Genomic DNA, 56248 nt, shown 5'->3' on the forward strand with positions numbered 1-56248 from the left:
GCGCACATTCCAGTCTGAACTCGGGGGTGAAAGTACGTTTGGTTTTCTTGTTCATTAAGTCACCTGTTTTGTGTTGAGGTGAGAATATCACCTTTAATCAGGTGGCCAAACTTACTGTGCCACTACAAGAACCAGCAACAGCTTTTTCATACCCATCCTTAATGTTGACGATCTGTTGCTGAGTATAGAGTGCGTACATCAGGACAGGCATGCTAACGATGCTTTTGGTTATAATCCAACACGCCAAGGTTGCGCAAGGTGCGGGCGCTATCCCTAAGTGATGTTCAGGAAAGTGAGAATGGAAAGAATTGATACACGGCCACCATAGCGGAGGTACTTAATATCACACTGATGACGAAGTAAGTTTTGAAGGGCTGCTTTTGTGTTTTATGGCGAAAGAGTTGTTGCCCGACAATAGCGCCAGCCCATCCGCCCACAACGCCAAATACCAGCAATGTGGATTCCGGCACTCTGCGCCAGGCCTTACGCGCTGCCATTTTATCCACGCCGTAAATCGCCAGCGTCAATATATTGGCGAGCAGGCCCCATATTAGCAACGGATGTGGGGCAAAAAGGCTACCGATCGCAGCGCAGATCAGTAGCAAATAACAACAGCGATTGAGATTCATATCATTAACCACAGCCAGAACGGAGAGGCGGTTATCTTAACCCAGAACCGACACCGATAAATGGACATGAGATTCTCAGAAGCCAGGGTTATCAAGATCTCGATGCAGAAAATGTCGGGATCGCATGGTCAGCCTGGAAAATAGAACATTATGAAAAGTAATGATATTGTTCTACCAGCCACACTCATAACGAGGTTATATGAAAATCAGAAGGTTCAGAAATGGAGATGAAATTTCGTTATTCAGCGTATTTTTATCTTCTGTACATACCCTCGCATCCCACTACTACACACATGAACAAATAGCTGCCTGGGCCCCATCAGATATCGACCCGGACCACTGGACCAATCGCATGAGGGCACTACGTCCCTTTGTTGTTGAAGTGGAGGGTGAAATAGCTGGATATGCGGATGTTCAGCCCAATGGGTACATTGACCATTTCTATGTCTCGGGAGCCTACCCGAGACAGGGCGTAGGGACGCTACTGATGGACCGTATTCATGAAGAAGCCAGAGAACGTGGAATGGGTGAACTTACTTCAAATGTCAGTAAGGCTGCGGAAGCATTCTTCCTACGGCACGGCTTTCATGTCGTGGAACGAGGTTTCCCTGTGTGTCGTGGCGTGACACTACAAAATGCACTGATGCGGAAATATTTGGCGAAACAATAGAACACCGGCTGATTCCTACCCGGCACGGTCCGTAGTGAGCGAATAGTGGAAGTGAGTCACGCACGGGGGAATTACTTATATTGCCATGTATTATAAACGGTGAGCAGGTAATAGCCCCTTAATGAGTCGATTATTAAATGCAAACGGAGCATAGTAAGTCATTCGGTACAAGATTATGCAGCCCAATCCATCTACACAAAAGAACTGTGAGGCCACAAATATGACGCCTACTTTACAAGGGGCTCTTGTAACGCTCCGTCCTCTGCTTAAGACGGATGCTCCGCTATTGATTGATGCGGCTGAAGATGGGGAACTTTGGTCTCTGTCATTTACGGTAGTTCCATCTGCTGACACTGCTGATTCGTACATTCAGAAAGCCCTGAAGGGGCAGGCCGAAGGCACCGTCATGCCGTTTGCTGTAACGCTCTCATCCGACCAACGTGTCATTGGGTCAACGCGTTTCTGGAAGATTGATCGCGAAAACCGAAAGCTCGAAATTGGTCACACCTGGTATTCACAAAGCTGGCAAAAAACAGCTGCAAATACCGAGAGTAAACTGTTACTGCTGCGATATGCCTTTGAGCAACTTAAGTGTGTTCGCGTTCAGTTTACGACTGATGTATTGAATGAGCGCTCTCAGGCTGCCATTCTCCGTATTGGTGCGGTCCAGGAAGGTATCATCAGAAATGAACGAATTATGCCTGATGGTCGAAAGCGTACCTCCATACGGTACAGCATAATCGATGATGAGTGGCCGCAGGTTCAGACCAACCTTGAGCGCCGTCTTTCCGGTCACCGGTAAGAAAAATTATCGAAGAATTGCCGACAGGAGGTATGGGATACTACGTGTTTTACCTCGCAATCGACGCCTTTGAACGCCTGACCTCAAAAGCAGTATCGCGGTCACTCTCTTGCTGGCAGGAAGAGATCGATCTGCGTTCTTTCAATTGATGTAGGGCGGACATCACTCACCAGGCAGAAGTGCAAGAAATATCGCAGGATCTCAAACTCAGTTCATTAAGGGCTTGACCTGAATTGCCTGCGCCAGACTTGCGGGCTGATAGTAAATCGATTCTGAAAGTGATGCCGTAGCGTGCCTGCGCTACCAAATCCGTTTTGTTCTGCAATGTGTTCAATGCTTAGACTGCTACTTCTTAATGCTAGTTGCACACGTTTAAGCCGCTCTTCAAGCAACCACTGAGTAGGAGTTAGCCCTGTAGCTTCCAGAAAACGGCGCTGTAAGGTGCGTGGACTCATACTTGCACGATTCGCTATGGTTTCTAAGGTATGAGGCTCGGCGATATGTGTATGCAGCCAGTCAAATAATAAACCCAGACGGCGGCTTTCCTGAGCACGAGCGACAGGATGTGCTATCTGCTGAGACTGATCACCATCACGATGAAGTTGGATCACCAGCCGGCGTGCCACATTATTGGCAATTTCAAGGCCGTAGTCGCTGCGCACTACGTGAAGACAAAGGTCGATACCAGCAGCACTGCCAGCTGATGTCATCAAATTGTCATCACCGATGTACAGCACATCATTGACCACTTCTATTTCCGGGTAACGCTGCTGTAACTCGTCAGTATATCGCCAGTGTGTTGTCGCCTTTCGTCCGTTTAACAGACCTGCGGCGGCAAGGACAAACACGCCTGAACAAATAGACATGATACGACAACCGCGCTGGTGAGCCTGGCAAAGAGCAATACAAAGCGCTTCAGGTACCGGAGTTTGAACTCCGCGCCAACCAGGAACTACCAGCATATCCGCTTGTTCAAGCAACTCATACCCACCATCCACCATCACCCTTATTCCACCCGTTGCCCGCAATTCGCCATCATCAATGGAAGCGACAGCAAAGCGATACCAGTTTTCTTTCAGTTCAGGGCGTGGCAGACCAAAGATTTCTACGGCAATGCCAAATTCAAAAGTACATAGCCCGTCGTAAGCCAGAACGACGACCTGCGGGCGGGGATCTGTTGTCATAATCCTGGCGATTTCTGTCATGGTTGGTAGCGGTGGCGGTAGCTGATATCTGGTGAGATAAGAGGTAACACAGTACACCACACTACAACAAGAGAGAAATACCATGAGTTCAGTAACAGCGCTCCCCGCCGCCAGTGCCCCTGAAGTTATCAGTCATTTTTCCCGCCGCCTTAGCGTGGAAACAGACTGTTCGGATGTCAACGCAGCCATGAATGCAGGAGAAGTGGACTTCGTGCTGTTGCATGTCGTTGGCAGCCAGGAATCTTTTGCTCGTCGCCATCTTCCCAACGCCATTCATCTACCACACAAAATGATCACCGCAGACATGATGAATAAATGGCCTAATGATACGCTGTTTGTCGTCTATTGCGCCGGGCCACACTGCAACGGAGCCGATAGAGCTGCACTGAAACTGGCTCAGCTTGGCCTGGCAGTCAAGATAATGATTGGTGGACTCACTGGCTGGGAAGATGAAGGACTGGCCTTCGCAGAAAACGCGGTTGGCAGTTTACGGCGGTGTTGAATTTTTCGGCTGGTTCGCACAATTTATTAATGCAACCGGATATGACCGACGCCAGTTTATGGCACGAAGCCGCCTGTTATGCAGTAACTGTGTACCAGACATCGACAGGCGGCTTTGAGCAGCAATATTGCGCTGCAGAGGCGGTGGTCGCTCCCTCCGGCAGTCCCAAATTAACTCAACCACAAAAACCAAACCATTTGATTTTTCGCCGCGTTAACGAGAGAGTCCTTATAAAACACATGGGATAAGGAAGAAACGGAATGTTCACTCTTTACATGAGGTGGGATGCCGAGCGAGAACTGGCTCCTGGTGATATTCAGTTCATTCTGTCGCCACGAGATGCGCTGGATATGGCGGGCATCTTTTATGAACTGGATTACCTGGAATACGACCAGTGCAACCGCATTCTGCCTCACAGCGTCCCGAAGCGACAGAGAGGGGTTTACCACCGATACGCGACACAACCCTACAAACGCAAGCGTCTTACTGAATACGACGGACTCTATGATGAGGTGAAATGGAATCTGGAACACGGCGGGATGGTTGGCGTTGACACCAGCGAAAAATGGGAGCACTTCCGCAATCCGTTCTATTTCGATGATGACAGTAATCTGATTTATGACTGCTTCATGGATACCTACAGTGAGGGTTTTCAGCAGGCAGTGCGTCAAATCTACGAATATAGCCTTAACGAGCATCAGGGAAGAAAGCCGCCTCCGACCATTAAACATCACTATGCCGATGCCCCTATACAACGTGCCCAGGCGGGTAAAACGATTAACAGTAAAGCAGCCGGACGTCTTCTGGCTGCGGGTGGTATCTACAACGGCAATGTTGAGGGATTCCGGCGGACAGCCGAACAGTTGGGCGGCGATGCAATGAAGGGGTATGACGGCGTTCTTAACGAAACTACATCCGGGATGATGGTAGCTGCGGCTTCGCTGCTGGTTATACGTAACCCAATGGCGGCAGAGGAATTGACAAGCTATCTGGGCAAATACAAAAAGGCACACGTTCTGCTTGACGATGTGAACGTGTCGAATCTGAACTATGTCCGTCGCGACCGCGCTGAATATGCCGTGCTCCGGCGGGATTTTAACAGCGCCGTACGCCCAAGTTTCCTCAAATCGCTTTCCGATCACCCTGACGCACTATCAACGTTTGATTCCAACAATCTGCTGCGTCTCGCTGATGGTAAAGTACCGTCCGGGTGGCAAGTTCACCACAAGATCCCCCTGGATGATAGCGGCACAAATTCCCTGGATAATCTGATACTAATCCAAAACTCGCCATATCACTCAACGCTATCAAAGACACAGGCGATAATCACCAAAGACCTCCCATACAACGCTAGTACTAACGTTGTATGGCCTTCGCCGAATGGCGTAATTTACCCAGTAGGGAAATAAGCACGCTATGAACGATACAAATAAGATGATTGGTATTCTCAATACGTTGATGGTTTCCAATAATTACCCGGTAGCCAACTCCATCGCGCCTGACACCATGACGGACTTAATGTGCAATTCTGCGCCAGCGGAGTGGGATGAGGTGAAACGCGGTGTTTACGCAGATATTCAGCGTTTAGTAATAAATCGCCCGGATTACGCTGATATGTTCAACATCATGGACGGATTGGAGTACAACGGACTCACTCTGTACGGTATGACGCAGGCGGAGAATGGCGAACTACTATGGTCAAATATCTATATCCGTAACATTGATACCCGCACCGACGAAATCTATATTGACCCAAACCTGACCGATAAGGTGCTGATTGGTCAAGATGGTATGTCCGTGTTCGTATTCAACCCCAAAGACGACTGTTTCCAGATCCGCGATAGAGCATCAACAGATTACGTTATTGAGTCACACTCTACCTTTGGTAATCTGCTGTCAGCACTTATCGATACCGTAAAATAATAGTCACATTCTACAAACAGTTAGCCAGTCAATAAAAGGATGAATGATGTTTTTATAAAAATAATTGAAGTGTACAGAAAAGCGTTTTGCTACAAAGGAGTTGCAGACTGTGAAAGGTATTTCTTTTTTATGGTTGTTCCAACAGCCGGCCTGTATTGTTGTGCCATACCTATTTTGGCCACATACGCAAAAGTACGGAATGTCCACTCCTGGCACCAGGCTGACGGTTCAAATGACAAGAATACCTAGATTTCAAGTGCGGCAATGATGACGGTTTCCATTTTTTCTGGGGTAGTGAACGGTGCAAAACGCTTTAGCGGCTTGCCATCGCGACCGATAAGGAATTTTGTGAAGTTCCATTTTATCCGTCCCCCCAGTATGCCGGGCAATTCATCTTTTAGATAACGAAATACCGGATGTGTAGCGGCACCGTTAACCTCCACTTTTTCAAACATCGGGAAGCTTACACCGTAGTTGACGTGGCAGGTCTGCGCGATTTCGTCGGCGTTGCCGGGTTCCTGCTTACCGAACTGGTTGCAGGGGAAGCCAAGGACCACCAGTCCCCGGGCCGCGTACTTTTTGTAAAGCGCTTCCAGACCTGCGTATTGTGGCGTGAAGCCACAATGGCTGGCGGTATTTACCACCAGAACCAGCTTGCCAGCATAGTCAGCCATAGAGATAAGCTGGCCGTGCAGGCTGGTGGCTGTCAGTTGATAAAAGGTGGTCATAGCGAACTCCTCAGAGCAGGACCGGTTAGACATCGGCATAGCCATACAGCACGGTGCTGCTGGGGCAAGTGAGAAGCGGAGGTGAGTCCGCTCGGTTTAGTGCTGTCAGATTCTGTCCCTAATGCTCCAAATCTTCGCGAGTGGGTCCTTGAAAGTAAAGGGTACTAATATGGCAACTACGCGGTTGAGTCAGCACGAAACGAAGCGTTTCCCAGACAGTACGCCCATTCATTAGACGCTAGCCCATTTTGGATTGATCGTCGACAAATACATCTAACCCGCTAAGTAAGCTCACATCCGCTGGATATGTCGCTAACTCACCGAACGGCGCATTAGTCGCGATCATCTTGTGAGTTAATAGGTTAACGTAATCACTACCGTGTCAGTATACACGCCTGCCGATGGCCATTTCTGCGGTGGGACTGAACCGTAAACCACCAGGCTCTGCGCTTGCCCATCACCGGAATACTGTTTTTCCGGGTTGTCCGGCGTCCACGCTATAGAATGGGCAGCATCCTGATACAGGGCATAGCTTACGCACTCACCGTTATGGCACAGTGCGCGTTGGTTCCCCTCGGGGTGCAGACCATGACCGATGCTGACGGAATAGTCCGTCCCGGTTGGGCACTGGACGGTAATATTCGCTGTGGATGTCGCGTGAAGCAGATCGCCCTGAGCGGGGCTTTTGCTGCCGAATGCCATATCGTCCACGCTGACCACCTCACAGCCATTTTTCACCGTAGCAGAGGCGCTAATCTGGTCTGTAATGGTTGTCCCATTCAGGGCGCCACAGGCCGGGAGCGCTTGTAATGAACTGGCTGAGGTGTAGGCAATTTGTATTGCCGTGGCGTAGTCATAGTACATCCCGGCGCTGACATTCGTCTGACCGGGATTTATCTTGCCGATAAGCGGTATATCATGTTCAGCCGTCCCGCCTGCCGACAAGGCAAAATCGATTTGCGCATACACGTTGTTATTCTGACTCAGCGGCGAATGTTGATCGTAAATCGAATAGACCGAAAAATAGAGCGGGGTGCTTGCAGGTTCGTTCTGGCTCATCGCCAGCGGATTGTTTGCCATTACTTTCAGACAGGCGCGGACATACTCGGCCTGACCATCGTAATTATTGCAGGTAAGAGACAGTCGGGTTGCGGCGGCACCAGATTGTCCGGCGGTGACGGTACCAAAATCCAGCCCTGCGGGGCTGCCGTTCCAGCAGTTAGCTGCCACGGCGACTGGACTGAATGTAAATATCAGTACCACGAAAAGGATGAGAAACCAGAGTGAACGAATTACTGACATAGTGCGTTTATTTTCTCCACTGCCCGAGAAGCGCTAAATTGCGTCGGCAGTTTTAGCGAACATGAAGAAGATGCCCATTGAATGCGCAGCGCTCCGCCAGCCGGGGGATCTTCCAGATAAATTTTACCTTCATAGCCGACAATGGATTGCGCAGTGCCCAGAGCAGGTGTCTGCCCATGACGATCCCGTACGCTAACTTCTGCAGAGAAGGGCGCATATTTGCCATCGGGTGTCGTGACGGTTAGCAGAACGGCATGCGTGCGATAAATGTTAAAGCTGGCGACGGCGCCGCGCCCGGTTTGTGGGATCAGGATTTCATTGGTGTAGGGCGCGCGATAGTCTTCATCGAGACCGAGAGGGTCGATATCGATATGGTTTGCCTGATAGGGATTCAGGTTATTCAGGAACAGCATGCCATTATTATCCGTATGACCAACCGGGCGATGCTCCAGATAAACCGGTACATTGGCTACCTTCGCCGTATCGACAAGGGCGAAAGCGCTACCCAGTTCGCGGGTGGCGTAGAAATGCCCCATAAACAAACCCACGGCACCGGTCATTGAACCGTAGTCGTTATTGTGTTGTTCATCGCGATTGTAGCCTAACGCCAGATCGCTCCAGGTGTTGCGGCGCTGGAGGCTGGCATGGATGTTTTGATTCTTGCCTTGTTGCGCAGAAAGATTCCAGCCCCAGCCCGGTTTATTGGATTCCAGCGAGTGCGACAGGTTGGCCTGCACGGAATCTCCGTCTTTATCATGATTATTCTGCAGTGAGAGGTAATCCTGATGACGAAATAGCGGAATACTGAATGTGACGTACACGGTGGTGTTGTGTTCGTCGCCAAGTGATTGTGTGATGCTGGATGAAAGATTGACCTGGTTTTCAAAACTTTTTGACCAGGAAATTCCCAGATAGCGTTCCGCATACTCGGGGAATGTCTGGCTGACCCAGCTCGCACCGAAAGTACCCGTCTTATCAAACGATATGCTGGCAAAGGCAGAATCTTCACGGGTGGCAATGTCGTTATCCGCTATGGATGAAATGTCGCGAAACCCTCGACTCGCCTGCGAGTGTGAGAGCGAGAAATTAAAAATCTGATTGTTCCACTGCCAGCCGGAACCCCATTGGTTGCCACTGTTCGCCTGATAACGGCTGGCGGCTGCATTAGCATGAAGTGTACCGAGCGACGGAGAGAGCAAATAATCCCAACCTACCCCCTGATTATGCAGACTGCCACTCTGCTCGGTATGCATGCCGACGGTGGTGGTGTCGTTCAGTCCGTGACGCCAGTCGCCCACGCCGACCAACTGAGGATCATAGCCAAAAGAACGGTAAGTGTAATCTTCCCGTACCCAGCCCAGGCTCATGCCCCAGGTTGTTAGCCCATCCGAAAGGAGTTGATTGGTGCCGTAGAGATTCAAATCCACCACACGTTGTTTACCATTCACATCGGTAATTACCACTTGCGCGCCTTCGCTGCCAGTAAAAACCGGTGCTGTATTAAGCGTAAATTGCCCGGGCTGAACCTTCTGTGAGGAGGTTCTGATTCCTTTGACGTACAGATCAACGGTGGACGGTAGCACGACGCTATCGGTCAGAATATCCTGCGATGAGGTGTTAAAGTTGGGTTGAGTACTGTAGTTATGCGCAAGGCTAATGCCACCAAAACGGACGCTATTCGTCCATGATTGTGCGGATGTATAACCATCCCCGAGCCTGAATGTGAGCAGTTTATCCACGTTTTCGTAGTTCCAGCTGCTCATCAGGCGATGTGTTCCCGTTTGCGCTTCGTTGCTGCTGCTCGACTCTTGCGTATTGAAGGATGTGGAGAAAAAACCAGGGCCAACGCCAAAGGTGCGAAACTCGCTATAAGCTGAAGTCTCTTGTACGCCGTTTTCGTTGCTGGCGAATAAATCGTAATTTAACGCGAGCCCCCGCACTTCGGGTGACAACTCGGACGTACGGATAAGGCGCGAACCATTGCTGCTGGAAAGATGGCTTTCTTTGTCGAGCCAGTTTTTACTGGCGGTAATGGTCAGGCTTTGATTAAGGTTGTCGAAAGTAACATTGAGGCCATCCTGTGAACTGATATCAAAATAACCTTTTTGCTCCGGCAGAGATGACACTTTCAGGTTAAGTTTATCCATATCCTGACCAGCAATATAGAGTTTGTTATTGATGTTCCTGGCCTTAATAAACCCCCTAACCGGTTGCTCATTTATCGTTGCAGTCAGATACAGAGTTTCATTTTCTGCTGCCTGGACAGAAGTACAGACCACTAAACAAGAAATAATGGATTTAAGGTGTAATGTTAATGTTCTGCTTTTGAGCATTGTCATTCAAATTAAGTGATAAAGATGACGCGGTTGTTATTCCATTCGGTAACGGCCATTCCTTTTCACTATGCGGTAATACATAGCCAAGTAATCCCTTGTTCATGACAATATTCTTAGTACCCGAAACAAGAAATACATCACTTAATTTAACATGCTGGTTACCATTGTTTTTTATTCTCAACATTAATGGTTGGGCGGTACGAACGATGGATACAGCGAGTTGGCTGCTGGCAGGGCGGGTCTCTTTACAGTTCACAAAAACCGGAATGGAATAACGTAGCAGGAAGCGTACCCCATCTTTATCTGCCATATTATTTTCGCCGGGGAGTTCATCAACGATAATACGGTAGGCCTGTTCGGTATCACCACTGTCTGGCGTTGCTAAGATAACCCGAACCAATTGCTGACGAGAAACTGGGATCGTGGTCATGGGAGGGCTAACCATTACGTCCTGGGTCTCGGTCAGGTTATCTTTATTGTTCTGTTGATGCCACGCATAAACGCGGATCTGCGCCCCGATAGCGGCGCTACCGGTGTTTCGTACATAGATAGCCTGAGCTGATTCTTTTCCACAGAATCCCAGCGTTACCGGGTAAACCTGCAGGGTGGCAGCGTATGAATTCACCGTGCAGACCAGACCAACAATGCTCATGCCTGCCCATAAAATAAACCGCTTCATATGCTGCACCTTTAAGAATGAATTAATACGTTACAGTTAAGGTTACGGTATCGGTATAGTCCCCAGCCGGTGCCTGTTTCAGGGCATTTGCCGTTACTTTCCCGAAGATAGGTAGTGCCTGCTGCTCACCGGTACCGATGCCTGAAATGCCATTATCCACCAGGGAGGTGCCACCCGGATGGTCGGTTGAAAGGGTGTAGGCTACTTTTGTGGTATCGGCGGTGTCGTTAGAACTCATTTCGAAATCATGCGTTTTATCCGTTCCGAGCATATATCCGGTGCCGTTAGTACAGGTGACATAAGCTTTGGCTGAAGCGGTAACCGCCCCATCATTACTGCCGTGAGAACCAAAATCCATATCATCCACACTGACCTTGCAGGATTTTTCTACGGTCAGTTTTACCATCATCTGATCGCTAACACTGCCTGAATCATCAGCAAAAACAACGGATGAAAATAAAATGCTAATCGCAGTCAGAGATAATGCAGTGGCTTTACGGTTAATCATTTTAAAACTCGCTAAGGTTATATAATCGACTTTACAAGGGTGGAAAAGGCGAGGAAGGATAGAGATTACTCATTCTCTTTGATTATGTATTTGTGCTATGTGCAGATCATGTAAATAATTGGGAACGCTATTTACATTTAGCAGAGCGAAATTTAATCACTGCCAAGTGTTATCGTGTAGTGTTGGTAAAAACATAACGGAAAATATACCTAAAAAGAATCATCCCACCCGGCGGTTATTTTCCGCCGGGTGGGACATCAATCCAGATTAAAATACCGACAGCCCCAGTCCTTGTTTTACTTCTCTTAGCGTTTGCTGTGTGATGTCGTAGGCCTGCTCGCTGCCTTTTTTAAGCATCGCCATCAGCATACCTTTATCCTTAATATAGGTTGCCCGACGCTCACGCATTGGCGCGATGAGTTCTTGCAGGCACATCTCCAGCTCATTTTTGCATGCCCGATCACCCAATCCTCCTTGCTGATAATGCGCTTTCATTTCTACGACTTTGGCCTTATCCGGGTGAAAAGCATCCAGGTAGGTAAACACGACATTGCCCTCAATTTGCCCCGGTTCGGACACTTTTAGGTGGTTAGGATCTGTGTACATTGCGCCGACGGCGCGATGGATAGTCTCTTCACTTGCCGACAAGAGCAGCGTATTGCCAAGTGATTTCGACATCTTGGCGTTGCCGTCAATACCCGGAAGACGGCTGGTTTCGCTTAACATAGCTTTACAATGATGCAGAACGGGGGCCGGTAACAGGCTATTCATCTTGTGTACGATTTCATTAGTTTGCTCGATCATCGGCAACTGATCGTCGCCGACAGGTACCAGACTGGCTTTGAACGCCGTAATATCAGCTGCCTGGCTGATCGGGTAAACCAGGAAACCGACCGGCAGCGAACGGGCGAAACCTTTTTGCGCAATTTCATTTTTGACCGTTGGGTTACGCTCGACGCGAGCCACGGTAACGATATTCATATACAGTGCGGTGAGTTCGGCAAGGGCAGGTAGTGCCGATTGTAAACAAAAGGTGGTGAGTGAGGGATCAATACCTGCAGCGAGATAATCGGCCAGCACTTCGGGTATGTTATCTTGGATCTTTTGTGGATTGCTGCCGTTATCGGTCAGACCTTGCAGGTCTGCGACCAGAACAAACTGCTGATAATCGTGTTGCAGTATCGCGCGTTGGCGCAGGGAACCTACATAGTGGCCAAGATGCAATGGCCCAGTAGGACGGTCGCCGGTAAGGATGATGGATTTGTTGTACATAGAAGACTCCTTAAGCATAAAACCGAAAGGGGTCTCAAAATGCAAATAACCGCCTTTCGGCGGTTATTTAAAAATGGATAAACACATTCTGACCGCCTTTAAGAAGGCAGCCACCAACGCTGGTGGTTAAAACCGTTGCAATCGTGTTTTATATTCATCTGATCAACATATCACTGCCAGGCGCTGAGGTAAAGTAATGCTCTGCCCGGTCGGGGTGGGCAACATCATTTTGGCTTTACGGGTAGGGTACCCATTGTTATGTTTGGAAATCCCTTTGTAATCATGGTGATAACTTTCGACAAGGAAGTACAATGCATAAAGAAGTTCCTGTGAAACTCGATCTAGCAGCATTGCAAAGTAGTGGGCCATTGCTGTGGGAGAAAAAGTTGCGTCCAGGTGACGTTTTGTTAGTTTGTGGAAACAGTCCATTCAGTTCACTAATTGTGAAAGCGAGCGGCGGACCATACTCTCATGCCGCTATCTGGATTCATGGTGGTGATTCAGGCATTGAAAGTCTATATCTTGCCGAATCGGATACATCGGGTGTTGGATTTACTTTTTTATTGCCAATGCGTCTGTATCCTGGGGGGCATTCCACTGCTGAAAAGGTTATTTGCATCCCCGAAAATCCGAGAGAATGGATTTTATTGCGCCATCCTGAATGCGAAAACATTGATCTCTCCAGGATGATTCAGGCTTCGAAAGACCTACAAGAAAATGATTTTTATAAAAGCTACTCTGCTGTACCAAGACTTCTTGAGGCCATAACGCTACCAGATTTTCCACATTTACTGGCAAAACATGTTGCGCAAGCAATCGAGTCCTGCCGTTTTGATAAAGGAACGCGGGGCGCATTTTGTTCTGAGCTTGTCGCTACATTTTTTTCCAGACTCGGTCTGGAACTGTTTACCGATGGACGTGATCCGCAGACCGTTTCGCCAAATGATTTTTTATTGCCAGAATGCCGATTAACCGTGGTTACGGATGCGTTTGTCGATGCTGGTGGTCTGCTGCCGGGAACCTATGGCTACGGAACGCCTTATCAAAAACGGAGTAATGATCCTTTTTTGCGTACGATGATAAGAAATCGCGACGTCTACGATAAAATCACCGTAAGTATGAAGGGTGCAGAGAGCGCTCAGCAAGAAGCAAGTGCCTGGATTATTGCACAGCACATTAAGAATGCCAGTGCTATGGAGCACCAGTTTGCTGAGCAGATTGCGCTGGCAGAACGGTGGCATGAGAATGAACACGTCGTGAAATTACAGCATTATGCGATAATGTTTAAATATAGCCACCGACTGCTACAAAATTTATATGAACTTAATCATCACTATTGGTTCGGAGATAATCCCCTTATCGACATTGCTGCCTGGAATCAGGCGAGTGCAACGCTTCAATTTAGCGCCAGCCAGATGCTATATTGTGCCCAGCGTGCACTAATTAGAAACACGGCACTTTCAGGTCTGCGCAGAATAAGAAGCATACACAAAGTTTCACCGCCTGGCCGAATACAGTTAGCTAAATTTAGACGCTTACGTGCTAATAATTTGAAACTTTGGTGCCAGTATAAAAAAGACAGTTACGCCAGTCTTGACTCCTGTATAAAATTCTCTTCTGCAGGTGTGCCAGGTGAGCAGGCAACTGCCTATATTCAGGATGTAATCCAGAAAACTCACCAGTCACTTATCGATGAATATACCCATTAATGGGGGTACTTCCTCGGGGGATAGTTTAGGAAGTACCCGTCTGGACTTACGCACCGCTTTTTAGCTCGCTTCCAGCATCCCAAAGCTCACTATTCGCGAACGTCCCAGCTCTTTTGCACGATACAGCGCGACATCCGCGGCACGTAACAGGTTATCGCTCTGGGCGTGCTGCGGGTAGCTGGCGACACCAATAGATACATCAACGTGACCGATATCAGAGACGCCAAAGCTGAGCGTCAACTCGCGTACGCCGTTGTAAATGTCCGTCGCAAAGCGATTGGCCGCTTCTTCATCCATACCGGCAAGCAGAACCAGAAACTCTTCACCACCATAGCGGAAGGCCATGCCGTGGTCGTGAACAACGCGCTGAATAATGGCAGCGATACTTTTTATCACACCATCACCTGCCTCATGACCAAAACGGTCGTTGATGCTTTTGAAGTGATCGATATCGATCATCAGGCAACTGATCGGTTCCTGGTTGTGGACAGCCTGACTCATCTGGGTACGCAGAGTGTCTTCAAGGTGATGGCGATTGCGCAGACCGGTCAGTGGGTCATAAAGCGCTTTTTCCAGTAGTGCATCGCGCAGACGTTGGTTGGCCAATGCCAGTCCAAGTGCCTCGGCCAGCAGCTCCAGATAAGCACGGGAAGGGGCAGAATTGTCGCTGAGATTCTGGAATGAGAGCAAGCCGATGGCTTCACCCTGGGCGATCAACGGTACGCACAGGGTATGATCCTGACAGGACTCAGGCAGGTGGTAGCAGGCGATATCCGGCTCGCCCTGCACGGGAGGATGACTTTGCCCACGGCGCACAGCCCAGCATTCATCCGGATGGAAAGAGTCTGCTTTGCCTTGCGGAGAGAGCCACTCGGCGGCACAGCGCATGTGCCAGGCCTCCCGGTCAAGAATGTAGAGCCGCCCGGCAACGCCTGGGGCAATGTTCGGGGCAAAAAGCTGTGCGACATTGATAACATCGGCAAAGTTTTCGCAGCCCTGTAAACGCTGGGTCATACGAGCCAATAGTTCGCGGATCGCCCAGTCGGCATCCCGCTCTTTCTCCAGCCGCTGTCGCGCAAGGCCGTTCTCGCGAAAAATGCGAATGGCTTGCGCCATGTCGCCAATCTCATCAATCTGATTAAAGTTAGGCGTCTCTACGGCGTAATCCTGCGAGGCGAGGCGGTGAACCACGTCGCTCAGACGCACAACCGGACGCAGTACGCGACGTTTCAAAATAAAGCCGAGGACAAACAAAAACAGCAGCGCGGTTAATCCGACCATAACTTCAGAGAGCGTACGCAGTATGCGGGATGTCCTGGTGGTATCGTCAATGCTGTTACGTACACGGTTATCGAGCAACTGCCGGAAATGATCTATCCGCACCTGCGCCCGTTCCAGCTCCTGTTCATAGGCTTTGCCGTAGAGCAGCGCGATAGCCTGTGACGTTTCTCCGCGGGCCATACTGGCGAGCGCCGTTGCTTGCTCTTCCTGTAGTGCATCGACAATTTGTAATCCTTCATGCAGCAGCGCCAGTTCTTCACCTGTCGCACCGACGTCTTTTAATTTTGTTAACCGCAGCTCAACCGCTTTTAGCGACGACGCCTTCTGACGATAGGCGTTCAGCGCCTCTGGATCTTTAGCGATCACGTACTCGCGAGCTAAATCGGACAATGACCAGGCATCGAGCTCTACCTCTTCGGTTAGCTGATCAAATTTATACCGTTGCTCTACCACCTGACGTTCAGTATTGTCTGCTCCGGATGCCATCAGCATAACAACGCCGGAGGCAATGGTCAGGCATACCGTCGCACTGTAAGCCCAGTTGGTGATTGTGGCTATTCGCACTTTTTCGTTCCTTCTGCGACGATTAATGAATAAGCATGATTGAAATTATAGGAAACGTATGATTTTGCGTGAAAACAAAAGGCGACCCGAGGCCGCCCCTTGTTATCGTCATGCCATCATAAATCTGGAGGGGTTTTTCCTTCTTCCATGAACGCTTCATCGATACCTTCTACGTTGCCTTCATGATCACGTCCGGAGAACAGATTCCAACTGGCCAAAAATAGTGCGGCGATCAACGGGCCAATCACAAAACCGTTGATACCGTATATCTCCATCCCACCGAGAGTGGTAATCAATATCAGGTAGTCCGGCATTTTGGTGTCTTTTCCTACCAGTAACGGGCGCAGGATATTGTCCACCAGTCCGACAATAATGACGAAAAATCCGACAATAAACAGCCCTTGCCACAGCTGGTGGGTGGCGAAGAGGAAAATGGCGGCGGGGACCCAGACTATTGCCGAGCCAACCGCGGGCACCAGCGAGAGAAATGCCATTAGTGCGCCCCACAAAATGCTGCCGTCGATGTCGACAATGGCGAAAGCAATGCCGCCAAGCGTGCCCTGTACGACAGCGACAACCGCCGTGCCTTTGACTGTCGCCCGTGTGACACCCACGAATTTGGCAAACAAGTGCTGCTTGGCAAAATCGGACAGCGGTAAGGAATCCAGAATCTGACGCACCAGATACGGTCCATCTTTCAGCAGGAAAAACAGCAGGTACAGCATGATGCCAAAGCTGATGGCGAAGCCAAAGGTTCCTTTACCAATCAGGAAAGCACTGCCTGCGAGGTACTGCCCGCCCTGCAGCGCAATGTCGGAGAGTTTTTTCTGGATCTGCGCGACATCATCCAGATTGTGTTCTGCGAGGAACCCTCTGGCCCAGTCAGGAAGATAAGAAAGAATAGAACTGACCACTTCCGGAAACTGTGTATTGTTTTGCTGCAACTTGGTGTAAACCACATTCAGTTCGATTGCCAACGATGACAGGATCACCATCAGAGGAATAAAAACAATCAAACAGATAATCCCGATAGTGATTAACGATGCCAGACCGTTACGTTCGCCAAGCGCACTGCGCAGTTTGTTTTTCACCGGGTTAAAGATAGTCGTCAGAATTGCAGCCCACAAGATTGCGGAGAAGTAGGGGGACAACACGTCGAAAAACGCCCAGGTCACGAGGGCAAGAATGAAAATGAAGAAACCTTTGGTCAGTCCGTTAAATCGCATTAGTGAATCCTGTAACTGAGAAGCAGTCTCGACTATAGAACTGTTCAGCAGAATTACCAACTGTGGATGTTGAACGATGTAACCAGGTTGTTGATAGGTAATGTGACGCAGGGCTGGCTTGATTCGCCAGCCGGTTGAAAATTCGTTATGATCCACCCCCACTTTTTAGTCTGGTTGTCTGATGTCTACGATTCTCGACTCCTTTGTTGCTCCGCCGTGCCATGATGAAATAGAGATCCTTTACCAGGATGAACATCTGCTGCTTATCAATAAACCCAGTGGGTTACTGAGTCTGTCGGGGAAAAATCCGCAAAATCTCGACTCAGTGCACTATCGCCTGGTACAGATATACCCGGGCTGCACGCTGGTGCACCGGCTTGATTTCGGTACTTCAGGTCTGATGGTCGTTGCACGCAATAAAGCAATCAATGCTGCGCTCTGTCAGCAGTTCAGCCAACGCTCGGTGACTAAGGTGTACAGCGCATTGTTATGTGGACACCTTAAACAGGATGACGGTGTGATTGATGCTGCCATTGCCAAAGATCCTGCACTGTTTCCGTTGATGTCGATTAGTGCAATTAGCGGTAAGCCTGCGCGTTCCCGTTTTCGGGTGATTGAGCGCTTCAATCAACGACTGAAGGATGGAAGGTCACTGCCCCTGACGCGGGTGCAACTGATGCCGGAGACCGGACGAACCCATCAGCTACGTCTTCACTGTCAGCATTTGGGTCATCCGATCTGGGGCTGTGATCTTTATGGTGGCCGCGAGTGGCCTGGCACGGAGCAGACGTCACGGCTGATGTTACACGCCAGCGAATTGCGCCTGGTGCATCCCATCAGCAAAGAACAAATCAATATCTGCCATGCCAGCCCATTTTAACCCGGCGGCTATTACGGTGTTATCGTGCTGCACGTTGCAGAATGACGGCTGACGGTTGGCGTTGCAGAAAACGCATCCGCAGCATCATCAACACCGCGGCAGACGTCAGGCCAATAATAAAGCCCATCCAGAAGCCCGCTGGCCCCATGCGGTCGACGACCAGATCGGTGAGCGCAAGAATATATCCACTTGGCAAACCCAGCACCCAGTACGCCGTGAAGGTGATAAAGAAAATGGAACGCGTATCTTTATAACCACGCAGGATCCCGCTGCCAATAACCTGAATTGAGTCCGAAATCTGGTACACGGCAGCCAGTAACATCAGCTGTGCAGCCAGTGTGACAACTTCAGGATTATTGTTGTAGAGCAGGGCGATGTGCTCGCGCAATGTGACGGTGAAAATGGCGGTCATCATCGCCATACATACGCCGACACCTAAACCTGTTCTGGCAGCGGTCTGTGCATCCAGGGTTGATCCCTGACCCAGGCGGTATCCCACACGAATGGTGACGGCAGCAGCCAAAGACATCGGCAAGACAAACATTAATGAGCTGAAGTTCAGCGCGATTTGGTGTCCGGCGACGTCGACAATCCCCAGAGGGGAGACCAACAGCGCCACCACGGCAAACAGCGTGACTTCAAAAAATAATGCCAGCGCAATGGGCAAACCCAACTGCACCAGGCGTTTCATCACTACGGTGTCAGGTTTCTGGAAGCCACTGACATTACGGATGTCGCGCATTGATCGGGCGCGTTTTACGTAAGAAAGCATGGCGGCAAACATCACCCAATATACCGCGGCCGTTGCCACACCACAGCCTACGCCGCCCAGTTCTGGCATACCTAAATGGCCATAGATGAAAACATAGTTAACCGGAATGTTCACCAGCAGGCCGAGAAAACCCATTACCATTGCCGGTTTGGTCTTGGCCAGACCTTCGCACTGGTTACGGGCAACCTGGAAGAATAAATATCCGGGCGCACCCCAGAGCAGTGCGCGCAGATAGCCAACAGCTTTGTCGGCCAGTGCAGGATCAATGTTATGCATCGAGCGGATAATGTATCCCGCATTCCAAAGCACAATCATAATCAGAACGGATACGCTCCCCGCCAGCCAGAACCCCTGACGTATTTGATGAGCAATACGATCGCGGCGTCCGGAACCGTTAAGTTGCGCAATCACTGGCGTCAGCGCCAGCAACAGACCGTGGCCAAACAAAATTGCGGGTAGCCAGATGGACGTACCAATAGCAACGGCAGCCATGTCCGTCGCGCTGTATCCGCCGGCCATCACGGTATCGACGAACCCCATTGCGGTTTGAGCGATTTGCGCAAGAATCACCGGAATTGCCAGAGCTAATAACTGACGCGCTTCACTTACATACTTTTGCACGTGTACACCACTATATTGTTGTTATTTGAGAGACTAAAAAAGCCGCCTTATATGGCAGCAAGGAGAAAATGCAGGGGAAATTTCAGTCTATTGTAGCGAGGAATCCGTATTTCTCCAGTGAAAAAATAGGCGGGAGTGGCGCATTGCTGGCAACCTGATTTTCCACCTGCTATTGTGCACAGCAGAGATGTCTTAATTGAGTTCAGGAGTTACAGGTATGTTTACGGGTATTGTGCAGGGCACCGCGAAACTGGTGTCGATTGATGAAAAACCGAATTTTCGCACACATGTAGTGGAGTTACCTGAATACATGTTAGATGGGCTGGAGACCGGCGCATCGGTGGCACACAACGGTTGTTGTCTGACGGTGACCGAAATTAACGGTAACCAGATAAGCTTCGATCTGATGAAAGAAACGCTGCGTATCACTAATCTGGGGGACCTGAACGTCGGGGATCTGGTCAACGTTGAACGTGCGGCAAAATTCAGCGATGAGATCGGCGGACATCTGATGTCGGGCCATATTATGACTACCGCTGAAGTATCTAAAATTCTGACCTCTGAAAATAATCGTCAGGTGTGGTTTAAAGTTCAGGATCCGTCGCTGATGAAATACATCCTGTACAAAGGATTTATCGGTATTGACGGTATTAGCCTGACGGTAGGTGAGGTAACACCGACACGTTTTTGCGTGCATTTGATTCCGGAAACTCTGGAACGTACAACGCTGGGCAAGAAAAAACTGGGGGCACGAGTCAATATCGAAATTGATCCGCAAACGCAGGCCGTTGTTGATACGGTTGAACGTGTACTGGCCGCGCGTGAAAGCGCTATGAGTAACGTGACTGGCGAAGCGGGCGTTTAAGTCGGAATAAAAAGCCCCCGCGAGTTCGGGGGCGATGCTGTCTAACGGGGAACGCGGAGCCCGTGTTCAACGCCACGAGAGAACACAACCTGCCACAGCTGAATGTCGCGCGCGCGAAATGCGCCAGCACACGCATTCAGGTAATAACTGAACATCCGTTTAAAACGCTCACTATAGTTGTCGGCAATTTCTGGCCAGGCGGTCATGAAACGCTCATGCCAGGCCATCAGAGTGGTATCGTAATCCGCACCAAAGTTATGCCAGTCTTCCATCACGAAATGTGGCTCGCTGGCGTTAGCAATCTGGCGAACTGACGGTAAACAGCCGTTCGGGAAGATGTATTTATTGATCCACGGATCAACATTATTGTCAGTTTTTCTAGAACCGATGGTATGCAGCAAAAAAAGACCGTCTTGCTTTAAATTGCGGTCAACAACGTCAAAATAGGTGTTGTAGTTTTTCGGTCCCACATGCTCAAACATACCAACGGAAACGATACGGTCGAACCGGTCATTCAGGTCGCGGTAGTCCTGCAGCAAAATCGTGACATCCAGCCCTTCACAGCGCGTCTGCGCCATTTTTTGCTGTTCTGCTGAAATCGTCACGCCAGTCACGCTCACCCCGTATTGTGACGCCATGAACTGGGACAAGCCTCCCCAGCCGCAGCCAATATCGAGTACGCGCATACCAGGCTTCAATTGCAATTTCTCGGCAATCATTTTTAGCTTCGCCTGCTGGGCAGATTCCAGGGTATCGGCATCTTTCCAGTAGGCGCAGGAATATTGCATGTAGGGATCAAGCATGCGGGTAAAGAGATCGTTGCCAAGATCGTAGTGTTCTTTGCCAACGACCCACGCACGTTTTTTGGTTTGTAAATTAAACAGACGGGCCGTTGCGATACGTAGCGTATCTCTGAAGTGGCGGGGCAGTTGGCTTTCAAGACCTGCACGCAGGACTTTGCTAAAAAACATATCCAGCCGATCACATTCCCACCAGCCGTCCATATAACTTTCACCTAAACCCAACGATCCTTCCTGCAACACGCGTTTGAAAAAGTCGGGGTTTTTAACGCGAATATCTGCCGGTGCCGGGCCATTAATGGTAATGCCTGCACGGCTCAATAACTCATTGGTGATTCGGTACCAGTCATCATCCGGTACGCTGACGTCTTCTATACATGATGAACTCATAGCTTCTCCATCACTGGTCGGTGATCAGAACCTTAAAACAGCGTAGACGCTTTTTTGGGCTTTGTGAGAAATCTCACGGAATTAATCCGCGAATCTATAATCCGACGTAGAACAGAGGAAGGGAGGAACCCTTGCCGAAAAGGCCATCCATGGATAAACGGGAACCTGCTTGTTCCCGTTACTCTATAAATCTTATCGTTTTATTAACAACCGAAAATCAGTATAGGCCTGAATTTTTGGCTATTCAACCGATAATTGTTAGCGGGCTAACTAAATTCCCGCAACAATGATTAATGTGACTCACCGTGGGCAATTTGCGCGCTCTCATCCGGCAAGGATGTGTTGTCAGTCTGTGACTGCATTTTGTAGCCTAGCGCGGCCAGCAGCACTGTCGTCAGCATAACGCTGGTGGTGGTGAGCAGCGGTGTGCTGATTAACCACGAAACGACCAGGCTTGCCAGGAAGCATAGTCCCAGTTGCAGCGTGTTCTGCAGCGCAGCGGCACGCCCTGTTGCCTGAGGGAATGGACGCAGCGCCTGGGCGACAACGATAGGGTAGATTGCCCCGTTTGCAATGGCCATCACGCAGAATGGGATCAGGATTTCAGCCAACGCAACGTGGTGAATAAAGCCAGTAGCCCAGGTGGCGATAACGCTAATGGCATACAGGATAAGTAACCACGGCAGAAGCTGGCGACCCTGCCATTTTTGCAGTGCCGCACGGCAGCCGTAACCACCGATCAAAAATGCAATAGTTTGCGGGACATAGCTCAGACCAATCACAGCCGGGCTATAGCCCATTTCACTAAGGATAAACGGTGAACCCGTCAGCCATGCGAAGAAGCTCGCGGAACATGCTGCGTAAATCAGTACATTTCCACGGTATGTTTTGGAGCGCAGCAACGTCGCGAACGTCAGTTTATCCTGGCTGTCATCGCGTGCTTTTGCCGTTGGTTTTAAGCGCAGGGCCGGCAACATCAGGATCAGGGTAATCGCAAAAAGGGTGGCAAAAATGGCCTGCCAGGAAAAGTGTACCAGGATCCAACTGCCTAATAACGGTGCAAGTGCAGGAGACAATCCGACCAGCGGCATAATGGTGGCAAAGATGCGGTTTACTTTTTGTGAAGGATAATAATCGGTAACCAGCGCCTGCCAGATAACCGAAGCCGCACAGACACCAACGGCCTGAATAAAGCGCAGCACCAGTAAGCCGGTGGCGTTTTCTACCCACAACATACCCAGGCTGCCCAGCGCGAAGATGGATAAGCCCAGCATCAAAATCGGTTTACGACCATAGTGGTCGGAGAGTGGCCCCCACAAAAGTTGTGCAACGGCAAAACCCGCTAAGAACAAACTAAGGCTGGCACTCACGGCGGAGGCGGGTGTCTGTAAATCGGCCTGAATAGCCGCAAAGGCGGGCAAATACATATCGGTTGCCAGAAAACCCAGCACGCTAAGACCTGCCAGCCAGACTAAAAACCCTTTTCCTGGTTGCATTATCGTTTCTCTTTTTAGCAATAGAACATTGCCGCTGAGTGTAGTGAGTGTAATTCTCGCTGTGAAACGCTAATATTTGCTTACTGATTTCAAATTTTTTGCAGGCAGAGCATGTGGTCGGAATATTCACTTGAGGTGGTTGATGCAGTGGCGCGTAACGGTAGCTTTAGTTCCGCTGCTCAGGAGTTGCACCGCGTACCTTCGGCGGTAAGCTACACGGTGCGCCAACTGGAAGAGTGGCTGGCTGTGCCTCTTTTTGAACGTCGTCATCGGGACGTGGAATTAACGCCTGCTGGCGCATGGTTTTTAAAAGAAGGCCGGTCTGTTATCAAAAAAATGCAGATCACCCGTCAGCAATGTCAACAAATTGCCAATGGCTGGCGAGGACAGCTGGCGATTGCGGTAGATAATATTGTGCGTCCAGAACGGACCCGACAGATGATTGTGGATTTCTACCGCCATTTCGATGATGTGGAACTTCTGGTCTTTCAGGAGGTGTTTAATGGCGTCTGGGACGCGCTGTCGGATGGTCGTGTGGAGTTAGCTATTGGAGCAACGCAGGCCATTCCGGTAGGGGGACGCTATACGTTCCGGGATATGGGAATGCTGAGCTGGAGTTGCGTGGTAGCCAGTCATCATCCGTTGGCGGCAATGCCGGGACCGCTCAGTGACGATACGTTGCGCAACTGGCCATCGCTGGTACGCGAAGACACGTCCCGCACACTGCCGAAACGTATTACATGGTTACTGGACAACCAAAAACGCGTTGTGGTTCCTGACTGGGAATCCTCGGCCACCTGCTTGTCAGCCGGACTCTGTGTCGGGATGGTACCGACGCATTTTGCAAAACCGTGGATCGATAGCGGAAAATGGGTGGCGTTACAGCTGGAAAATCCGTTCCCGGATGCCGCTTGTTGCCTGACCTGGCAGCAGAACGATACGTCGCCTGCACTGAGCTGGTTACTGGACTACCTGGGGGATAGTGAGACGCTGAATAAAGAGTGGCTGCGGGAACCGGATGAGGCTCCCGCACAACTGACTTAACGACGATAATCGCGGAATGGACCGTCGGCAACGGAACGACGTTCTACCAGGCGTGGGTGCACCTCGATAGACTGCGATTCTTCACGTTTATTCACGATTCGGTCTAACAGCATGTTGAAGGCCGTTTCACCCAGTGAATCTTTTGGCTGATGGATGGTTGTCAGCGCAGGGGTGAAGTATCGGGCGTTGCGTACGTTGTCGTAACCGATAACTGAGATATCCTGCGGTACGCGCAGTCCCATCTCGTCTGCGGCACACAGCGCACCCATCGCCATAATATCGCCACCACAGAATACGGCGGTTGGGCGATGCGACTGGGAGAGGATTTGCTGCATAGCGCGATAGCCGGATTCAGGTTCGAAATCACCCTGGACAATCCAGTTCTCGGGAACTTTAATCAGAGCCTCTTCCATCGCTTTCATGAAGCCAGCCAGGCGGCCTGCGCCGGTATTACGCTCCATGGGACCCGGGATCACGCCGATCTCACGATGACCGCGTTCAATCAGATACCGGCCTGCCATGTAACCACCTTCAAAAGCGTTATCAATGACGGTATCGGTAAAGTCAGCTTTTGCCTCGCCCCAGTCCATGACCACCATTGGAATATGGCGATACTCTTCGAGCATGGAAAGCAGTGATTCCGGATACTCTGAACACATTACCAACAGGCCATCGACGCGCTTTTGCGCCATCATAGACAGGTAGGCCTGCTGTTTTTCAAGACTGTTCCAGGCGTTGCCCAGAATCAGCGTGTAGCCTTTCTGGAAACAATTCTTCTCAACAGCCTCGATAATTTCGGCGAAATAGGCAGCTTCACTGCTGGTTGCCAACAAACCGATCGATTTGGTGTGATTCACCTTCAGGCTACGTGCAACTGCGCTAGGGGAGTAGTGCAGTTCTTTAATCGCTGCCCAGACAGCGTTGCGCGTTTCTTCTGCGACAAAGCGCGTTTTGTTAATTACGTGTGATACGGTTGTAGTGGAAACGTTTGCTCGCTTCGCTACATCTTTAATAGTTGCCATTACATCTCACTCCAGACCATATCCTAAGCTCCTGAGAATACTCCAGGTAAACGTTTGCCTTCACACACCCTCAACGCAACGTCAGGGTTGCGGCACGCCGGGAAAACGACACGGAACGTCAGGAAGGGGTCAATGGCCGGTACGCTAATCAAGTAAGCGTGGAATTTTGTCTGATCTTAACGAAAAGGGGAAGAGTTAAAAGCAGTTATCAATATAAATCGTGAGAGATTTTTGCTTTCAAGTGTGTAAAAATGCGCAATATCACTTTTTGTGTGGGAATAAAAAGGAGAAAACTTGATGAGCACCGATCTGAAATTTTCGTTAGTGACGACCATAATTGTTCTGGGCCTGATTGTTGCGGGTGGCCTGACTGCAGCACTGCACTGATTTCCCCCGAGGGAGTTCACTCTCCCTCATCCTTTCTGCTTGTCTTTCCCTTCCTATTTTTTGCAAATAAGCAAAAGTCTTTTGCAGTTTTGTTAACTTTATTAATTTTGCGATCAATGTCATGCTTTTGACTCTTATGATGTGTCGTGCCAAGGCTCGACGTTACGGAGTCGATAGATGAAAATAAATTATCCTTTACTGGCGCTGGCGATAGGTGCGTTTGGCATTGGAACGACCGAATTCTCTCCCATGGGATTGCTACCTGTCATTGCCAAAGGCGTGGATGTTTCCATTCCGGCCGCAGGGATGTTAATCAGCGCGTATGCGGTAGGCGTGATGGTTGGCGCACCGCTGATGACCTTACTGCTGTCCCATCGTGCGCGTCGCAATGCGCTTATCTTCCTGATGGCCATTTTTACATTGGGTAATGTGCTTTCGGCGATATCTCCGGATTACACGACGCTGATGCTGTCGCGCATTTTGACCAGTCTTAACCACGGGGCATTTTTTGGCCTCGGTTCGGTTGTAGCGGCAAGCGTTGTCCCCAAACATAAACAGGCCAGCGCCGTTGCGACTATGTTTATGGGGTTAACGATCGCGAATATTGGCGGTGTTCCCGCGGCAACCTGGCTTGGGGAAACCATCGGCTGGCGTATGTCCTTTATGGCGACGGCGGGACTGGGCGTCATCGCGATGGTCAGTCTGTTCTTCTCGTTACCGAAAGGCGGGGCAGGTGAGCGCCCTGATGTGCGCAAAGAACTGTCTGTATTAATGCGTCCACAAGTGGTGTCAGCTTTACTGACGACCGTTCTGGGGGCCGGAGCGATGTTTACGCTTTATACCTACATCTCACCGGTGCTGCACAGTATTACTCATGCTACGCCGGCGTTTGTCACCGGTATGCTGGTGCTGATTGGCGTTGGGTTCTCTATCGGTAACTATCTGGGCGGTAAACTGGCTGACCGTTCGGTTAACGGTACGCTGAAAGGCTTTTTATTGCTGCTGATGGTTATTATGCTGGCGATACCTTTCCTTGCACGTAATGAGCTGGGTGCGGCCGTGAGTATGGTGGTGTGGGGCGCAGCAACGTTTGCGGTGGTTCCGCCGCTGCAGATGCGTGTGATGCGCGTTGCCAGTGAGGCACCTGGATTGTCATCGTCAGTGAATATTGGCGCGTTTAATCTGGGGAATGCCCTGGGAGCGGCCGCCGGTGGGGCGGTAATTTCCGGAGGGTTGGGCTACAGTTTCGTCCCGGTAATGGGGGCGATTGTGGCGGGACTTGCGCTACTGCTGGTCTTTGTCTCGGCAAGAAAGCAAGCGGAAGAAGTCTGCAACGCAACGAATTAAAAACAAAAACGCAGAAGGGAACCCCTTCTGCGTTGTCATTTTATGCTGCGAAGTTTTTCGCAACAAATTCCCAGTTCACCAGTGCCCAGAAGTGTTCCAGGTAGCCAGGACGGGCATTACGATAATCGATGTAGTAAGCATGTTCCCACACGTCAACGGTCATCAGAGGCGTCGCGTCAGTCGTCAGCGGTGTACCTGCGTTGGAGGTGGATACGATAGCCAGTTTGCCATCCGTTCCTTTTACCAGCCAGGTCCAGCCAGAACCGAAATTCTTGATAGCGGCATCGGTGAATTGTGCTTTGAAGTCTGCAAAGCTGCCAAAGGAGGCGGCAATCGCTTCGGCCAGTTTACCGGTCGGCTCGCCGCCTGCGTTTGGTGCCAGGCAGTTCCAGTAGAACGTGTGGTTCCATACCTGTGCTGCGTTATTGAATACACCACCTTCAGAGCTACGTACGATCTCTTCCAGTGATTTACCTTCAAACGCGGTGCCTTTAATCAGGTTATTCAGATTGGTCACGTAGGTTTGATGGTGTTTGCCATAGTGGTATTCCAGCGTTTCGGCAGAAATGTGCGGTGCCAGAGCATCTTTGGCATACGGTAATGCAGGTAATTCGAACGACATTGCTTCTCTCCTTATTATTTATATTGAGTACACACAATAGCCTCATTGTGAGTAAGGATAGGGTAGCAAATTGAAAGGTTATGCAAAAGAAGAACTTACCCTACAGCATATTCTGTAGGGTAAGTTTTTAGCGAATTGTTTTCGGCGTCATCACACGGCGAGCGCCCACGTAGTGGCGTTGCCAGTAATCTTCGCTCAGAGAGGTTATTTGAATTTCCTGACCGCTGCGTGGAGACTGGATAAATTTACCATTGCCAACATAGACGCCAACGTGGTCGGCGGTACCGCGACCTTGCGTGCGGAAGAAGACCAGATCACCGTTTTTCAGTTCACCACGTTCAATCGGCGCAGCGTCGCGCAGGTGATACATTTCATTGGCGGTACGCGGAATGCGGAACTTCACCAGATCTTTATATGCGTAATAAACCAGCCCGCTGCAATCAAAACCGGTTCTGGGCGAGGTGCCCCCCCAACGGTAAGGTTTACCGATTTGGTTCATCAGGGTAGACATGGCGGTTTTGGTCGCTTTCTGTACTTTCACTTTATGCACATCAGCAACGGCTGTTGGCGCAGTCGTCTTGACTTTTACACAACGTGGCTTATGACCTTTGCGCGGGGTACATTTTTCAGTCCAGGTGACGGCGGGGGTTTGTATTGCCGCTGTTTTACTGCGACGGTTTGCTGTTTTCGTCGATTTTGCCGGAGTCGCTGTGCGTTTTTTGGAGGAGGAGGCCGTTTTCGTACTGGTTTTACTGGTGTTTTTTGTCGCCGTTTTCTTGTTGGTTTTTGTTGCTTTCTGGCTGGTTGTTGCGCTTTTCTTTTTATCTACCGTCTTGACGGTGTGGGAAGCGGTAGGTGTCGTCCTGGCCTGCTTGGAAGCATGAGCCATAGGCGTAAAAGGCAGTGTGGTAAAAAGTAAAGCACAGAGCGTGATCGAGATTCGGTTTATCCGCGCCACTGAGCAGTCCTCTGGTAAGGCAGGTCTATCGTGCCTGCGTGTGATTTTCAAAACTTGACGATTCTAATCTATAGAAAGAGGGAAAGTTAATAGCTTTTTTCGTTTAAAACTACGTTTCGTAACCGACCGCAAAAAAAAACAGCAATTCAAGGCGTAATTGGTGAACAGATAATCAAATCCCCAGGCTTTACGCGGATAAATGAGATTGTGAATGCAACTTTTAACGACAGGCGATAAAATAATATCGCGTAATGAAAATGTTATTTTCCGTTACCTGCCTGACCCGCTACAATGTCAGACTACTGCCGTAAAAGAAGTTTAAGGAAGCAAGATAATGAGCACCACTATCGAAAAAATCCAGCGCCAGATCGCTGAAAACCCGATTCTCCTGTACATGAAAGGTTCCCCAAAACTGCCAAGCTGCGGTTTCTCTGCTCAGGCTGTGCAGGCGTTGTCCGCCTGTGGTGAACGTTTTGCTTATGTTGATATTCTGCAGAACCCGGATATTCGCGCCGAGCTGCCGAAATATGCCAACTGGCCGACTTTCCCACAGCTGTGGGTTGATGGTGAACTGGTAGGCGGCTGTGACATTTTAATTGAAATGTACCAGCGTGGTGAGTTGCAGCAGTTGATTAAAGAAACTGCGGCGAAATACAAAACCGAAGAGCCGGACGCTGAGTAACCAGCAAAAATAAAAAAGCGACCTCCGCAGGTCGCTTTTTTTATGCCGCCGTTACGCCTCTTCGGGCACTGGCAGAGGCCAGCCGCCGAGACGTTTCCAGCGGTTAACAATTTCGCAGAACAGAACGGCTGTCCGTTCGGTGTCATACAGCGCCGAGTGCGCCTGAGTCCCATCAAACTCCATTCCTGCAGCAAGGCAGGCTTTTGACAGTACTGTTTGCCCCAACGACAGGCCGCTTAATGCTGCCGTATCAAAGGTGACGAAGGGGTGAAACGGATTACGTTTCAGAGAGGCGCGTTCTGCCGCAGCCATCATAAAACTGTGATCAAATGTCGCATTGTGCGCCACCATGATCGCCCGATTACAGCCGCTATCTTTGATACCCTTGCGCACCATTTTAAAGATGGCATGTAGCGCGTCGTACTCGCTGACGGCACCACGCAGCGGGTTGCTGGGGTCGATGCCGTTAAATGCCAGCGCTTCGGGTTGTAAATTCGCCCCTTCAAACGGTTCAACGTGGAAATGTAACGTCATGTCCGGCATCAGCCAGCCCTGTTCATCCATTTTCAGTGTGATGGCGGCAATTTCAAGCAGCGCATCGGTTTTGGCGTTAAATCCTGCTGTTTCGACGTCAATGACGACAGGATAAAAACCACGAAAACGGTCACACAGACCGGAAAGTTGAGCGTTATCGGACATCTGGGTCTCTTAATACGGGAAAATTGCAGCGCGTATTATGGCAAAATGATGAGTATAAAACTACGGGCACAGACGATCTGCGCCCGAGGAGAGTTTAGTCGCCCAGACCGCGGCCGGCGTCTTTTTCTTCGATCAGCTCAATTTTATAGCCATCTGGATCTTCAACAAACGCGATGACCGTCGTACCGCCTTTTACCGGACCGGCTTCACGCGTCACGTTACCGCCGTTTTGACGAATACGTTCACAGGCCTCTGCCGCGTTATCTACGCTCAGGGCAATGTGGCCATATGCGGTACCCAATTCATACTTGTCAACGCCCCAGTTATAGGTCAGTTCGATCACGGCTTCGCTGGTTTCAGGGCCGTATCCGACGAATGCCAGAGAGTACTTATATTCAGGGTTTTCGCTGGTACGCAGCAGCTTCATGCCCAACACGTTGGTATAAAACTCGATGGAACGCTGCAGGTCACCCACGCGCAGCATGGTATGAAGTAAACGCATCTTTCTTCCCCTTCAAAAATGGCTAATACATTCAAAATGTTGTTTTAGTATAGCGGCGTTATAACGCCGCTATCAATGAACGATTAGAAATCGATTGGCAATTCTCAGGACCTTACAGGGTAGGGTAATCGGTATAGCCTTCAGCACCGCCGCCGTAAAAACTTTCCGCACGCTGTGGATTGAGCTCGGCTTTACGCTGCAGACGTGCAACCAGATCCGGGTTAGCAATGTAAGCACGACCAAAGGCAACTGCATCGATTAGACCTTTCTCGATCAGTGATTCAGCTTTCTCTGGTGTATAGGCACCCGCACCAATAATCGGACCGTGGAAACGTGCGCGAACTTTCTCGCGAAACGCGTCTGAATACGGTTCGCCACCAGCCCAGTCTGGCTCGGACATATGCAGATAAGCAATGCCGCGCTTGCCCAATTGTTCGATCAGGTACAAAGCATCAGCCTCTTCATTCGGACCGTTGTCGACGTTCTGGAACGAACCTATAGGGGAAACACGGATACCAATGCGATCAGCACCCCATTCTTTAATACCTGCATCGACGACTTCCAGTACCAGACGAGCGCGGTTTTCAACGCTACCGCCGTATTGATCGGTACGCTGGTTTGAAGTTGGCGACAAGAACTGGTGCAGTAAGTAACCGTGAGCAGAGTGCAGCTCGACCAGGTCAAAACCGGCTTCACGCGCATTGGCAATCGCCTGGCGGAAATCATTCACGATACCCGGGATTTCTTCGGTTTCCAGCGCACGTGGCATTGAGGTATCGGCACGTGTGGCCAGTCCATTTTCATCGCGTAGTGAAGTTCGGGTTCCGGCACTGATGGCGGACGGGGCAACCGGAGCCTGACCGTTTGGCTGCAGGCTGGAGTGGGAGATACGCCCGGTATGCCACAGCTGAACAGCAATATGGCCCTGCTCAGCGTGTACAGCCGCCGTAATCTTTTTCCACGCAGCAATTTGTGCATCACTGTGCAAACCTGGCGCTCCGGCATAACCTTTCGCCTGTGCAGAAATCTGTGTCGCTTCGCTAATGATAAGACCCGCACTGGCGCGTTGACGGTAGTACTCGGCCATCAGCGGAGTAGGGATGTCGCCAGGTTCGATGCTGCGCAAACGCGTAAGTGGGGCCATAAACACGCGGTTTGCCGCAGTGATCGCACCCACCTTAAGCGGGGAAAAGAGTTTTTCAGATGACATGTTACACTCCTGAATAGACCGGTCGTCTAGTGATAAATTAAATAAAAACGCCTGTTAAACGACAGGCGCTGCAATGATGGTTTTGACGTGAGCCAGCGCGTTTTCCAGCGGCGTGGCACTACGCGACATTTTGGCCTGCAGGTTGGCACCCAGCCACAGCGCATACAACACCTGCGCTTGCTGCAAAGGTTCGCCAACAAACGACAGACAATGATTCGCCTGACCTTTTTCCAGCGCCTGCGCCAGCAGCGTAATAATGTGCCGGGCGCCTTTGTCCATTGCTGTACGCATATCTTCGGAAAGATCGCACACTTCGGCAGACAATTTCACGGTTAAACAGCCACTGATGATGCCGTGCTGGCTAAACTGGTTCAGAGTTTCCTGATAGTAGGCCAGAATGCGGTCGCGGTAGTTTCCTGCGCCCGTCTCAAAATGCGTAGCCAGTCGCTGATGATAGCTCGCGTAATGGCGCTCCAGCATCGCCACACCGAACGCTTCTTTTGAGCGAAAATAGTGATAAAACGAACCCTTGGGAACCTCCGCGGTTTTCAGTAGCTCGCTCAAACCCATACCGGTGAAACCGCGCTGCATACACAGTCGCTCGCCGGTCGCCAAAAGATGTTCGCGTGTATCGTGTTCAGTTACTTTGTTCATGTCGAGGAGTGTAATAGACCAGTCGGTCTAATGCAATAGCGCTTGCCAGATTTTCAGTTACCGTCTTCAATAGGTATATCAATCTTACAAAAGGAGGGGATGTGGCCGAACAGCTGGAGTTTTTCCCCGTCCAGAGCCCATGCCGCGGTATATGTCAGTCTGACGATCGCGGTTTTTGTCGTGGCTGTTTTCGCAGTCGGGATGAGCGTTTTAACTGGCAGAAAATGAGCGATGCCCAAAAGCAGGAGGTGCTGCGACTCTGTCGCCAGCGTCTGATGCGTAAATTACGCGCAAACAAATCCAACCCGCCGGAAGAACCGCAACAACCTTCACTCTTTTAAAAGCGTTATTGCGTATACTCGATGCACATTCACTTATAAGGAAGCTGCTATGGTTCAGCGTATTACTATTGCGCCGCAAGGCCCGGAATTTTCGCGCTTTGTGATGGGGTACTGGCGTCTGATGGACTGGAATATGTCCGCGCGTCAGCTAGTCAGCTTTATTGAGGAACATCTCGATCTGGGTGTCACGACTGTCGATCACGCGGATATTTATGGCGGATACCAGTGTGAGGCGGCGTTTGGCGAGGCAATGAAACTGGCACCGCACCTGCGTGAAAAAATGCAGATTGTTACCAAATGCGGTATTGCCACGACAGCGAAAGAGGAAAACGCGCTGGGTCATTACATCACTGACAGCGCCCATATTATTGCCAGTGCCGAACAGTCGCTGAAGCTGCTGGCAACCGATCGCCTTGATCTGCTGTTGATCCACCGCCCCGATCCGTTAATGGATGCAGATGATGTGGCGGAAGCTTTCAAGACATTACATCATAGCGGTAAGGTGCGCCATTTTGGTGTCTCTAACTTCACGCCAGCACAGTTTTCACTGCTGCAATCGCGATTACCTTTTACTCTGGCAACCAATCAGGTCGAAATTTCACCGGTGCATCAACCTCTTCTGTTGGATGGGACGTTAGATCAGCTGCAACAACTGCGTGTCCGCCCAATGGCCTGGTCTTGCCTGGGCGGTGGGCGTCTGTTCAATGATGACGCCTTCCAGCCGCTGCGCAATGAACTGGCCGTGATAGCAGAAGAACTGAATGCGCAGTCCATAGAGCAGGTGGTGTATGCGTGGATCCTGCGTCTACCGTCGCAGCCGCTGCCGATTATTGGCTCGGGTAAAATCGAACGTGTGCGTGCTGCAATTGAATCAGAGTCATTGAACATGTCTCGCCAGCAGTGGTTCCGTATTCGTAAAGCGGCGCTCGGTTACGACGTACCTTAATCACGTATTCAGCGTTCCGTCGTTCAAATTTGTGTCACTGGATTACACTTATCAGTCAGACACCTGGATGACGGAGGTTGTATGAAACGTTTGAGTTTAGCCATCATCACATTACTGGCCTGTGCAGGTGCACAGGCTGCCAGTGAGAAAGTGGTGATGAATCTGGTGACGTCGCAGGGCGTTGGCCAGGAAATTGGTACTGTCACCATTGCCGAATCCGCAAAAGGGCTGGAGTTTACGCCTGATCTTAAAGCGCTGCCGCCGGGTGAACATGGTTTTCATGTGCATGCTAACGGCAGTTGCCAGCCCGCTATTAAAGAGGGGAAAGCCTCGGCAGCAGAATCGGCTGGCGGTCATTATGACCCGCATAAAACTGGCAAGCATGAAGGTCCGGAAGGTGCAGGCCACATGGGCGACCTGCCTTTACTGGTGGTAAATAACGAAGGGAATGCCACGACGACAGTGACAGCCCCCCGGTTGAAATCACTTGATGAAATTAAAGGTAAGGCGCTGATGATCCACGTTGGTGGCGATAATATGTCCGATCAGCCGAAACCACTTGGCGGCGGAGGGGCACGTTACGCCTGTGGTGTTATCAAGTAATCAGCGACTCAGCGTGCCCGGTGGCGGCGCTTGCTCAAGTTGTGAAAGTGAGCAGTGTAGTCGCCAGATAAGGGCCGATAACTCCTGCGCTGCGGGCTGATGATGATGGGCCAGTGCATCACAGATGCGCTGGAGTTCATTAAGCGTGGCATTCAGCGGACGTTGCTGCACGCCACGTTCACTCATTACATCGCGTAACAGTGAGATACACACATCCCTGACGCGCGCCAGCGGATCTGATCGCGCCTCCCAGACGCGAAGTTGCCATACGACGTGTGAGCAGTTCAGTAACACCACTCCCCAGCGTAGTAACCAACGTCGCGCCAGTGCATCCTGGCTGTTGCTGAGCTGGCTGACATGATGATAGGTCAGCGACTCAAACTCGTTTTCACTGAGTGAAGGATGGCGGCTAAGTTGATCGACAAAGTTACGCCGTAACGCGCGAATATGGCGGCGGCTTTTTCTCGCATCAGAACCTGGCCGTAGAATAGCAAAAGCCAGCCACGACAGCGCGACGCCGGTGATCTTCGCCGTATTGTCATTCAAAAAACCTGCAAAATCATAGACAGGAGGATTGGTCACCGCGATAAACGATCCCATAAAGACGATCAGCTGTCCCCAAAGTCCCGCCAGTTTCGGCATCTGTAGTTTTAACAACTGCATGGTGGCAAGCAGCGGGAAGAGAAACAGAATGAACTGCCAGAGATCGGTAATTTGGACCATCAGACCGAATTTCACCGCAAAACTAAATAGCGACAGCAGGACCAGCGTGCGCATCAGCAAAGAGAGTGATTTGAATGGGGCCGCTACGGCGGAATATAACACGCAACTGATGGCGGCAAGCGTCAGAGCCCCGGAGCCTGACTCCCATTGTGCACCAATGCTCCACGCGCCGATGGACATCAGCGTAATGAAGGTACGCAATCCGCTCCAGAGAGCCTCCGCGTTATCGGTATGACGGGCAAGACCCGGCGTACGCTCAATATTGATACGATCGGCCGTGACGCCCTTTTCCAGTAAGCCCAGATAATGACTGCTTTGCAGATAGATACGGCAAAAATAGCGCAGACGCTGCCAGAAGGCGACGTGCCGATAGTCATGCTGATCGACGGGGCACAGCGGGGCGATAATCCGCGCGACGGCGTAGCTGTCGGTATCAGGTTTGACTAACACGGTCAGTAACTGCTCGATGATATCCCGGGTATTAGCCGGAGGATTAGGCCAGTTCAGTAGCATCCGCCGCAGACTGGAAATAACGCTGGTCAACCGCAACTGTTGGTGTAACAACGCATTGAGTAAGGTATTTTGACGGCGAAAACGGTAGTGGCTCCAGAACGCCTGAATACGTAGCAGATTCATTGTCAGGATTTGACCGATCACCCCTTCATGGGCGGTGCGGATAGCATCTGTGGTTTCTGGCTGCCAGAGCAAGCTGGCATGCTCCAGCAAACGTGCATGCATATTTTTCAAAGCGGTCAGCAGCGTGGTGCCATCGGATGTACTGGGCAGGATCATCATCATCAGGCCGCCACAGAGGATCCCGACGATGACTTCGCACACGCGTGCCTGGGCGATATCCCACAGTTGCGTAACCTCTGTAATATGCACCATTGGAAAGGCAATAATCGCCGCGGTATAGCCTGCCAGTTGAAAAGCGTAGGCCACGTTGTTGGTGAAATGTGCACACGCCCAGGTACAAAAACCGATCCAGACTGACATGCTCAACAGAAACAGCCAGGGTTCATTGAGGGTATGGCCGGCTATAATCAATGCGGCCGTTGCACCGAGTAAACTGCCCGCGATACGCCCCAGGCTTTTGCTAATCACGCCTCCAACGGTTGGAAAACTGACTACCGCCGCTGATGTCATCGCCCAGTAGGGTTCGTCCAGATTGAGGTAATAGGCGAAGGTTAACGCCAGACACATCGCGATAGTATTACGCAGCGCGTAACGCCACTGTCCACCCGTGGCTTTAAACCACGGCAGACTGGCCGGTGTCAGGCGGGGTAGTTTCATTTTTGCTGACCGATGGACACGCTACAGGTTGTCCCAGAAACCAGCGTAACATCGTGCGGAAGGGTATCAAATTCGATACGAACGGGAACCCGCTGCGCCAGACGAACCCACGGAACGTTTGGTTTGATGTCAGGAACCAGACCGGAATTGCTTTCCACACTCTGATCATAAATGGCGCGACCAATGCCGGAAACGTGACCCTGTAACTTAATATTGCCGCTGTAGAGCGTGATAAGAGCAGGTGCCCCGTCTTGAATATGGCGTAGTTTGGTTTCTTCGAAATAGCCCATGACATAAAAAGAGTGGCTGTCGACCAGGGCAAACAGAGGTTTACCCGTTGAGGCGTAGTCTCCGGTACGGGTTGATAGATTGGTGACCCAGCCTGTGACCGGGGCTTTGACTACCGTTTGCGCCAGTTGCCACTGAGCATGGCGCAAACTGGCCTGGGCTGCGGCAACGGTCGCCTGCATGGCTTTTACATTGAGCAGTGCGCTGTCCAAATCTTCGGCCGAGATGAAATTTTGCGACAAATTGCGGCGACGTTTGGCTTCATTATTGGCTTTGGTCAGATCGGACTGCGCTTTGGCCAACTGAGCCTGTGCGTTCAGCTCAGCAATCTGGAAAGGGGTCTTGTCGATAACAAAAAGAACATCGCCTTTGTTAACCAGTTGATTATCTTTAATGTTGAGTTCACTAATGCTGCCAGAGATCTGCGGAGTGATGCTGACTTGTTCAGCGCGGACTTTTCCGTCACGCGTCCATGGCGATTGCATATAGTAATTCCACATCCACCACCCGGCGAGGACGGCAATAACAGCGACTATAATAGTGGAGAAGTATTTAATGGTTTTAAGCGACATAATCACCACGCAATCAACATGACAAAGGCCAGACACACGCAAAGCGTAAAGAGGGACAGATCCATTAACAGGGGATGCCAGATTTCGCCAGAATAGATCCCGTCGCGTAGCAGGCGATGAACAACTAGCCAGAGGATAAATCCTGCAACAAACGCCTTGAAAATAGGGGGGAAGTAGACAGATGCTCCGATCATTAAATCTTGTAGGGGCAATCCTGTTGCATTAAACATAAACTTCACGGGCAAAATCCTTGGCGAAAAGAGCGTTGCTATAGGTTTAGCAAAAAAAGGGACAATGTGTCTCTGTAAGGCATAATGTCTGAAAAAATGTCATCCGGTAAGCAAATTTGGCAATACATTTGTTTTGGGAATACAAATGCTGCACACTATTCTAAAATCAGCACAATAACTTAGCAAGCTAATTATAAGGAGATGAAATTGGAATCGCCATTAGGTTCTGATCTGGCACGGTTGGTGCGCATTTGGCGTGCTCTGATTGACCATCGCCTGAAACCTCTGGAGTTGACGCAGACGCATTGGGTTACGCTGCACAACATTCATCAGTTGCCACCGGATCAATCACAGATCCAGCTGGCTAAAGCGATTGGTATTGAGCAGCCTTCATTGGTGCGTACGCTCGACCAGTTAGAAGAAAAGGGACTCATTTCACGACAGACTTGCGCCAGCGATCGTCGGGCAAAGAGAATTAAATTAACGGAGAAGGCCGAACCGCTGATTGCTGATATGGAAGCGGTTATCAACAAAACGCGCGGCGAAATTTTGGAAGGGATTTCCGCTGAGGAAATTGATCTGCTGATAAAACTGGTCGCCAGACTGGAACACAATATCATTGAACTGCAGTCGCAGGGCTAAAGCGATCAAAACGACGTGTGGCCAGAGGCTGACCACACGTGAATTCGATTAACGTGGAGACACGGTAACCTGGCTACCATTGTTAGCCATAACAACGCGCTGACCTGCAGAGAATTTGGTCGCACCCTGCTTCTGAACCACCATGATGGTATTACCGTCATCCTTACGAATTTCCAGTTCTACGCCCTGGGTTTTATTCATCGCGCCTTGTACGCCCTGGCCTGCTACGCCACCGGCAACCGCGCCTGCAGCTGTCGCTAATGAACGACCGGTACCGCCGCCTACTGTGTTACCGAGGAACCCACCCAGCACAGCACCACCAATAGCGCCAATCACGTTTGCGTCGTCACCACCCTGGATTTGCACCGGACGAACATGAACAATCGTACCGTAGGTAACGTTCTGAACTTGTTTCGCTTCGGATGCGGTATACACGTCACCTGAAAGGCTATCATTGTTAACGCAGCCCGCTAAAGATACGCCCATTAATGAAACAATCAGCACACGTTTAATCATTTACAAATCTCCTTTGTCACCACGAAACGCTAATAAAGCACTCCTCATGGCTAAATTATATGGCATTTGTGAGTCTAAGGTCACATGTTCTACTGGAACAATATGAAAATCTTAACCGAAATCGGGTTAACCGAGTATAAACGAATCATTCATCACGTTAATGGAATTTAGGGGTTACTGGAAAGATTAACCCACAAAAATCATTAAGGAAGCATGGAATTAGTCGACACTTTATGGTGGAGTGTCAAGGCTAATTTGCTTAAAAGGATGACGTATGAAATCGGGCCGTTTTATCGGAGTGATGTCTGGAACCAGTCTTGATGGTGTGGATGTTGTGCTGGCGGCGATAGATGAAACGATGGTTGCGCAGCAGGCAAGTCTGACATGGCCCATCCCCGTTCATGTAAAACAGGCCATTCTGGATATCTGCCAGGGGCAGCAACTGACGCTTTCCCAATACGGTCAACTGGACACGCAGTTGGGGCGTTTGTTCGCCGATGCGGTCAATGCGTTGCTGCAGCAGGAAAAATTAAAACCGCAGGATATTGTTGCGATCGGCTGTCATGGGCAAACCGTGTGGCATGAACCGACAGGAATTGCGCCACACACGCTACAAATTGGTGATAACAACCAGATTGTTGCGCGTACCGGGGTAACGGTGGTCGGTGATTTTCGTCGGCGCGATATCGCGTTAGGCGGACAGGGGGCACCGCTGGTTCCTGCTTTTCACCAGGCGTTGCTGGCGCATCCAACGGAGCGCCGGATGGTGTTAAATATTGGTGGTATTGCCAATCTGTCACTGCTCATCCCAAAACAACCGGTTCGGGGATATGACACCGGTCCGGGCAATATGCTGATGGATGCCTGGATTTGGCGGCAATGTGGTCAACCTTATGATAAAGATGCGCAATGGGCCTGTTCGGGGACAGTGATTCTGCCGCTGTTGCAAACGATGCTTAACGACCCGTATTTTTCAGCACCAGCGCCAAAGAGTACGGGGCGTGAGTATTTTAATTATGGCTGGATTGAACGCCATCTGGCGCAGTTCCCGGGCATTAGCCCACGAGACGTACAGGCGACGTTGGCTGAACTGACGGCCGTGACGATTTCCGAACAGGTTCTGCTGAGCGGAGGGTGTGAACGGTTGATGGTATGTGGCGGTGGTAGTCGCAATCCACTTCTTATGATGCGTCTGGCGGCGCTGCTGCCGGGGACGGAAGTGACCTCCACCGATGAAGCAGGGATCAGTGGTGATGATATGGAAGCGTTAGCCTTTGCCTGGCTGGCGTGGCGTACACTCGCGGGACTGCCGGGGAACCTGCCTTCTGTGACCGGCGCATCTGAGCCCAGCGTTTTAGGGGCTATTTTTCCCGCCAATCCACGAACTCAGAGTTAACTGAAATTATTCCAGGCGGTATACCGATAAACTAGGGATGTTAGGGAGGGTGTTTTTGCCCTCCGGGACCAGGAAAGTCTTCAGGATATGGCTATGAAAAAACTGTTATTAGTGTGTCTGCCCGTATTGCTTACCGGTTGTAGTGTGTACAACCAATTTGTCGAGCGTATGCAAACGGATACGCTCGAATATCGCTGTGATGAAAAACCGCTTACCGTAAAATTGAATAATACCCGACAGGTAGCGAGCTTTGTTTATGATAATCAACTATTGAATCTCAAACAGGGCGTGTCGGCATCGGGTGCACGCTACACAGATGGTATCTACGTCTTCTGGTCTAAAGGAGACAACGCGACGGTATATAAACGAGACAGAATTGTGCTGAATAACTGTCAGTTACAGAACCCGAAGCGTTGAGATTTTCACCTGGGCGGCGCACAATAGCGTCACCCACTGACAATCCGTAGCCCAACATCATGTCTGATAACGACGAATTGCAGCAAATCGCGCATCTGCGCCGTGAATACACGAAAGGCGGTCTTCGCCGCCGCGATCTTCCCGCCGAACCCCTCGCGCTGTTTGAGCGCTGGTTGGGGCAAGCCTGTGATGCCAAACTGGCAGACCCTACCGCTATGGTCGTCGCAACAGTCGATGAACACGGTCAGCCGTACCAGCGAATCGTGTTGCTCAAACATTATGATGACAAAGGGCTGGTGTTTTATACCAACATGGGCAGCCGTAAGGCGCACCAGATCGAGAACAACCCGCGCATCAGCCTGTTATTCCCCTGGCATACGCTGGAACGGCAGGTGATGGTTATCGGCAAGGCCGAACGCTTGTCCACGCTTGAGGTGGTGAAATATTTCCACAGTCGCCCGCGCGATAGCCAGATTGGCGCCTGGGTTTCTAAGCAGTCCAGTCGGATCTCCGCACGTGGAATTCTGGAAAGTAAATTTCTTGAGCTGAAGCAGAAGTTTCAGCAAGGGGAAGTTCCGTTGCCAAGTTTCTGGGGCGGATTTCGCGTGAGCATTGAACAAATGGAGTTCTGGCAGGGTGGCGAAAACCGTTTGCACGACCGTTTTTTATACCAACGTGAAGATGACGCGTGGAAAATTGACCGCCTGGCCCCCTAAAGATGCAAAATTCTTGTTTTAAGCGCTGGTGCTGATGAATCCGGCGCTTTATTCTATGTCTCTTTCGCATCAGGCGAAAAGTCGTGTACCGGCAAAGGTGCAGTCGTTTTATACATGGAGATTTTGATGGCAAGCAGTAACTTGATTAAACAATTGCAAGAGCGGGGGCTGGTGGCCCAGGTGACGGACGAGGAAGCGTTAGCAGAGCGACTGGCGCAAGGCCCGATCGCGCTCTATTGCGGCTTCGATCCTACCGCTGACAGCTTGCATTTGGGGCATCTGGTTCCATTGTTATGCCTGAAACGCTTCCAGCAGGCAGGCCATAAGCCTGTTGCGTTGGTAGGCGGTGCAACGGGTCTGATTGGTGATCCGAGCTTTAAAGCCGCCGAGCGTAAACTGAATACCGAAGATACCGTGCAAGAGTGGGTGGATAAAATCCGCAAACAGGTCGCACCGTTCCTCGATTTCGACTGTGGCGACAACTCGGCGATTGCTGCGAACAACTACGACTGGTTTGGCGGTATGAACGTACTGACTTTCCTGCGTGATATCGGCAAACACTTCTCCGTAAACCAGATGATCAACAAAGAAGCGGTTAAGCAGCGTCTGAACCGTGACGATCAGGGGATCTCCTTTACCGAGTTTTCTTACAACCTGCTGCAAGGTTATGATTTTGCCTGCCTGAATAAACTGCATGGCGTGGCATTGCAAATTGGTGGTTCTGACCAGTGGGGTAACATTACCTCTGGTATCGATCTGACCCGCCGTCTGCATCAGAACCAGGTATTTGGCCTGACGGTTCCGCTGATCACTAAAGCTGACGGTACCAAGTTCGGTAAAACGGAAGGTGGCGCAGTTTGGTTGGATCCGAAGAAAACCAGTCCATACAAGTTCTACCAGTTCTGGATCAACACGGCTGATGCGGACGTATATCGCTTCCTGAAATTCTTCACCTTTATGGACATTGAAGAGATCAATGCGCTGGAAGAAGAAGATAAGAACAGCGGTAAAGCACCGCGTGCCCAGTATGTTCTGGCTGAGCAGGTAACGCGTCTGGTTCACGGCGAAGAAGGTTTAGTGGCGGCGAAACGCATTACCGAAAGCCTGTTCAATGGTAACCTGAGCGATCTGAGCGAAGCGGACTTCGAACAGCTGGCGCAGGATGGTGTACCAATGATCGAAATGGACAAGGGTGCCGACCTGATGCAGGCGCTGGTGGATTCTGAACTGCAGCCTTCGCGCGGTCAGGCGCGTAAGACCATTGCGTCTAATGCGGTCACCATTAATGGTGAGAAACAATCTGACCCGGAATATTTCTTCCAGGACAGTGATATTTTGTTCGGCCGCTACACCTTACTGCGCCGTGGCAAAAAGAACTACTGTCTGATTTGCTGGAAATAAGTAAAAATCAGCAGGGGCGTGGGAAACTACGCCCCTTTATTTTTTAGGGTTGTGGTAAGTAAAATGAAGAATATCCTCGCCATCCAGTCCCACGTTGTTTTTGGCCATGCCGGCAACAGTGCTGCCGAATTTCCGATGCGTCGTCTTGGCGCGAATGTCTGGCCGCTCAACACCGTTCAGTTTTCTAACCACACGCAGTACGGTAAATGGACCGGCTGTGTTATGCCGCCCAGCCACCTGACTGAAATTGTTCAGGGTATTGCTGATATCGATAAACTTAAGACCTGCGATGCGGTGCTGAGTGGTTATCTGGGATCCGCAGAGCAGGGCGAGCATATTCTGGGTATTGTGCGCAAAGTGAAAGCGGCAAATCCTCAGGCGAAATTCTTTTGCGATCCAGTGATGGGGCATCCTGAAAAAGGCTGCATCGTGGCACCTGGCGTTGCGGAATTTCATGTTCGTCATGCACTTCCGGCCAGCGATATTATCGCGCCAAATCTGATTGAGCTCGAAATTCTGTGCGAGCATGCGGTTAACAATGTTGATGAGGCGGTGATGGCTGCCCGTGAACTGATTGCTCAGGGACCGGAAATTGTGCTGGTTAAGCATCTTGCCCGTGCAGGTATCAGCGCAGATCGTTTTGAGATGCTGTTGGTTACCGCAGATCAGGCGTGGCATATCAGCCGTCCGCTTGTCGATTTTGGCGCACGCCAACCGGTTGGCGTTGGTGATGTCACCAGTGGCTTGCTGTTGGTTAAACTGTTGCAGGGGGCTTCATTGCAGCAGGCGCTGGAGCATGTGACTGCGGCGGTGTACGAAATTATGATCGCCACCAAAGAGATGCAGGAGTATGAACTGCAGGTGGTTGCCGCCCAGGATCGTATCGCGAAACCAGAACACTACTTTAGCGCCACTCAGCTGTAATCAATGTGCAATGGCGCTCACGCTTATCGGGCCTACGTTTTTCTGTAGGCCGGGTAAGCGCAAGCGCTACCCGGTAACAACAATTAATTTAACCCTTCCGCTTTAAGCGCTGCGGCAACTGCCGGACGCTCAGCCATGCGCGTCATATACGCCTCGATATGGCTTAATCCTGCCATATTCAACTTAACTGCATACGCCCAACGTAGCACGGTAAACAGATAGGCATCAGCAATGCTGAAGCGTGCGCCGCAAATCCACGGGTTGTCTTTCAGCGATTCGTTCACATATTGCATTTTTTTCTCAAGCAATGCGCGAACGGTTGGTTTGTACTCCTCTGGCGTATCCGGTCGGAACAGAGGGGTAAAACCTTTATGTAGCTCTGTAGCGATATAGTTAAGCCATTCGATAGTTTTGTAGCGGGAGAGGCTGCTGGTAGGGGCCAGGAGATGACGGTCTGGAACGGTATCTGCCAGATATTGCATGATGGCAACGCCTTCTGTCAGTAGTGTACCGTCATCCAGCAACAGTGCGGGAACTTGTCCTTTCGGGTTTACCGCGAAAAAATCGTCGCCGTTTTCCAGACGTTTCTTCATCAGATCAACACCATCCAGCGTGAAATCTTTACCGCTCTCACGAAGTGTGATGTGGGAAGCAAGAGAACAAGCGCCCGGTTTGTAGAACAGTTTCATCGGTAACTCCTTTTGGCTGAGGTATACCGTATGGTAGTGCTACCTGGAACAAAAAAAAAGCCGCTAACAACAGTTAGCGGCCTGAAATTAAGTTTCCCTGAGAATTACGCTGTTGCGGCCTTAGAGGCTTTCTCACTGACGTCGTCATCTTGCGTCATGCGGTTCAGTTTCGGCGCAGTCAGCAGCATCAGAACGGCGATAACTGCGGTAGCAACACCAATCTGCAGGAACACGCGACCGTAGACTTCAAGGGACATCAACGGGTCAGTCACATTCTCTGGAACTGCCATCATGTTAGCCACGTAACCACCGATGATGTTTGCACCCGCAGTTGTCAGGAACCAGCTACCCATAATGAAGCCCATCAGACGCTGTGGAACCAACTGTGCCACCATCGCCAGACCCAGACCAGAAATCATCAACTCACCAATACTTTGCAGACCGTAGCAGATGATCAGCCAGTTAACAGAAACGATGCCCGCATCGGTCGCAAATTTCGCACCCAGCGGCAGGATCAGGAATGCGCCTGAGCACAGCACCATACCGATAGCGAACTTGGTAGGCATTGGCAGAGTGTCGCCCATCTTGTTATAGATAGCGGCAAGAATTGGGCTACCAATGATGATCCAGAACGGGTTCAGTGCCTGATACTGTTCTGGTTCGAAAGCAATACCCAGAATAGAGTGTTCAACGTTACGAATCGCGAAGAAGTTCAGGGACGTCGGCATCTGGCTGTACAGCACGAAGAAGATAATGGCTTCCAGCATCAGAATAAAGGCGACGATCATCTTACGACGTGCAGCACCCTGCATAGAGAACGCTTCTTTCGCAAAAATAACCACGATACCCATGGCGATAACACCCAGAACCATACGTGCGATGCCCTGGTTGTGCAGCAGCCATGTTGCGATAGCGATAAGAACCACAACACCAACAATGGTCAACAGCAGGTTGCGGAAGTTGATAGGTTCAAAGTCAGGCTTGGAGCCGTACTGTTTAACCCAACGCTGGCAGAATGCGAAGTTAACAACGGTGATCAGCATACCCACGACGCTCAGGGCGAACGCGGTGCTCCAACCGTAACGTGCTGCCAGCCACGGTGTTGCCAGCATAGAGAAGAATGAACCGATGTTGACGGACATGTAGTACATGGTGAATGCACCATCAAGACGCGGGTCATCTTTGGCATAGCAGGTAGAAAGCAGAGAGGATGGGTTTGCTTTAAACAGGCCGTTACCGACCGCGATGGCCGCCATACCCATATAAACGATACCCGCATCGTGACCAGACCATGCAACCAGTGCATAACCAATAGCCAGGACAACGGCACCCAACATAATCACACGCTTTGTGCCCAGAACTTTATCACCTAACCAGCCACCAATAGCAACAAGGCCATATACCAGGGCGCTAAAGGAGGAGAAAAGAGTGATGGAATCCGCTTCTGACATACCCAGTTGCTTCACCAGGTAGACGGCCATAATCCCTTGCAGGCCGTAATAACCAAAACGCTCCCACAGCTCAATTGAGAAAATGAGATAGAACGCTTTTGGTTGTTTGAAGGCGTTTAAACTGACGCTTTCTGTTGGTTTATTGTTTGCAGTAGACACTTTTACCTCTTTTTTTACATCCCATATCAACGGGGGTGTTCTGGTACGTGATGAGTCAAGTTCATCCGTCCGATTGTTATAGTGGGAGGGGAAACGGCAAGTAATGTTCACTATCTTGACCATTCAGACAAGGGGTTTGTAATAATCTGTTACATATAACTCAGGTGGTGAAATCGTCGGGGCTGAGAAATGTTATCCAGCGTTAAATTTCTTCATTTGAAGAATGGCAGATTTTTACACTGTCAGGATAGGGTGAAAATGGGAATGTGGCGATATGTTCTGCTATTTTGGCTTGAAGGTAGTGATATAGCCCATTATCTGAAAAATAGCCAGTGTAATGTTTTGTATCGAAACGAGCCTGTCAGGTCATCTGATTGTCATTTTAACTGCAAAATAATAAATATTTTACATAATGTTATCAGGGTGATCTTGATCACGGATGGATAGAAATTTCTACTATTAAAAAAACGATTAACCTGCTCAGGTGTTAGTTCACAAGAATATTGCATTAGATATGTAGGAAGGTACGGCATCATTGTCGGGAAATGAACGATTGAGAAGTGCATAACTAATCGTTATGGAATAGGGGCCAGCGTTATGGCCCCATACTGTCAGATATCGACTTTCTCTTTGAATTCACAAAGATCTTCAATAATACAGGAACCGCAGCGTGGTTTTCTGGCTATGCAGGTGTAGCGACCATGAAGAATTAACCAGTGGTGACAATCGACTTTAAATTCACTGGGGACGACTTTCAGCAGTTTCTCTTCGACCTGTTCGACGTTTTTACCTGGGGCAAATTGTGTACGATTGCAGACCCGAAAAATATGGGTATCTACGGCAATCGTTGGCCAGCCGAAGGCGGTATTCAATACCACATTGGCCGTTTTACGACCAACGCCTGGCAGCGCTTCCAGTGCCGCCCTGTCTTCCGGTACTTCGCCATTATGCTGTTCCAGCAGGATACGGCAGGTCTTAATCACGTTCTCAGCTTTGCTGTTGAACAGACCAATCGTCTTGATATACGACTTAACCCCCTCAACACCGAGCTCGAGCATGGCAGCAGGGGTATTGGCGACGGGGTATAGCTTAGCCGTTGCTTTATTGACGCTGACATCGGTGGCTTGCGCGGAAAGCAAGACCGAAATCAGCAGTTCAAACGGTGACGTAAAGTTGAGTTCGGTAGTGGGATGCGGATTGTTGTCACGCAGGCGCGTCAGTATTTCCAGCCGTTTCGTTTTGTTCATTACACATTCCCTGTTTCACCCGCCGGGTCTGCTGCCATAGCGGCCTCGGCACGACGTTTCTTCATCTTTTCATCAATCAGATATTTAACAGCCAGCATCAGCCCAAGGCCAATGAATGCACCCGGCGGTAGCATGGCCAGCAGAAATGGTGTGTCAGTATGGAAGATCTCCACGCGCAGGACTTTGGCCCAATTGCCCAGCAGTCCGTCTGCACCGTCGAACAATGTACCGTTACCTATTATTTCACGCAGCGATCCGAGAACAAACATGGCACCGGTCGCACCCATGCCAATAGAAAAACCATCGAGAGCGGATAAAGCGGGGCCCTTTTTCGCAGCAAAGGCTTCAGCACGGCCAACGACAATGCAGTTGGTCACAATCAACGGGATAAAGATACCCAGTGATTGATACAGGCCAAAGGCGTAGGCATTGATAAGCATTTGTACCGCACTCACCACGGAGGCGATGATCATGACATAAATTGGAATACGGATTTCGGGTGGCGTCCAGCGGCGCAACGCTGAAATAGTCAGGTTTGTCAGGGTCAACACCAGCGTAGTCGCCAGCCCCAGACCTAACGCATTGGTTGCGGTAGAGGTAACGGCCAGCAACGGACACATGCCGAGTAACTGTACAAGGGCGGAGTTATTTTTCCAAAGTCCCTGAACAATGACGTCTTTAATTTCGCTCATGGTTACTCTCCACAGGCGCTAAGTTGAGGAAGTTGCGCAGGCAGAGTCTGCGCAAACAGGCCAGCACGTTTCACAGCATTAACCACTGCTCGGGGCGTTATGGTCGCGCCGGTGAACTGATCAAAATCGCCGCCATCTTTTTTCACCGCCCAGTGAGGGTCGTTTTCCGCATTAATCGTTTTGCCGCTAAAGTGGGTGATCCAGTCTGACAGACGTAACTCAATTTTATCACCGAGGCCGGGTGTTTCATGATGTTCCGTCACCCGCGTACCCAGCACAGTACCGTTGAAATCTACACCAACCAGCAGTTGAATTGCACCGGAATAACCATCGGGTGCCGTGGCCTCCAGAATTGCCGCAACCGGACGGTCGTCCTGGCGGGCAATATAGACACGATGTGTACCTTTACCTAATGCCTGCGCATTCACCAGATAGCAACTTTCTGGCAGATTGTTATTGTAGCGATCGCCAGGTAGTACCTGATCAAACAGCGCCTTTTGTTGAAGAGCCGCTTGTTCATCAATGGTAGACTTGGTTAACTGATTAATCGCCGCCGTTAACCCTGTAGAGCCCGCGGCAAACAGTGCCAGAGTGATACCGTGTTTACGAATCGTTTTCAGCATGCGTTGTCCTTAGCGATGTCCGTACACACGAGGACGGGTGTAATAATCAATCAGCGGAACGGTGATATTTGCCAGTAACACGGCAAAGGCCACGCCATCAGGATATCCCCCAAAACTACGAATCAGCCAGACCAACAGACCCGCAAGCGCGCCAAAAATCAGGCGACCACGGTTGGTTGTTGATGCCGTAACGGGATCGGTAAGAATAAAGAATGCGCCCAGCATGGTAGCACCGGAAAGCAGATGCAACTGCGGTGATGCCAGCGACGCCGGAGAGAAAAACCAGCCTAACGTTGAACAAACGGCAAGTGACAGCAGAAAACTAACCGGGATATGCCAACGAATTGCTTTTTGCCATAACAACACGATGCCGCCCGCCAGCCAGGCAAGGTTTACCCACTGCCAGCCAGCGCCTGCAAGCATGCCACTGTAGATAGGGTATTGCATCACCTGCTCAACAGTATGTCCCGCGTGCAGGGAGGTCTTAAAGGTGTCCAGCGGTGTTGCCTGACTGATACCGTCAATCCCTATACGGAGCGTGTTCATATCGCTGCCGCCAGCGGTATGTCCGGTAAAGATAACGTTTAAAGCATCAAAAAAGCCGGGCACCGTAGCGGCAATTTCATGTGGTGGCAGCCAGCTTGTCATCTGCACCGGGAATGAGATCAACAGAACGACATAACCAATCATCGCCGGATTAAATGGATTCTGCCCAAGACCGCCATACAGTTGCTTGGCAATGATAACGGCAAATACGGTACCCAAAATCACCATCCACCACGGAGCCAGGGGGGGGATACTGACGGCAAGCAACAACCCTGTCAGCAGGGCGGAGTTGTCTTTCAGGGTCGCGGCTACGGGCTGTTTCCGTAGTTTAAGCACGGCCGCTTCTGCGGCGATGGCACTGACCGATGCCAGCGCTATCTGGAACAATGTACCCCAGCCGAAGAACCACCATTGAGCGGCAATTCCTGGTAATGCAGCAATCAGAACCAGCATCATGATACGCGATGTCTGACGCTGGTTATGGGTATAAGGGGAGCTAGCTATTCTGAATACCATTTATTCCTCGTTTACAACCTGCTGCTGTGCGGCTTTTTTGGCCTGAGCGCGTGCAATAGCGGCCGCAACGGCAGCTTTGCGCGGGTCAACCGGCTCGGCGGGTTCTGTGGTGGCCTGTTGCTCAAGCTTCCGGGCTTTGGCGCGGGCAATAGCGGCTTCGACGGCGGCTTTGCGTGGGTCAACCGGCTCGGCGGGGTCTGTGGTGGCTTGTTGCTCAAGTTTCCGGGCTTTGGCGCGGGCAATAGCAGCTTCGACGGCGGCTTTGCGCGGGTCAACCGACTCGGCGGGTTCTGTGGTGGCTTGTTGCTCAAGCTTGCGGGCTTTGGCGCGGGCAATTGCGGCTTCGACGGCAGCTTTGCGCGGGTCAACCGGCTCGGCGGGTTCCGTGGTGGCTTGTTGCTCAAGCTTGCGGGCTTTGGCGCGGGCAATAGCAGCTTCGACGGCGGCTTTGCGTGGATCCGTACCCGCGCTGCTGTCCTCTTCTTTTGACAGATTTTCACTGCGTGCGGCGCGAGCCTGCGCTTTTCGCGCTTCACGTGCGGCAATCACTGCGCTGTTATCAGGTTTTTCACCCGCCTGGATGACAACCGGCTGCATCGCCTGAGCCTGTTTCTCTTTTACGCGAGCCAGTGCGGCAGCGATGGCATCATGATCTTTCGCTGCAGGTTGTACAGCTGCGCTTTTATGCCGTTCAAGACGTGCCGCTTTTTCACGCTCAAGCCGGGCCTGGCGGGCCTCAAAGCGTGCTTTTGCTTCTGCAGCGCGTTTTTCTTCCTGACTGATGGCGTAAATCTCCGCCTTTTCCTGGCGGAAGTACTGTACCAGCGGGATATTGCTTGGGCATACCCATGCACATGCGCCGCATTCAATGCAGTCAGCAATATTATGGGTTGCCGCTTTATCATGTTGCTGGCCTTTACTGAACCAGTAAAGTTGCTGCGGCAGAAGATCGGCAGGGCAGGCATCGGCACAGGCGCTACAGCGAATACAGCCTTTCTCTTCCTGCGGTTCACCCATTTCACTGGCAGAAGGCGCAAGAAGGCAGTTGCTGATCTTCACGATTGGGACATCCAGCCAGGGCAGGGTAAAGCCCATTAGCGGACCGCCCATGATCACCATCTGGTCAGCAGAAGGACAGAAACCTGCATCGTTGAGCAGGTGACGAACAGGTGTACCCAATCGCGCCCAAACATTGCCTGGGCGACTGACTGCTTCGCCCGTTAGCGTGACCACTCGCTCTGTGATTGGCTCGCCGTCAATAACGGCCCGCTTGACAGCATAGGCAGTCCCCACGTTTTGCATCAGCACCCCGATATCGGAGGAACGTCCACCGTGAGGAACCTGCTTACCGGTCAGAATTTGCGTCAGTTGCTTGGCGCCGCCTGACGGGTATTTAGTGGGGATGACACGTAAGCTGATATCGTGAGAATCAGCCAACACAGCGCGCAGCATGGAGATGGCCTGCGGTTTGTTATCTTCAATACCCAGCAGAACTTCACGCGGTTGAAGAATATGAGCAAGTATGCGGATACCTTCGACTACCTGAGCCGCACAATCTTGCATTAAGCGGTCATCGGCGGTGATGTAGGGTTCACATTCAGCGGCGTTGATGATCAGTGTTTCAATTTTATCACCGCCACCTTGCAGTTTTACGCCAGTTGGAAAACCTGCGCCGCCGAGTCCGGCAACACCGAATTGGTGAATACGGGCTATGAGCTCCTCGCGGCTGTGGGCACGATAATTTGCCCAGCCGTCACGCTCAATCCAGCGATCCTCACCGTCCGCATCAATGATGACGCTAAGTTCAGCTAAAGCCGAAGGATGCGCGGTGGAGTGCGGGGCAATGGCAACAACGGTGCCGGATGTTGGGGCGTGCACGGGCAGCATTCTGCCGCGCCCACGGGTCAGCGCCTGACCACGCAGCACGGTATCGCCCACATTGACACACAGTTCACCTTCAGCGCCAATATGCTGCTTCAACGGAATAATAAAGCGCGGAGCCAGCGGAACCTGCCGCAGCGGTGTCCCGTTAGATTGGGTCTTCATTTCTGGTGGGTGAATGCCGCCATCAAAGTCCCAGATTTTATTTTTTCTGAATGCGGAGAATAACTTAAGCATGTTGTTCCACAGGAATGATGCGCACAGGAATAGTGTTTAAATCCCACTTCCAGCTGTCAGGTGTCTCGGCGACCGGGCGTAATTCGATACATTGGGTCGGACACGGATCAACGCACAAATTGCATCCGGTGCACAGATCGCTCATCACCGTGTGCATGGCACGCGTCGCGCCCACGATGGCATCGACCGGGCAGGCCTGAATACATTTCGTGCAGCCGATACAGTTATTTTCATCAATTACCGCCAGCATACGAACGGGGGTAGCATCCTGCTCATCACCATCAATAGGTTGCGGATCGACGTTCAACAGGGTCGCAATTTTTAGCATCACCGCTTCGCCACCTGGGGCGCAACGGTTGATTTTTTCGCCCTGACAGCCAATCGCTTCAGCATAAGGACGGCAGCCCGGGTAACCGCACTGTCCACACTGGCTTTGCGGGAGAATTTCATCAATTTTCTCCACGACCGGGTCATCCTCGACGGCAAATCGACGAGAGGCATAACCCAAAATAGCGCCGAACGCCAGACCCAGCAGACTCACTGCGGCAACGGCAATCCAGATAGCATTCATTACAACTTCACCAAACCACTAAAGCCCATAAAGGCCAAAGACATTAAACCAGCGGTAATCAGCGCAATCGCATTACCGCGGAACGGGGCAGGAACGTCTGCCACGGCGAGGCGTTCGCGAATTGCGGCGAACAGAACCATCACCAGTGAGAAGCCGACGGCGGCGGAAAAACCGTACAGCGCCGACTGTAAAAAATTATGCCCGAGGTTGATGTTCAGCAACGCCACACCCAAAACCGCGCAGTTAGTGGTGATCAGCGGTAAGAAGATCCCCAGCAGGCGATACAGCGCAGGGCTGGTTTTGCGTACAACCATCTCGGTAAATTGCACTACCACGGCGATGACCAGAATAAACGCCAGCGTGCGCAGGTAGATGAGATCGAGAGGGATAAGGATCCAGGTGTCAATCAGCCATGCGCAAATGGATGCCAGCGTCATTACAAAGGTCGTGGCGAGGCCCATACCCATTGCGGTTTCCAGTTTTTTGGAAACGCCCATAAAGGGGCATAAGCCCAGAAACTTGACCAGTACAAAGTTATTGACCAGTACAGTTCCGACAAACAGCAGCAGGTAATCAGTCATTTTTCGGCCTGAAATAAAAAAGCCGCCTATTATCTGACAATCTACAACAGGCGACAACAGGTTAACTGTAGGGTTATTACGGGTTCACAAACGTTGTCTTAACGCGTTGCGAGCGTTTGAAATAGGGCACCAGCAGCGCAGCCGCCAACAATGGGAACAGCAGTTGACGCACGGCAAATGCATCCGGAACAGGAGAAAATGCAAACGCTTTAATCGCCAACAACACTGAGATCAGCAGCCATATAATATAGTGCTTTGGCACACAGGCTCTGCGTTTGAAAAACGCGACGGTCAGCCACAGCGTGTAGTACCACATGGCGATAGCGGTAATAAAGGATACGCCCCATAGCAGCAAATTCGTCGTGCTTTGCTCGCTCAGCGTATGGAATGTCTGCGGTGTGGCCAACGCAGTGACATACAGCAGTAACGCCAGCGAAGCACTTAACAACGCGACTAACAGCCAGGCCAATGGCCCAAGTAGCCAGCCTCCGATACGTTGTGCCGGTGTTGTAGTCATTTCATCTCCAGGTTTACGCGCGCGAACAGACGTGCCGTTTATTTTGGGGCAATTATTATAAAGCTTTTAACGTCAGACGCTACTTTCTTGTTTATTGCACGTAATGCCAGACGGATTTTGGCACCTGACCGACATCGAACAGGCGACCGCCCGAAATGAGCTCGGCACGACGGTGGTCTGCAGCGCGATACATATTGATAATGTCGCTATCGTCAGTAAGTGTGTAGTTAAGATGATCGAACAATTTTTCCAGACTTTCTAGCGAACTGATTTTGCGGAATTTTAATAAGTAATCCTGAACAGTCATAAAAGGCAATCCATATTAATAAAATAATACTAACGGAGTAGTAAATATTAAAAAACAACCAACGTTGTACAGGTAAACGCGAATTTGCACGCAAATGTAAGAAGAGTTTTCAACCCTGTGGGAAACCAGGCGCTATTCGCGCCTGCGGAAAGGGTAACGCGCTTCACGATCGCAGGCAATACGCGCTGGAGCGGGATGCGGCATAATTCGCTTTTTTTTTGACAAAAACTGATCTTTTACAGCCCTACCCAGCAACCATCGCGGAGTTAACTGCCAGGCTATAACGGGCTGCGTATATTTATTTTTTCTGTACTGCAGCGACGGGTTCCGGTGGTTGGTAGTTGTCAATATGATTGGCAACACCCAACAGGATCACGGAGACCACGAGAACAATCCAACCTGTTAATTCAATAAGACGATTCATTACTGACGACATTTGCTTTGATTTATCCATAAACACAGGTAGCAAATGTTACTTATCAATAAATAATACAGCAAGAGCATTGGGAACGATTTCGATGACTTTTTCGCGGCAAGTTAACTCTAAGTGGCATATGTTTGACTTAAGTTAAGCAACAGCCTTTGTAGCACAAAGGTTATTAAACTATTGTGGCGCTACTATCTATGGTGTGAAATAGGCCAGATCTGAATTGAGAGGCAAAAACATGAGTGACAACATCCGCGTTGGGCTAATCGGCTACGGTTATGCCAGTAAAACTTTCCATGCCCCCCTGATCGTGGGCACTCCGGGTCTGGAACTGGTTGCGGTGTCCAGTAGTGATGAAACAAAAGTGAAGGCGGACTGGCCTTCAGTGGCAGTTGTTACTGAGCCTAAACACCTGTTTAACGACCCGAGTATTGACCTGATTGTGATCCCTACACCCAATGATACACACTTCCCGCTGGCGAAAGCGGCGCTGGAAGCAGGTAAGCATGTGGTTGTTGATAAGCCTTTCACTGTGACACTGTCACAAGCGCGCGAGCTGGATGCGCTGGCCAGAAGCGTAGGTCGCCTGCTTTCTGTCTTCCATAACCGTCGCTGGGACAGCGATTTTCTGACGCTGAAAGCGTTGCTGGCTGATGGCGCGTTGGGTGAGGTGGCTTATTTTGAATCTCATTTCGATCGCTTCCGCCCGCAGGTCCGTGACCGCTGGCGTGAACAGGGTGGCCCAGGGAGTGGTATCTGGTATGACTTAGCGCCGCATCTTTTAGATCAGGCAATTAACCTGTTTGGCTTACCCGTTAGTTTGACGGTCGATCTGGCACAGCTCCGCCCGGGGGCGCAGTCAACAGATTACTTCCATGCCATCCTGACGTATCCGCAGCGTCGGGTGATTCTGCACGGAACGATGCTGGCAGCCGCTGAGTCTGCTCGTTATATCGTTCACGGATCGCGTGGCAGCTATGTGAAGTATGGTCTGGACCCACAAGAGGAACGTCTTAAAAATGGTGAACGCCTGCCGCAGGAAGACTGGGGTTACGACATGCGTGATGGTGTACTGACACGCATGGAAGGCGATGAGCAGGTGGAAGAAACCTGGCTAACCGTGCCAGGCAATTATCCGGCGTACTATGCGGGTATCCGTGATGCGCTGAATGGTAACGGCGAGAACCCGGTTCCAGCCAGACAAGCCATCCAAATCATGGAACTGATTGAGCTGGGCATTGAATCGGCGAAACACCGTTCGACGCTGTGCCTTGCCTGATAATGTCCAGGCATCTTATCCGGCCTACATTGTAACGTAGGCCGGATAAGCGTTCGCGGCATCCGGCAATAAAACCACTACGCTGCGGCGACTTTCTCACGCAGTGCTTGTTTCTCTACATTGCTCAGGAACGCCATTTCCAGACCATTGATTTGCGCCTGGCGAATCTGTTCACGCGTTAATCCTGCAGCCGGGGCGGCTACGGTGTATTCGTGAATAATATCCACGCCCTGAACCGCCGGATCGTCCGTATTCAGACTGGCCAGTACACCGTGCTCAAGGAATGTTTTCAGCGGATGCGTCGTCAGTGAGGCGACGGTACTGGTTTGAATATTCGATGTCAGGCAGGATTCAATACCGATACGCTGCTCGGCGAGAAAATCCATCAGGGCGCGATCTTCGACGGCTTTTACACCGTGGCCAATACGCTCTGCTCCCAGTTCTCTGATAGCTTGCCAGATACTTTCCGGGCCTGCCGCTTCACCTGCATGAACCGTGATATGCCAACCTGCGTCGCGCGCACGGTTGAAATGGGACAGGAACAAACTGCCCGGGAAACCGAGTTCATCGCCGGCCAAATCCAGCGCTGTGATGTGATCACGGTGCGCTAGCAGTGCATCCAGTTCCTGCAGACAGGCGGCTTCGCCGAAGGTACGGCTCATAATGCCAATTAAACGGGCTTCAACGCCAAAGGTCTTGCAGCCCTCGCGTACGCCGGCAATAACGGCTTCAACCACACCTGCAACGGGGAGTTGATGCGCCATAGCCATGTAGCCTGGAGAAAAACGTAATTCAACGTAATGCAGACCATTACGTGCGGCATCCTCAATATTTTCAAATGCGACGCGACGACAGGCATCCAGCGATGCCAGCACTTTCACACCCCAGTCAAGCTTTGACAAAAAACTGACCAAATCAGGCTCAGTTGACGTTACCTGCACGTGAGGGATCAGCGTTTCAAGTGTTTGAGCAGGAAGCGTTAAATTAAACTGACGACCAAGATCCAGGATCGTTTGGGCACGGATGTTCCCATCAAGGTGGCGATGGACGTCGGTTAAAGGAAGGGAAGTATCAATCATGGTCGCACTCATGTTTTTAGGTAAAGTGCGCAGTATTATAAGAATAAATCGGGATAAAAATCTATGTTGCGCAATGATTAATTTCATTGCGCAACTTTAGTTAGCGCAGAGAGCGTAGGGCGTTAATTAATCCCTGAACGCCTTTCTCAAG

Annotated in this window: 59 protein-coding genes and 2 pseudogenes (1 of these 61 cut by a window edge); 22 read left to right on the forward strand and 39 right to left on the reverse strand. The window is 50.7% G+C overall.

Going from position 1 to position 56248, the window contains the following annotated elements:
• Nucleotides 1-284 precede the first annotated feature (284 nt).
• Entirely contained in the window at nt 285-629 is a 345-nt protein-coding gene (locus tag NNO03_RS16395; RefSeq protein ID WP_271450025.1) for a DUF1294 domain-containing protein, read from the reverse strand.
• Between the two features lie 199 nt (nt 630-828).
• On the opposite strand from NNO03_RS16395, the gene NNO03_RS16400 reads away from it, so the two are divergent.
• Both NNO03_RS16400 and NNO03_RS16405 read left to right on the forward strand, forming a co-directional pair.
• Nucleotides 829-1299, forward strand: coding sequence for a GNAT family N-acetyltransferase (locus NNO03_RS16400; RefSeq protein WP_271440597.1), 471 nt, complete (start codon nt 829-831; stop codon nt 1297-1299).
• A 175-nt stretch (nt 1300-1474) separates the two neighbouring features.
• On the forward strand, nt 1475-2101 hold the full coding sequence (locus NNO03_RS16405; RefSeq protein ID WP_271450026.1) for a GNAT family N-acetyltransferase: 627 nt from the start codon (nt 1475-1477) through the stop codon (nt 2099-2101).
• Nucleotides 2102-2316: 215 nt separating this feature from the next.
• On the opposite strand, the gene ftrA is transcribed toward NNO03_RS16405, so the two are convergent.
• Nucleotides 2317-3306, reverse strand: coding sequence for a transcriptional regulator FtrA (ftrA, locus tag NNO03_RS16410; RefSeq protein ID WP_271450027.1), 990 nt, complete (start codon nt 3304-3306; stop codon nt 2317-2319).
• An 82-nt stretch (nt 3307-3388) separates the two neighbouring features.
• Between ftrA and NNO03_RS16415 the strand changes: the two genes are divergently transcribed.
• The 3 genes from NNO03_RS16415 (at nt 3389) to NNO03_RS16425 (ending at nt 5731) form a co-directional block, all read left to right on the forward strand.
• Complete coding sequence (locus NNO03_RS16415) at nt 3389-3808, forward strand: rhodanese-like domain-containing protein (protein ID WP_271450028.1); 420 nt, start codon at nt 3389-3391, stop codon at nt 3806-3808.
• A 260-nt stretch (nt 3809-4068) separates the two neighbouring features.
• Nucleotides 4069-5217, forward strand: coding sequence for an HNH endonuclease signature motif containing protein (locus NNO03_RS16420; RefSeq protein WP_271450029.1), 1149 nt, complete (start codon nt 4069-4071; stop codon nt 5215-5217).
• A 7-nt stretch (nt 5218-5224) separates the two neighbouring features.
• Entirely contained in the window at nt 5225-5731 is a 507-nt protein-coding gene (locus NNO03_RS16425; RefSeq protein ID WP_271450030.1) for a YrhA family protein, read from the forward strand.
• 245 nt (nt 5732-5976) lie between these two features.
• Here the strand turns inward: NNO03_RS16425 and NNO03_RS16430 are convergent, their stop codons facing one another.
• From NNO03_RS16430 to trpS, 7 genes and pseudogenes are all read right to left on the reverse strand, one after another.
• Nucleotides 5977-6459 carry a glutathione peroxidase gene (locus NNO03_RS16430; protein ID WP_271450031.1) on the reverse strand — a complete coding sequence of 161 codons (483 nt, stop codon included), beginning with the start codon at nt 6457-6459 and terminating at the stop codon, nt 5977-5979.
• Nucleotides 6460-6577: 118 nt separating this feature from the next.
• Nucleotides 6578-6745: pseudogene (locus NNO03_RS16435) on the reverse strand (deoxygluconate dehydrogenase); the annotation flags it as partial.
• A 68-nt stretch (nt 6746-6813) separates the two neighbouring features.
• Nucleotides 6814-7761 (reverse strand): spore coat U domain-containing protein, encoded by a 948-nt coding sequence (locus NNO03_RS16440; protein WP_271450032.1) that lies wholly within the window; start codon nt 7759-7761, stop codon nt 6814-6816.
• The gene (locus NNO03_RS16445) at nt 7752-9908 is read right to left on the reverse strand and encodes a fimbria/pilus outer membrane usher protein (protein ID WP_271450033.1); all 2157 of its coding nucleotides are present in this window, start codon (nt 9906-9908) and stop codon (nt 7752-7754) included. Before NNO03_RS16445 ends, NNO03_RS16440 begins: the two co-directional genes overlap by 10 nt.
• A gap of 151 nt (nt 9909-10059) precedes the next feature.
• The gene (locus tag NNO03_RS16450) at nt 10060-10776 is read right to left on the reverse strand and encodes a molecular chaperone (RefSeq protein WP_271450034.1); all 717 of its coding nucleotides are present in this window, start codon (nt 10774-10776) and stop codon (nt 10060-10062) included.
• Nucleotides 10777-10798: 22 nt separating this feature from the next.
• Nucleotides 10799-11284 carry a spore coat protein U domain-containing protein gene (locus NNO03_RS16455; protein WP_271450035.1) on the reverse strand — a complete coding sequence of 162 codons (486 nt, stop codon included), beginning with the start codon at nt 11282-11284 and terminating at the stop codon, nt 10799-10801.
• A gap of 267 nt (nt 11285-11551) precedes the next feature.
• Nucleotides 11552-12556, reverse strand: a complete 1005-nt coding sequence (gene trpS, locus NNO03_RS16460) for a tryptophan--tRNA ligase (RefSeq protein WP_271450036.1) — start codon at nt 12554-12556, stop codon at nt 11552-11554.
• 311 nt (nt 12557-12867) lie between these two features.
• On the opposite strand from trpS, the gene NNO03_RS16465 reads away from it, so the two are divergent.
• Nucleotides 12868-14265, forward strand: a complete 1398-nt coding sequence (locus tag NNO03_RS16465; RefSeq protein ID WP_271450037.1) for a hypothetical protein — start codon at nt 12868-12870, stop codon at nt 14263-14265.
• A 60-nt stretch (nt 14266-14325) separates the two neighbouring features.
• Here NNO03_RS16465 and NNO03_RS16470 read toward each other — a convergent pair whose 3' ends face one another.
• Together NNO03_RS16470 and NNO03_RS16475 are read right to left on the reverse strand one after the other, a co-directional pair.
• On the reverse strand, nt 14326-16110 hold the full coding sequence (locus NNO03_RS16470; protein WP_271450038.1) for a diguanylate cyclase: 1785 nt from the start codon (nt 16108-16110) through the stop codon (nt 14326-14328).
• 116 nt (nt 16111-16226) lie between these two features.
• Nucleotides 16227-17336, reverse strand: coding sequence for an AI-2E family transporter (locus tag NNO03_RS16475; RefSeq protein ID WP_271440582.1), 1110 nt, complete (start codon nt 17334-17336; stop codon nt 16227-16229).
• Nucleotides 17337-17517: 181 nt separating this feature from the next.
• On the opposite strand from NNO03_RS16475, the gene NNO03_RS16480 reads away from it, so the two are divergent.
• The gene (locus NNO03_RS16480) at nt 17518-18216 is read left to right on the forward strand and encodes an RluA family pseudouridine synthase (protein WP_271450039.1); all 699 of its coding nucleotides are present in this window, start codon (nt 17518-17520) and stop codon (nt 18214-18216) included.
• Nucleotides 18217-18235: 19 nt separating this feature from the next.
• On the opposite strand, the gene mdtK is transcribed toward NNO03_RS16480, so the two are convergent.
• A complete protein-coding gene (gene mdtK / locus NNO03_RS16485) occupies nt 18236-19609 on the reverse strand; it encodes a multidrug efflux MATE transporter MdtK (protein WP_271440580.1) in 1374 nt (457 codons plus the stop codon).
• Nucleotides 19610-19826: 217 nt separating this feature from the next.
• Here mdtK and NNO03_RS16490 point away from each other — a divergent pair, with 217 nt between their 5' ends.
• Entirely contained in the window at nt 19827-20474 is a 648-nt protein-coding gene (locus NNO03_RS16490; RefSeq protein ID WP_271450040.1) for a riboflavin synthase subunit alpha, read from the forward strand.
• 41 nt (nt 20475-20515) lie between these two features.
• Here the strand turns inward: NNO03_RS16490 and cfa are convergent, their stop codons facing one another.
• Both cfa and punC read right to left on the reverse strand, forming a co-directional pair.
• A complete protein-coding gene (gene cfa / locus NNO03_RS16495; protein ID WP_271450041.1) occupies nt 20516-21664 on the reverse strand; it encodes a cyclopropane fatty acyl phospholipid synthase in 1149 nt (382 codons plus the stop codon).
• A 290-nt stretch (nt 21665-21954) separates the two neighbouring features.
• Nucleotides 21955-23160 (reverse strand): purine nucleoside transporter PunC, encoded by a 1206-nt coding sequence (gene punC / locus NNO03_RS16500; RefSeq protein WP_271440578.1) that lies wholly within the window; start codon nt 23158-23160, stop codon nt 21955-21957.
• A gap of 111 nt (nt 23161-23271) precedes the next feature.
• On the opposite strand from punC, the gene punR reads away from it, so the two are divergent.
• A complete protein-coding gene (gene punR, locus NNO03_RS16505; protein WP_271450042.1) occupies nt 23272-24204 on the forward strand; it encodes a DNA-binding transcriptional activator PunR in 933 nt (310 codons plus the stop codon).
• On the opposite strand, the gene purR is transcribed toward punR, so the two are convergent.
• The gene (gene purR, locus NNO03_RS16510; RefSeq protein ID WP_137381283.1) at nt 24201-25226 is read right to left on the reverse strand and encodes an HTH-type transcriptional repressor PurR; all 1026 of its coding nucleotides are present in this window, start codon (nt 25224-25226) and stop codon (nt 24201-24203) included. The genes punR and purR overlap by 4 nt on opposite strands.
• A gap of 297 nt (nt 25227-25523) precedes the next feature.
• Here purR and cydH point away from each other — a divergent pair, with 297 nt between their 5' ends.
• Nucleotides 25524-25613 (forward strand): cytochrome bd-I accessory subunit CydH, encoded by a 90-nt coding sequence (gene cydH, locus NNO03_RS16515; protein ID WP_003029209.1) that lies wholly within the window; start codon nt 25524-25526, stop codon nt 25611-25613.
• A gap of 177 nt (nt 25614-25790) precedes the next feature.
• Nucleotides 25791-26960, forward strand: coding sequence for an MFS transporter (locus NNO03_RS16520; protein ID WP_271450043.1), 1170 nt, complete (start codon nt 25791-25793; stop codon nt 26958-26960).
• A gap of 40 nt (nt 26961-27000) precedes the next feature.
• Here the strand turns inward: NNO03_RS16520 and sodB are convergent, their stop codons facing one another.
• Nucleotides 27001-27582, reverse strand: coding sequence for a superoxide dismutase [Fe] (gene sodB / locus NNO03_RS16525; RefSeq protein WP_048211764.1), 582 nt, complete (start codon nt 27580-27582; stop codon nt 27001-27003).
• Nucleotides 27583-27709: 127 nt separating this feature from the next.
• The gene (locus NNO03_RS16530) at nt 27710-28540 is read right to left on the reverse strand and encodes a C40 family peptidase (protein ID WP_137381281.1); all 831 of its coding nucleotides are present in this window, start codon (nt 28538-28540) and stop codon (nt 27710-27712) included.
• Nucleotides 28541-28874: 334 nt separating this feature from the next.
• On the opposite strand from NNO03_RS16530, the gene grxD reads away from it, so the two are divergent.
• Complete coding sequence (gene grxD, locus NNO03_RS16535) at nt 28875-29222, forward strand: monothiol glutaredoxin 4 (RefSeq protein WP_003832760.1); 348 nt, start codon at nt 28875-28877, stop codon at nt 29220-29222.
• A 51-nt stretch (nt 29223-29273) separates the two neighbouring features.
• Here the strand turns inward: grxD and rnt are convergent, their stop codons facing one another.
• The 4 genes from rnt to NNO03_RS16555 all read right to left on the reverse strand — a co-directional run bounded on the left by rnt (nt 29274) and on the right by NNO03_RS16555 (nt 32287).
• The gene (rnt, locus tag NNO03_RS16540) at nt 29274-29921 is read right to left on the reverse strand and encodes a ribonuclease T (protein WP_137381280.1); all 648 of its coding nucleotides are present in this window, start codon (nt 29919-29921) and stop codon (nt 29274-29276) included.
• Nucleotides 29922-30015: 94 nt separating this feature from the next.
• Nucleotides 30016-30423, reverse strand: a complete 408-nt coding sequence (gene gloA, locus NNO03_RS16545) for a lactoylglutathione lyase (RefSeq protein ID WP_003029198.1) — start codon at nt 30421-30423, stop codon at nt 30016-30018.
• A 112-nt stretch (nt 30424-30535) separates the two neighbouring features.
• Nucleotides 30536-31633, reverse strand: a complete 1098-nt coding sequence (locus NNO03_RS16550) for an alkene reductase (protein ID WP_005127184.1) — start codon at nt 31631-31633, stop codon at nt 30536-30538.
• Nucleotides 31634-31687: 54 nt separating this feature from the next.
• Complete coding sequence (locus NNO03_RS16555) at nt 31688-32287, reverse strand: TetR/AcrR family transcriptional regulator (RefSeq protein ID WP_271440574.1); 600 nt, start codon at nt 32285-32287, stop codon at nt 31688-31690.
• A 101-nt stretch (nt 32288-32388) separates the two neighbouring features.
• Between NNO03_RS16555 and NNO03_RS16560 the strand changes: the two genes are divergently transcribed.
• The 3 genes from NNO03_RS16560 to sodC all read left to right on the forward strand — a co-directional run bounded on the left by NNO03_RS16560 (nt 32389) and on the right by sodC (nt 34177).
• Nucleotides 32389-32628 (forward strand): DUF1289 domain-containing protein, encoded by a 240-nt coding sequence (locus tag NNO03_RS16560; protein WP_137381278.1) that lies wholly within the window; start codon nt 32389-32391, stop codon nt 32626-32628.
• A gap of 49 nt (nt 32629-32677) precedes the next feature.
• A complete protein-coding gene (locus NNO03_RS16565) occupies nt 32678-33574 on the forward strand; it encodes an aldo/keto reductase family oxidoreductase (RefSeq protein WP_271440573.1) in 897 nt (298 codons plus the stop codon).
• 81 nt (nt 33575-33655) lie between these two features.
• Nucleotides 33656-34177 (forward strand): superoxide dismutase [Cu-Zn] SodC, encoded by a 522-nt coding sequence (sodC, locus tag NNO03_RS16570; protein WP_271450044.1) that lies wholly within the window; start codon nt 33656-33658, stop codon nt 34175-34177.
• On the opposite strand, the pseudogene NNO03_RS16575 reads toward sodC, so the two are convergent.
• The 3 genes and pseudogenes from NNO03_RS16575 to NNO03_RS16585 form a co-directional block, all read right to left on the reverse strand.
• Nucleotides 34153-36193, reverse strand: a pseudogene (locus tag NNO03_RS16575) (FUSC family protein). The gene sodC and the pseudogene NNO03_RS16575 sit on opposite strands and share 25 nt — an antisense overlap.
• Entirely contained in the window at nt 36190-37053 is an 864-nt protein-coding gene (locus NNO03_RS16580) for an HlyD family secretion protein (protein WP_271440571.1), read from the reverse strand. Before NNO03_RS16580 ends, NNO03_RS16575 begins: the two are co-directional and overlap by 4 nt.
• 2 nt (nt 37054-37055) lie before the next feature.
• Nucleotides 37056-37292, reverse strand: coding sequence for a DUF1656 domain-containing protein (locus NNO03_RS16585; protein WP_202038724.1), 237 nt, complete (start codon nt 37290-37292; stop codon nt 37056-37058).
• Between the two features lie 192 nt (nt 37293-37484).
• On the opposite strand from NNO03_RS16585, the gene slyA reads away from it, so the two are divergent.
• Nucleotides 37485-37925: a transcriptional regulator SlyA gene (gene slyA, locus NNO03_RS16590; protein ID WP_019076732.1), complete on the forward strand. Its 441-nt coding sequence runs from the start codon at nt 37485-37487 to the stop codon at nt 37923-37925.
• Nucleotides 37926-37973: 48 nt separating this feature from the next.
• Here slyA and slyB read toward each other — a convergent pair whose 3' ends face one another.
• Nucleotides 37974-38441, reverse strand: coding sequence for an outer membrane lipoprotein SlyB (slyB, locus tag NNO03_RS16595; RefSeq protein ID WP_003029175.1), 468 nt, complete (start codon nt 38439-38441; stop codon nt 37974-37976).
• 274 nt (nt 38442-38715) lie between these two features.
• Here slyB and anmK point away from each other — a divergent pair, with 274 nt between their 5' ends.
• The 5 genes from anmK to pdxY all read left to right on the forward strand — a co-directional run bounded on the left by anmK (nt 38716) and on the right by pdxY (nt 43295).
• Nucleotides 38716-39837: an anhydro-N-acetylmuramic acid kinase gene (gene anmK / locus NNO03_RS16600; RefSeq protein WP_271450045.1), complete on the forward strand. Its 1122-nt coding sequence runs from the start codon at nt 38716-38718 to the stop codon at nt 39835-39837.
• A gap of 87 nt (nt 39838-39924) precedes the next feature.
• Nucleotides 39925-40254 carry a C-type lysozyme inhibitor gene (gene mliC, locus NNO03_RS16605; RefSeq protein ID WP_202038722.1) on the forward strand — a complete coding sequence of 110 codons (330 nt, stop codon included), beginning with the start codon at nt 39925-39927 and terminating at the stop codon, nt 40252-40254.
• 59 nt (nt 40255-40313) lie between these two features.
• A complete protein-coding gene (gene pdxH / locus NNO03_RS16610) occupies nt 40314-40970 on the forward strand; it encodes a pyridoxamine 5'-phosphate oxidase (protein ID WP_048211753.1) in 657 nt (218 codons plus the stop codon).
• 126 nt (nt 40971-41096) lie between these two features.
• Complete coding sequence (tyrS, locus tag NNO03_RS16615; protein ID WP_020996426.1) at nt 41097-42371, forward strand: tyrosine--tRNA ligase; 1275 nt, start codon at nt 41097-41099, stop codon at nt 42369-42371.
• 63 nt (nt 42372-42434) lie between these two features.
• Entirely contained in the window at nt 42435-43295 is an 861-nt protein-coding gene (pdxY, locus tag NNO03_RS16620) for a pyridoxal kinase PdxY (RefSeq protein ID WP_271440570.1), read from the forward strand.
• 83 nt (nt 43296-43378) lie between these two features.
• Here pdxY and gstA read toward each other — a convergent pair whose 3' ends face one another.
• The 12 genes from gstA to blr form a co-directional block, all read right to left on the reverse strand.
• Entirely contained in the window at nt 43379-43984 is a 606-nt protein-coding gene (gstA, locus tag NNO03_RS16625; protein WP_202038721.1) for a glutathione transferase GstA, read from the reverse strand.
• Nucleotides 43985-44088: 104 nt separating this feature from the next.
• Nucleotides 44089-45594, reverse strand: a complete 1506-nt coding sequence (gene dtpA / locus NNO03_RS16630) for a dipeptide/tripeptide permease DtpA (RefSeq protein WP_271440569.1) — start codon at nt 45592-45594, stop codon at nt 44089-44091.
• A gap of 611 nt (nt 45595-46205) precedes the next feature.
• Nucleotides 46206-46841 carry an endonuclease III gene (gene nth, locus NNO03_RS16635; RefSeq protein ID WP_137381266.1) on the reverse strand — a complete coding sequence of 212 codons (636 nt, stop codon included), beginning with the start codon at nt 46839-46841 and terminating at the stop codon, nt 46206-46208.
• Complete coding sequence (locus NNO03_RS16640; RefSeq protein ID WP_048211748.1) at nt 46841-47533, reverse strand: electron transport complex subunit E; 693 nt, start codon at nt 47531-47533, stop codon at nt 46841-46843. The genes nth and NNO03_RS16640 overlap by 1 nt, the downstream gene beginning before the upstream one ends.
• 2 nt (nt 47534-47535) lie before the next feature.
• Nucleotides 47536-48156 carry an electron transport complex subunit RsxG gene (gene rsxG, locus NNO03_RS16645; protein ID WP_271440568.1) on the reverse strand — a complete coding sequence of 207 codons (621 nt, stop codon included), beginning with the start codon at nt 48154-48156 and terminating at the stop codon, nt 47536-47538.
• A gap of 9 nt (nt 48157-48165) precedes the next feature.
• Nucleotides 48166-49218, reverse strand: coding sequence for an electron transport complex subunit RsxD (rsxD, locus tag NNO03_RS16650; protein ID WP_271450046.1), 1053 nt, complete (start codon nt 49216-49218; stop codon nt 48166-48168).
• On the reverse strand, nt 49219-51336 hold the full coding sequence (gene rsxC, locus NNO03_RS16655) for an electron transport complex subunit RsxC (RefSeq protein WP_271450047.1): 2118 nt from the start codon (nt 51334-51336) through the stop codon (nt 49219-49221). It abuts the gene before it with no gap.
• A complete protein-coding gene (gene rsxB, locus NNO03_RS16660; RefSeq protein WP_005121200.1) occupies nt 51329-51907 on the reverse strand; it encodes an electron transport complex subunit RsxB in 579 nt (192 codons plus the stop codon). The genes rsxC and rsxB overlap by 8 nt, the downstream gene beginning before the upstream one ends.
• Nucleotides 51907-52488, reverse strand: a complete 582-nt coding sequence (gene rsxA, locus NNO03_RS16665) for an electron transport complex subunit RsxA (protein ID WP_005121199.1) — start codon at nt 52486-52488, stop codon at nt 51907-51909. Before rsxA ends, rsxB begins: the two co-directional genes overlap by 1 nt.
• Before the next feature lie 76 nt (nt 52489-52564).
• A complete protein-coding gene (locus tag NNO03_RS16670) occupies nt 52565-53005 on the reverse strand; it encodes a DUF2569 domain-containing protein (protein ID WP_271440565.1) in 441 nt (146 codons plus the stop codon).
• Between the two features lie 91 nt (nt 53006-53096).
• Nucleotides 53097-53312, reverse strand: a complete 216-nt coding sequence (gene ydgT, locus NNO03_RS16675) for a transcription modulator YdgT (RefSeq protein WP_003832804.1) — start codon at nt 53310-53312, stop codon at nt 53097-53099.
• A gap of 298 nt (nt 53313-53610) precedes the next feature.
• Nucleotides 53611-53736 carry a division septum protein Blr gene (gene blr, locus NNO03_RS16680; RefSeq protein ID WP_040233850.1) on the reverse strand — a complete coding sequence of 42 codons (126 nt, stop codon included), beginning with the start codon at nt 53734-53736 and terminating at the stop codon, nt 53611-53613.
• Between the two features lie 241 nt (nt 53737-53977).
• On the opposite strand from blr, the gene NNO03_RS16685 reads away from it, so the two are divergent.
• Nucleotides 53978-55018, forward strand: coding sequence for an oxidoreductase (locus NNO03_RS16685; RefSeq protein WP_048211743.1), 1041 nt, complete (start codon nt 53978-53980; stop codon nt 55016-55018).
• Between the two features lie 77 nt (nt 55019-55095).
• Here NNO03_RS16685 and add read toward each other — a convergent pair whose 3' ends face one another.
• Nucleotides 55096-56097, reverse strand: coding sequence for an adenosine deaminase (gene add, locus NNO03_RS16690; protein ID WP_271440564.1), 1002 nt, complete (start codon nt 56095-56097; stop codon nt 55096-55098).
• A gap of 100 nt (nt 56098-56197) precedes the next feature.
• Nucleotides 56198-56248 carry the end of a MalY/PatB family protein gene (locus NNO03_RS16695; RefSeq protein WP_271450048.1) on the reverse strand. Its footprint extends 1122 nt past the window's final position, so only the last 51 of its 1173 coding nucleotides appear in the window; its start codon lies beyond the right edge, outside the window; it ends in the stop codon at nt 56198-56200.

The sequence above is a fragment of the Citrobacter sp. Igbk 16 genome, assembly GCF_028069755.1.
In the GTDB taxonomy this organism is placed as follows: Bacteria; Pseudomonadota; Gammaproteobacteria; order Enterobacterales; family Enterobacteriaceae; genus Citrobacter.

Excerpts from the sequence above, each read along its gene's own strand:
- NNO03_RS16395 (WP_271450025.1), bottom strand. The coding sequence starts at position 629 with ATGAATCTCAATCGCTGTTGTTATTTGCTACTGATCTGCGCTGCGATC.
- NNO03_RS16400 (WP_271440597.1), top strand. The coding sequence starts at position 829 with ATGAAAATCAGAAGGTTCAGAAATGGAGATGAAATTTCGTTATTCAGC.
- NNO03_RS16405 (WP_271450026.1), top strand. The coding sequence starts at position 1,475 with ATGCAGCCCAATCCATCTACACAAAAGAACTGTGAGGCCACAAATATG.
- ftrA (WP_271450027.1), bottom strand. The coding sequence starts at position 3,306 with ATGACAGAAATCGCCAGGATTATGACAACAGATCCCCGCCCGCAGGTC.
- NNO03_RS16415 (WP_271450028.1), top strand. The coding sequence starts at position 3,389 with ATGAGTTCAGTAACAGCGCTCCCCGCCGCCAGTGCCCCTGAAGTTATC.
- NNO03_RS16420 (WP_271450029.1), top strand. The coding sequence starts at position 4,069 with ATGTTCACTCTTTACATGAGGTGGGATGCCGAGCGAGAACTGGCTCCT.
- NNO03_RS16425 (WP_271450030.1), top strand. The coding sequence starts at position 5,225 with ATGAACGATACAAATAAGATGATTGGTATTCTCAATACGTTGATGGTT.
- NNO03_RS16430 (WP_271450031.1), bottom strand. The coding sequence starts at position 6,459 with ATGACCACCTTTTATCAACTGACAGCCACCAGCCTGCACGGCCAGCTT.
- NNO03_RS16440 (WP_271450032.1), bottom strand. The coding sequence starts at position 7,761 with ATGTCAGTAATTCGTTCACTCTGGTTTCTCATCCTTTTCGTGGTACTG.
- NNO03_RS16445 (WP_271450033.1), bottom strand. The coding sequence starts at position 9,908 with ATGGATAAACTTAACCTGAAAGTGTCATCTCTGCCGGAGCAAAAAGGT.
- NNO03_RS16450 (WP_271450034.1), bottom strand. The coding sequence starts at position 10,776 with ATGAAGCGGTTTATTTTATGGGCAGGCATGAGCATTGTTGGTCTGGTC.
- NNO03_RS16455 (WP_271450035.1), bottom strand. The coding sequence starts at position 11,284 with ATGATTAACCGTAAAGCCACTGCATTATCTCTGACTGCGATTAGCATT.
- trpS (WP_271450036.1), bottom strand. The coding sequence starts at position 12,556 with ATGTACAACAAATCCATCATCCTTACCGGCGACCGTCCTACTGGGCCA.
- NNO03_RS16465 (WP_271450037.1), top strand. The coding sequence starts at position 12,868 with ATGCATAAAGAAGTTCCTGTGAAACTCGATCTAGCAGCATTGCAAAGT.
- NNO03_RS16475 (WP_271440582.1), bottom strand. The coding sequence starts at position 17,336 with ATGCGATTTAACGGACTGACCAAAGGTTTCTTCATTTTCATTCTTGCC.
- NNO03_RS16480 (WP_271450039.1), top strand. The coding sequence starts at position 17,518 with ATGTCTACGATTCTCGACTCCTTTGTTGCTCCGCCGTGCCATGATGAA.
- NNO03_RS16490 (WP_271450040.1), top strand. The coding sequence starts at position 19,827 with ATGTTTACGGGTATTGTGCAGGGCACCGCGAAACTGGTGTCGATTGAT.
- cfa (WP_271450041.1), bottom strand. The coding sequence starts at position 21,664 with ATGAGTTCATCATGTATAGAAGACGTCAGCGTACCGGATGATGACTGG.
- punC (WP_271440578.1), bottom strand. The coding sequence starts at position 23,160 with ATGCAACCAGGAAAAGGGTTTTTAGTCTGGCTGGCAGGTCTTAGCGTG.
- punR (WP_271450042.1), top strand. The coding sequence starts at position 23,272 with ATGTGGTCGGAATATTCACTTGAGGTGGTTGATGCAGTGGCGCGTAAC.
- purR (WP_137381283.1), bottom strand. The coding sequence starts at position 25,226 with ATGGCAACTATTAAAGATGTAGCGAAGCGAGCAAACGTTTCCACTACA.
- cydH (WP_003029209.1), top strand. The coding sequence starts at position 25,524 with ATGAGCACCGATCTGAAATTTTCGTTAGTGACGACCATAATTGTTCTG.
- NNO03_RS16520 (WP_271450043.1), top strand. The coding sequence starts at position 25,791 with ATGAAAATAAATTATCCTTTACTGGCGCTGGCGATAGGTGCGTTTGGC.
- sodB (WP_048211764.1), bottom strand. The coding sequence starts at position 27,582 with ATGTCGTTCGAATTACCTGCATTACCGTATGCCAAAGATGCTCTGGCA.
- grxD (WP_003832760.1), top strand. The coding sequence starts at position 28,875 with ATGAGCACCACTATCGAAAAAATCCAGCGCCAGATCGCTGAAAACCCG.
- rnt (WP_137381280.1), bottom strand. The coding sequence starts at position 29,921 with ATGTCCGATAACGCTCAACTTTCCGGTCTGTGTGACCGTTTTCGTGGT.
- gloA (WP_003029198.1), bottom strand. The coding sequence starts at position 30,423 with ATGCGTTTACTTCATACCATGCTGCGCGTGGGTGACCTGCAGCGTTCC.
- NNO03_RS16550 (WP_005127184.1), bottom strand. The coding sequence starts at position 31,633 with ATGTCATCTGAAAAACTCTTTTCCCCGCTTAAGGTGGGTGCGATCACT.
- NNO03_RS16555 (WP_271440574.1), bottom strand. The coding sequence starts at position 32,287 with ATGAACAAAGTAACTGAACACGATACACGCGAACATCTTTTGGCGACC.
- NNO03_RS16565 (WP_271440573.1), top strand. The coding sequence starts at position 32,678 with ATGGTTCAGCGTATTACTATTGCGCCGCAAGGCCCGGAATTTTCGCGC.
- sodC (WP_271450044.1), top strand. The coding sequence starts at position 33,656 with ATGAAACGTTTGAGTTTAGCCATCATCACATTACTGGCCTGTGCAGGT.
- NNO03_RS16580 (WP_271440571.1), bottom strand. The coding sequence starts at position 37,053 with ATGTCGCTTAAAACCATTAAATACTTCTCCACTATTATAGTCGCTGTT.
- slyA (WP_019076732.1), top strand. The coding sequence starts at position 37,485 with ATGAAATTGGAATCGCCATTAGGTTCTGATCTGGCACGGTTGGTGCGC.
- slyB (WP_003029175.1), bottom strand. The coding sequence starts at position 38,441 with ATGATTAAACGTGTGCTGATTGTTTCATTAATGGGCGTATCTTTAGCG.
- anmK (WP_271450045.1), top strand. The coding sequence starts at position 38,716 with ATGAAATCGGGCCGTTTTATCGGAGTGATGTCTGGAACCAGTCTTGAT.
- mliC (WP_202038722.1), top strand. The coding sequence starts at position 39,925 with ATGGCTATGAAAAAACTGTTATTAGTGTGTCTGCCCGTATTGCTTACC.
- pdxH (WP_048211753.1), top strand. The coding sequence starts at position 40,314 with ATGTCTGATAACGACGAATTGCAGCAAATCGCGCATCTGCGCCGTGAA.
- tyrS (WP_020996426.1), top strand. The coding sequence starts at position 41,097 with ATGGCAAGCAGTAACTTGATTAAACAATTGCAAGAGCGGGGGCTGGTG.
- pdxY (WP_271440570.1), top strand. The coding sequence starts at position 42,435 with ATGAAGAATATCCTCGCCATCCAGTCCCACGTTGTTTTTGGCCATGCC.
- gstA (WP_202038721.1), bottom strand. The coding sequence starts at position 43,984 with ATGAAACTGTTCTACAAACCGGGCGCTTGTTCTCTTGCTTCCCACATC.
- nth (WP_137381266.1), bottom strand. The coding sequence starts at position 46,841 with ATGAACAAAACGAAACGGCTGGAAATACTGACGCGCCTGCGTGACAAC.
- NNO03_RS16640 (WP_048211748.1), bottom strand. The coding sequence starts at position 47,533 with ATGAGCGAAATTAAAGACGTCATTGTTCAGGGACTTTGGAAAAATAAC.
- rsxG (WP_271440568.1), bottom strand. The coding sequence starts at position 48,156 with ATGCTGAAAACGATTCGTAAACACGGTATCACTCTGGCACTGTTTGCC.
- rsxD (WP_271450046.1), bottom strand. The coding sequence starts at position 49,218 with ATGGTATTCAGAATAGCTAGCTCCCCTTATACCCATAACCAGCGTCAG.
- rsxC (WP_271450047.1), bottom strand. The coding sequence starts at position 51,336 with ATGCTTAAGTTATTCTCCGCATTCAGAAAAAATAAAATCTGGGACTTT.
- rsxB (WP_005121200.1), bottom strand. The coding sequence starts at position 51,907 with ATGAATGCTATCTGGATTGCCGTTGCCGCAGTGAGTCTGCTGGGTCTG.
- rsxA (WP_005121199.1), bottom strand. The coding sequence starts at position 52,488 with ATGACTGATTACCTGCTGCTGTTTGTCGGAACTGTACTGGTCAATAAC.
- NNO03_RS16670 (WP_271440565.1), bottom strand. The coding sequence starts at position 53,005 with ATGACTACAACACCGGCACAACGTATCGGAGGCTGGCTACTTGGGCCA.
- ydgT (WP_003832804.1), bottom strand. The coding sequence starts at position 53,312 with ATGACTGTTCAGGATTACTTATTAAAATTCCGCAAAATCAGTTCGCTA.
- blr (WP_040233850.1), bottom strand. The coding sequence starts at position 53,736 with ATGAATCGTCTTATTGAATTAACAGGTTGGATTGTTCTCGTGGTCTCC.
- NNO03_RS16685 (WP_048211743.1), top strand. The coding sequence starts at position 53,978 with ATGAGTGACAACATCCGCGTTGGGCTAATCGGCTACGGTTATGCCAGT.
- add (WP_271440564.1), bottom strand. The coding sequence starts at position 56,097 with ATGATTGATACTTCCCTTCCTTTAACCGACGTCCATCGCCACCTTGAT.